Source organism: Streptomyces sp. 7-21, from assembly GCF_016741785.1.
In the GTDB taxonomy this organism is placed as follows: Bacteria; Actinomycetota; Actinomycetes; order Streptomycetales; family Streptomycetaceae; genus Streptomyces.
Genome location: NZ_JAERRL010000005.1, coordinates 226,583 through 283,666 on the forward strand (window position 1 = coordinate 226,583; position 57,084 = coordinate 283,666).

Annotated in this window: 54 protein-coding genes and 1 riboswitch (2 of these 55 only partly in view); of the genes, 38 read left to right on the plus strand and 16 right to left on the minus strand. The window is 74.1% G+C overall.

Features of this window, described 5'->3' with window-relative positions; genetic code table 11:
• From coxB to JK356_RS08595, 4 genes are all read left to right on the plus strand, one after another.
• Positions 1–413, plus strand: partial view of a cytochrome c oxidase subunit II gene (gene coxB / locus JK356_RS08580; RefSeq protein WP_201866982.1) — the 3' portion only. Its footprint begins 553 nt before the window's first position; 413 of the gene's 966 nt are visible here — the last part of the coding sequence; the start codon falls outside the window, past its left edge; its stop codon occupies positions 411–413.
• Complete coding sequence (ctaD, locus tag JK356_RS08585) at positions 410–2,146, plus strand: cytochrome c oxidase subunit I (protein WP_201866983.1); 1,737 nt, start codon at positions 410–412, stop codon at positions 2,144–2,146. The genes coxB and ctaD overlap by 4 nt, the downstream gene beginning before the upstream one ends.
• Entirely contained in the window at positions 2,143–2,541 is a 399-nt protein-coding gene (locus tag JK356_RS08590) for a cytochrome c oxidase subunit 4 (protein ID WP_201866984.1), read from the plus strand. Before ctaD ends, JK356_RS08590 begins: the two co-directional genes overlap by 4 nt.
• Before the next feature lie 146 nt (positions 2,542–2,687).
• Positions 2,688–3,953: an Ig-like domain-containing protein gene (locus JK356_RS08595; protein ID WP_201866985.1), complete on the plus strand. Its 1,266-nt coding sequence runs from the start codon at positions 2,688–2,690 to the stop codon at positions 3,951–3,953.
• A gap of 51 nt (positions 3,954–4,004) precedes the next feature.
• Here the strand turns inward: JK356_RS08595 and JK356_RS08600 are convergent, their stop codons facing one another.
• Positions 4,005–4,406 carry a response regulator transcription factor gene (locus JK356_RS08600; RefSeq protein ID WP_201866986.1) on the minus strand — a complete coding sequence of 134 codons (402 nt, stop codon included), beginning with the start codon at positions 4,404–4,406 and terminating at the stop codon, positions 4,005–4,007.
• A gap of 209 nt (positions 4,407–4,615) precedes the next feature.
• Here JK356_RS08600 and JK356_RS08605 point away from each other — a divergent pair, with 209 nt between their 5' ends.
• The 5 genes from JK356_RS08605 (at position 4,616) to trpD (ending at position 10,001) form a co-directional block, all read left to right on the plus strand.
• Positions 4,616–5,236 carry a heme-copper oxidase subunit III gene (locus JK356_RS08605; protein ID WP_201866987.1) on the plus strand — a complete coding sequence of 207 codons (621 nt, stop codon included), beginning with the start codon at positions 4,616–4,618 and terminating at the stop codon, positions 5,234–5,236.
• A gap of 55 nt (positions 5,237–5,291) precedes the next feature.
• Positions 5,292–6,101: a c-type cytochrome gene (locus JK356_RS08610; protein WP_201866988.1), complete on the plus strand. Its 810-nt coding sequence runs from the start codon at positions 5,292–5,294 to the stop codon at positions 6,099–6,101.
• Positions 6,098–7,171 (plus strand): ubiquinol-cytochrome c reductase iron-sulfur subunit, encoded by a 1,074-nt coding sequence (locus tag JK356_RS08615; protein ID WP_201866989.1) that lies wholly within the window; start codon positions 6,098–6,100, stop codon positions 7,169–7,171. The genes JK356_RS08610 and JK356_RS08615 overlap by 4 nt, the downstream gene beginning before the upstream one ends.
• The gene (locus JK356_RS08620; RefSeq protein WP_201866990.1) at positions 7,168–8,805 is read left to right on the plus strand and encodes a ubiquinol-cytochrome c reductase cytochrome b subunit; all 1,638 of its coding nucleotides are present in this window, start codon (positions 7,168–7,170) and stop codon (positions 8,803–8,805) included. The genes JK356_RS08615 and JK356_RS08620 overlap by 4 nt, the downstream gene beginning before the upstream one ends.
• Before the next feature lie 131 nt (positions 8,806–8,936).
• Complete coding sequence (gene trpD, locus JK356_RS08625) at positions 8,937–10,001, plus strand: anthranilate phosphoribosyltransferase (RefSeq protein ID WP_201866991.1); 1,065 nt, start codon at positions 8,937–8,939, stop codon at positions 9,999–10,001.
• 137 nt (positions 10,002–10,138) lie between these two features.
• On the opposite strand, the gene JK356_RS08630 is transcribed toward trpD, so the two are convergent.
• Positions 10,139–10,420: an Lrp/AsnC family transcriptional regulator gene (locus JK356_RS08630; RefSeq protein WP_201866992.1), complete on the minus strand. Its 282-nt coding sequence runs from the start codon at positions 10,418–10,420 to the stop codon at positions 10,139–10,141.
• A gap of 157 nt (positions 10,421–10,577) precedes the next feature.
• Between JK356_RS08630 and JK356_RS08635 the strand changes: the two genes are divergently transcribed.
• From JK356_RS08635 to JK356_RS08675, 9 genes are all read left to right on the plus strand, one after another.
• Entirely contained in the window at positions 10,578–11,918 is a 1,341-nt protein-coding gene (locus JK356_RS08635) for an NYN domain-containing protein (protein WP_374100629.1), read from the plus strand.
• Between the two features lie 354 nt (positions 11,919–12,272).
• Positions 12,273–13,301 carry a C40 family peptidase gene (locus tag JK356_RS08640; protein ID WP_201866993.1) on the plus strand — a complete coding sequence of 343 codons (1,029 nt, stop codon included), beginning with the start codon at positions 12,273–12,275 and terminating at the stop codon, positions 13,299–13,301.
• 182 nt (positions 13,302–13,483) lie between these two features.
• Entirely contained in the window at positions 13,484–14,569 is a 1,086-nt protein-coding gene (locus JK356_RS08645) for an NlpC/P60 family protein (protein WP_201866994.1), read from the plus strand.
• A gap of 48 nt (positions 14,570–14,617) precedes the next feature.
• Positions 14,618–15,769 (plus strand): glycosyltransferase family 4 protein, encoded by a 1,152-nt coding sequence (locus tag JK356_RS08650; RefSeq protein ID WP_201866995.1) that lies wholly within the window; start codon positions 14,618–14,620, stop codon positions 15,767–15,769.
• 83 nt (positions 15,770–15,852) lie between these two features.
• Positions 15,853–16,326: an SRPBCC family protein gene (locus tag JK356_RS08655; protein WP_201866996.1), complete on the plus strand. Its 474-nt coding sequence runs from the start codon at positions 15,853–15,855 to the stop codon at positions 16,324–16,326.
• A gap of 7 nt (positions 16,327–16,333) precedes the next feature.
• Complete coding sequence (locus JK356_RS08660) at positions 16,334–17,560, plus strand: ArsA family ATPase (RefSeq protein ID WP_201866997.1); 1,227 nt, start codon at positions 16,334–16,336, stop codon at positions 17,558–17,560.
• Between the two features lie 100 nt (positions 17,561–17,660).
• A complete protein-coding gene (locus JK356_RS08665) occupies positions 17,661–18,164 on the plus strand; it encodes a DUF5304 family protein (protein ID WP_201866998.1) in 504 nt (167 codons plus the stop codon).
• A 95-nt stretch (positions 18,165–18,259) separates the two neighbouring features.
• Positions 18,260–19,201 carry an ROK family glucokinase gene (locus tag JK356_RS08670; RefSeq protein WP_201866999.1) on the plus strand — a complete coding sequence of 314 codons (942 nt, stop codon included), beginning with the start codon at positions 18,260–18,262 and terminating at the stop codon, positions 19,199–19,201.
• A 17-nt stretch (positions 19,202–19,218) separates the two neighbouring features.
• Complete coding sequence (locus JK356_RS08675; RefSeq protein ID WP_307815478.1) at positions 19,219–19,938, plus strand: endonuclease/exonuclease/phosphatase family protein; 720 nt, start codon at positions 19,219–19,221, stop codon at positions 19,936–19,938.
• A gap of 6 nt (positions 19,939–19,944) precedes the next feature.
• Here the strand turns inward: JK356_RS08675 and JK356_RS08680 are convergent, their stop codons facing one another.
• Together JK356_RS08680 and JK356_RS08685 are read right to left on the minus strand one after the other, a co-directional pair.
• On the minus strand, positions 19,945–20,463 hold the full coding sequence (locus JK356_RS08680; protein WP_201867000.1) for a hypothetical protein: 519 nt from the start codon (positions 20,461–20,463) through the stop codon (positions 19,945–19,947).
• Complete coding sequence (locus JK356_RS08685) at positions 20,460–21,221, minus strand: carboxylesterase (protein ID WP_201867001.1); 762 nt, start codon at positions 21,219–21,221, stop codon at positions 20,460–20,462. Before JK356_RS08685 ends, JK356_RS08680 begins: the two co-directional genes overlap by 4 nt.
• Positions 21,222–21,430: 209 nt before the next feature.
• Here JK356_RS08685 and JK356_RS08690 point away from each other — a divergent pair, with 209 nt between their 5' ends.
• The 3 genes from JK356_RS08690 to JK356_RS08700 are packed head-to-tail and all read left to right on the plus strand — an operon-like array spanning position 21,431 to position 24,166.
• A complete protein-coding gene (locus JK356_RS08690) occupies positions 21,431–22,168 on the plus strand; it encodes a lysophospholipid acyltransferase family protein (protein ID WP_374100624.1) in 738 nt (245 codons plus the stop codon).
• Between the two features lie 14 nt (positions 22,169–22,182).
• The gene (gene macS / locus JK356_RS08695; protein ID WP_201867002.1) at positions 22,183–23,442 is read left to right on the plus strand and encodes a MacS family sensor histidine kinase; all 1,260 of its coding nucleotides are present in this window, start codon (positions 22,183–22,185) and stop codon (positions 23,440–23,442) included.
• A 43-nt stretch (positions 23,443–23,485) separates the two neighbouring features.
• Positions 23,486–24,166 carry a response regulator transcription factor gene (locus JK356_RS08700; RefSeq protein ID WP_201867003.1) on the plus strand — a complete coding sequence of 227 codons (681 nt, stop codon included), beginning with the start codon at positions 23,486–23,488 and terminating at the stop codon, positions 24,164–24,166.
• On the opposite strand, the gene JK356_RS08705 is transcribed toward JK356_RS08700, so the two are convergent.
• Positions 24,133–26,133: an anthranilate synthase family protein gene (locus tag JK356_RS08705; RefSeq protein WP_201867004.1), complete on the minus strand. Its 2,001-nt coding sequence runs from the start codon at positions 26,131–26,133 to the stop codon at positions 24,133–24,135. The two genes, JK356_RS08700 and JK356_RS08705, sit on opposite strands and share 34 nt — an antisense overlap.
• A gap of 287 nt (positions 26,134–26,420) precedes the next feature.
• Between JK356_RS08705 and JK356_RS08710 the strand changes: the two genes are divergently transcribed.
• Together JK356_RS08710 and JK356_RS08715 are read left to right on the plus strand one after the other, a co-directional pair.
• Complete coding sequence (locus JK356_RS08710; RefSeq protein ID WP_374100630.1) at positions 26,421–27,779, plus strand: class II 3-deoxy-7-phosphoheptulonate synthase; 1,359 nt, start codon at positions 26,421–26,423, stop codon at positions 27,777–27,779.
• A gap of 198 nt (positions 27,780–27,977) precedes the next feature.
• Positions 27,978–28,610: a sulfite oxidase-like oxidoreductase gene (locus JK356_RS08715; RefSeq protein WP_201867006.1), complete on the plus strand. Its 633-nt coding sequence runs from the start codon at positions 27,978–27,980 to the stop codon at positions 28,608–28,610.
• Here JK356_RS08715 and JK356_RS08720 read toward each other — a convergent pair.
• The 7 genes from JK356_RS08720 to thiO all read right to left on the minus strand — a co-directional run bounded on the left by JK356_RS08720 (position 28,583) and on the right by thiO (position 36,370).
• Positions 28,583–29,530, minus strand: a complete 948-nt coding sequence (locus JK356_RS08720; protein WP_201867135.1) for a deoxyribonuclease IV — start codon at positions 29,528–29,530, stop codon at positions 28,583–28,585. The two genes, JK356_RS08715 and JK356_RS08720, sit on opposite strands and share 28 nt — an antisense overlap.
• Positions 29,531–29,605: 75 nt before the next feature.
• Positions 29,606–30,496, minus strand: coding sequence for a transglycosylase SLT domain-containing protein (locus JK356_RS08725; protein WP_201867007.1), 891 nt, complete (start codon positions 30,494–30,496; stop codon positions 29,606–29,608).
• Between the two features lie 261 nt (positions 30,497–30,757).
• Complete coding sequence (gene pknB / locus JK356_RS08730) at positions 30,758–32,746, minus strand: Stk1 family PASTA domain-containing Ser/Thr kinase (protein WP_201867008.1); 1,989 nt, start codon at positions 32,744–32,746, stop codon at positions 30,758–30,760.
• Between the two features lie 91 nt (positions 32,747–32,837).
• Entirely contained in the window at positions 32,838–34,001 is a 1,164-nt protein-coding gene (locus JK356_RS08735; protein ID WP_201867009.1) for a septum formation family protein, read from the minus strand.
• A gap of 55 nt (positions 34,002–34,056) precedes the next feature.
• The gene (locus JK356_RS08740; protein WP_201867010.1) at positions 34,057–34,962 is read right to left on the minus strand and encodes a thiazole synthase; all 906 of its coding nucleotides are present in this window, start codon (positions 34,960–34,962) and stop codon (positions 34,057–34,059) included.
• An 8-nt stretch (positions 34,963–34,970) separates the two neighbouring features.
• On the minus strand, positions 34,971–35,180 hold the full coding sequence (gene thiS / locus JK356_RS08745; RefSeq protein WP_201867136.1) for a sulfur carrier protein ThiS: 210 nt from the start codon (positions 35,178–35,180) through the stop codon (positions 34,971–34,973).
• 5 nt (positions 35,181–35,185) lie between these two features.
• Positions 35,186–36,370 carry a glycine oxidase ThiO gene (thiO, locus tag JK356_RS08750; RefSeq protein WP_201867011.1) on the minus strand — a complete coding sequence of 395 codons (1,185 nt, stop codon included), beginning with the start codon at positions 36,368–36,370 and terminating at the stop codon, positions 35,186–35,188.
• Positions 36,362–36,473: riboswitch (TPP riboswitch) on the minus strand. (Overlaps the previous gene by 9 nt.)
• Positions 36,474–36,558: 85 nt before the next feature.
• On the opposite strand from thiO, the gene JK356_RS08755 reads away from it, so the two are divergent.
• The 8 genes from JK356_RS08755 to JK356_RS08790 all read left to right on the plus strand — a co-directional run bounded on the left by JK356_RS08755 (position 36,559) and on the right by JK356_RS08790 (position 43,435).
• The gene (locus tag JK356_RS08755) at positions 36,559–37,785 is read left to right on the plus strand and encodes an FAD-dependent oxidoreductase (RefSeq protein ID WP_307815480.1); all 1,227 of its coding nucleotides are present in this window, start codon (positions 36,559–36,561) and stop codon (positions 37,783–37,785) included.
• A gap of 32 nt (positions 37,786–37,817) precedes the next feature.
• Complete coding sequence (locus JK356_RS08760) at positions 37,818–38,183, plus strand: Rv2175c family DNA-binding protein (RefSeq protein WP_201867013.1); 366 nt, start codon at positions 37,818–37,820, stop codon at positions 38,181–38,183.
• A complete protein-coding gene (thiE, locus tag JK356_RS08765) occupies positions 38,180–38,842 on the plus strand; it encodes a thiamine phosphate synthase (protein WP_201867014.1) in 663 nt (220 codons plus the stop codon). The genes JK356_RS08760 and thiE overlap by 4 nt, the downstream gene beginning before the upstream one ends.
• Before the next feature lie 72 nt (positions 38,843–38,914).
• Positions 38,915–39,841, plus strand: coding sequence for a methylenetetrahydrofolate reductase [NAD(P)H] (gene metF, locus JK356_RS08770; RefSeq protein ID WP_201867015.1), 927 nt, complete (start codon positions 38,915–38,917; stop codon positions 39,839–39,841).
• 16 nt (positions 39,842–39,857) lie between these two features.
• Positions 39,858–40,976, plus strand: coding sequence for a hypothetical protein (locus tag JK356_RS08775; protein WP_201867016.1), 1,119 nt, complete (start codon positions 39,858–39,860; stop codon positions 40,974–40,976).
• 517 nt (positions 40,977–41,493) lie between these two features.
• Positions 41,494–41,964: an SAV_6107 family HEPN domain-containing protein gene (locus tag JK356_RS08780; RefSeq protein ID WP_201867017.1), complete on the plus strand. Its 471-nt coding sequence runs from the start codon at positions 41,494–41,496 to the stop codon at positions 41,962–41,964.
• 62 nt (positions 41,965–42,026) lie between these two features.
• On the plus strand, positions 42,027–42,848 hold the full coding sequence (locus tag JK356_RS08785; protein ID WP_201867018.1) for a methyltransferase: 822 nt from the start codon (positions 42,027–42,029) through the stop codon (positions 42,846–42,848).
• Between the two features lie 191 nt (positions 42,849–43,039).
• Positions 43,040–43,435: a DUF3040 domain-containing protein gene (locus JK356_RS08790; protein WP_201867019.1), complete on the plus strand. Its 396-nt coding sequence runs from the start codon at positions 43,040–43,042 to the stop codon at positions 43,433–43,435.
• Between the two features lie 176 nt (positions 43,436–43,611).
• Here JK356_RS08790 and JK356_RS08795 read toward each other — a convergent pair whose 3' ends face one another.
• The 4 genes from JK356_RS08795 to JK356_RS08810 all read right to left on the minus strand — a co-directional run bounded on the left by JK356_RS08795 (position 43,612) and on the right by JK356_RS08810 (position 48,977).
• Entirely contained in the window at positions 43,612–46,047 is a 2,436-nt protein-coding gene (locus tag JK356_RS08795; RefSeq protein WP_201867020.1) for a DUF3488 and transglutaminase-like domain-containing protein, read from the minus strand.
• A complete protein-coding gene (locus JK356_RS08800; RefSeq protein ID WP_201867021.1) occupies positions 46,044–47,339 on the minus strand; it encodes a DUF58 domain-containing protein in 1,296 nt (431 codons plus the stop codon). The genes JK356_RS08795 and JK356_RS08800 overlap by 4 nt, the downstream gene beginning before the upstream one ends.
• Positions 47,339–48,331: a MoxR family ATPase gene (locus tag JK356_RS08805; RefSeq protein WP_201867022.1), complete on the minus strand. Its 993-nt coding sequence runs from the start codon at positions 48,329–48,331 to the stop codon at positions 47,339–47,341. The genes JK356_RS08800 and JK356_RS08805 overlap by 1 nt, the downstream gene beginning before the upstream one ends.
• A gap of 133 nt (positions 48,332–48,464) precedes the next feature.
• Complete coding sequence (locus JK356_RS08810) at positions 48,465–48,977, minus strand: carbonic anhydrase (RefSeq protein ID WP_201867023.1); 513 nt, start codon at positions 48,975–48,977, stop codon at positions 48,465–48,467.
• A gap of 254 nt (positions 48,978–49,231) precedes the next feature.
• Here JK356_RS08810 and rsmH point away from each other — a divergent pair, with 254 nt between their 5' ends.
• The 7 genes from rsmH to murD form a co-directional block, all read left to right on the plus strand.
• Positions 49,232–50,212: a 16S rRNA (cytosine(1402)-N(4))-methyltransferase RsmH gene (gene rsmH, locus JK356_RS08815; RefSeq protein WP_201867024.1), complete on the plus strand. Its 981-nt coding sequence runs from the start codon at positions 49,232–49,234 to the stop codon at positions 50,210–50,212.
• Complete coding sequence (locus JK356_RS08820; protein ID WP_201867025.1) at positions 50,205–50,594, plus strand: septum formation initiator family protein; 390 nt, start codon at positions 50,205–50,207, stop codon at positions 50,592–50,594. Before rsmH ends, JK356_RS08820 begins: the two co-directional genes overlap by 8 nt.
• Complete coding sequence (locus JK356_RS08825) at positions 50,591–52,486, plus strand: penicillin-binding protein 2 (RefSeq protein WP_201867026.1); 1,896 nt, start codon at positions 50,591–50,593, stop codon at positions 52,484–52,486. Before JK356_RS08820 ends, JK356_RS08825 begins: the two co-directional genes overlap by 4 nt.
• 89 nt (positions 52,487–52,575) lie before the next feature.
• A complete protein-coding gene (locus JK356_RS08830) occupies positions 52,576–54,303 on the plus strand; it encodes a UDP-N-acetylmuramoyl-L-alanyl-D-glutamate--2,6-diaminopimelate ligase (protein ID WP_201867027.1) in 1,728 nt (575 codons plus the stop codon).
• Positions 54,300–55,736: a UDP-N-acetylmuramoyl-tripeptide--D-alanyl-D-alanine ligase gene (gene murF / locus JK356_RS08835; protein WP_201867028.1), complete on the plus strand. Its 1,437-nt coding sequence runs from the start codon at positions 54,300–54,302 to the stop codon at positions 55,734–55,736. Before JK356_RS08830 ends, murF begins: the two co-directional genes overlap by 4 nt.
• Positions 55,733–56,797, plus strand: coding sequence for a phospho-N-acetylmuramoyl-pentapeptide-transferase (gene mraY, locus JK356_RS08840; RefSeq protein WP_201867029.1), 1,065 nt, complete (start codon positions 55,733–55,735; stop codon positions 56,795–56,797). Before murF ends, mraY begins: the two co-directional genes overlap by 4 nt.
• A gap of 50 nt (positions 56,798–56,847) precedes the next feature.
• Positions 56,848–57,084, plus strand: the 5' end (the start) of a protein-coding gene (gene murD, locus JK356_RS08845) for a UDP-N-acetylmuramoyl-L-alanine--D-glutamate ligase (RefSeq protein WP_201867137.1). 1,182 nt of this gene lie beyond the right edge of the window; 237 of the gene's 1,419 nt are visible here — the first part of the coding sequence; the start codon lies at positions 56,848–56,850; its stop codon lies beyond the right edge, outside the window.

Here is a 57,084-nt window from a genome sequence, read left to right on the forward strand (position 1 = left end):
CCGACGGCGTCTACGAGACGGGCACCCCGGCCGACCGCGACCCCGTAACGGGCAACCCGGGCCCGACCCTGGTGCTGCCCGAGGGGGAGACGGTGCAGTTCATCCTCACCTCGCGGGACGTCATCCACTCGTTCTGGCCGGTGCCCTTCCTGATGAAGCAGGACGTGATCCCCGGACACGCGAACACGTTCGAGGTCACGCCGACCGAGCAGGGCACGTTCGTGGGCAAGTGCGCCGAGATGTGCGGCGTCGACCACTCGCGCATGCTCTTCAACGTCCGTGTCGTCTCCCCTGAGGAGTACCAGCAGTACCTTCAGGACCTTGCGGACCGAGGCCAGACGGGCTACATCCCGGCGGGCATTCCGCAGACGGACGCCGCCGTCAACGCGGAGACCAATGAGGGGAAGCCGTGAGTATCACCGAGAAGAGCCAGACGGCTGACACCGGGACCGTGACTCAGGGCCCGCCCGCCCGCCGCAAGCGGCCGGGCTCGGTCATCGTCAGCTGGCTGACGACGACCGATCACAAGACGATCGGGTCGCTGTACCTGATCAGCTCGTTCGCCTTCTTCATCATCGGCGGCGTGATGGCGCTGATCATGCGCGCCGAGCTGGCCCGGCCTGGCAATCAGGTGGTGACGAACGAGCAGTTCAACCAGCTGTTCACCATGCACGGCACGGTGATGCTGCTGATGTTCGCGACTCCGCTGTTCGCCGGGTTCGCGAACTGGATCATGCCGCTGCAGATCGGTGCGCCGGACGTGGCGTTCCCGCGGCTGAACATGCTGGCGTACTGGCTGTACACCTTCGGCAGCCTGCTGGCCGTGGCCGGTTTCTTTACCCCGCAGGGCGCCGCGAGCTTCGGCTGGTTCGCCTACTCGCCGCTGTCCGACGCGGTGCACTCGCCGGGCGTCGGCGCCGACATGTGGATCATGGGCCTGGCCTTCTCCGGCTTCGGCACGATCCTCGGCGCGGTCAACTTCATCACGACCATCATCTGCATGCGCGCGCCCGGCATGACGATGTTCCGCATGCCGATCTTCACCTGGAACGTGCTGCTGACCGGTGTGCTGATCCTGCTGGCCTTCCCGGTGCTCGCCGCCGCGCTCTTCGCGCTCCAGGCGGACCGCACCTTCGGGTCGCACATCTTCGACTCCGCCAACGGCGGCGCCATCCTCTGGCAGCACCTGTTCTGGTTCTTCGGCCACCCCGAGGTGTACATCATCGCGCTGCCGTTCTTCGGCATCGTCTCCGAGATCGTCCCGGTGTTCAGCCGCAAGCCGATCTTCGGCTACATCGGCCTGGTCGCCGCGACCATCTCGATCGCCGGGCTGTCGGTGACGGTGTGGGCGCACCACATGTACGTCACGGGCGCGGTGCTGCTGCCGTTCTTCTCCTTCATGACCTTCCTGATCGCGGTGCCGACCGGTGTGAAGTTCTTCAACTGGATCGGCACCATGTGGAAGGGCTCGCTGTCGTTCGAGACGCCGATGCTGTGGTCGATCGGATTCCTGATCACCTTCCTCTTCGGCGGTCTCACCGGCGTCATCCTGGCGTCGCCGCCGCTGGACTTCCACATCTCCGACAGCTACTTCGTCGTGGCCCACTTCCACTACGTGGTCTTCGGCACCGTGGTCTTCGCGATGTTCGCCGGATTCCACTTCTGGTGGCCGAAGTGGACGGGCAAGATGCTCGACGAGCGGCTCGGGAAGATCACCTTCTGGACGCTGTTCGTCGGCTTCCACGGCACGTTCCTGGTGCAGCACTGGCTGGGCGCCGAGGGCATGCCGCGCCGCTACGCCGACTACCTCGCGGCGGACGGCTTCACCACGCTGAACACCATCTCCACGATCAGCTCGTTCCTGCTCGGCCTGTCGATCCTGCCGTTCTTCTACAACATCTGGAAGACGTGGAAGTACGGCGAGAAGGTCACCGAGGACGACCCCTGGGGCTACGGCCGCTCCCTGGAGTGGGCCACCTCGTGCCCGCCGCCGCGGCACAACTTCACCTCGCTCCCCAGGATCCGTTCCGAATCGCCCGCCTTCGACCTGCACCACCCCGAGCTGGCCGAGCTTGACCAGCTGGGCGGCGGCGAGCGCGTGGCCGTCGGCGCCGGCGCCGGCGAGGACAAGGGGGCCGCCAAGTGAGGATTCAGGGACACATCTTCAGCTGGGTCAGCATCTTCATGCTGGGCGCCGCCATCGTGTACGGCGTCTGGTCGAAGGAGCCCGTCGGCACCACGGCCCTCTTCCTGGCCTTCGGCCTGTCGGCCATGATCGGCTTCTACCTGGTGTTCACCGCCCGGCGCGTGGACACCGGCGCGCAGGACCGCAAGGACGCCGAGGTCGCCGACGACGCGGGCGAGCTCGGGTTCTTCAGCCCGCACAGCTGGGCTCCGCTGCTGCTGGCGGCGGGCGCCCTGACCGCCTTCATGGGGCCGGTCTTCGGCTGGTGGTTCCTGTACTTCACCGCCCCGCTGACCGCTCTCGGCCTGTGGCTGTGGGTCTTCGAGTACTACCGGGGCGAGAACCAGAACCAGTGACCCGGAACGGGTGACGCTCCGCCCGTGGGCCCCCTCGGCACGGCTGCCGAGGGGGCCCACGCGCGTCCTGCGGGCGGCCCGGCGCCCGTCACCCGATCGCGGGCGGACGGCGCGCCGAAGGGTGACAGCCTGCGTACGTTGTGGCTATGAGTCACCGAACCCGCATAGTGCTCTGCATCGGCCTGGTGTTCGCCCCGCTGGTGGCCGGGCTCACCGCCTGCGTGGGCGGCGCCTCCTCCCTCACGGCGACCCCGTACGACGCCACCGGGCACCTCTCCTTCGGCCACGCGGACGGCCCCGGGGCCACCGCCGCCGACCCCGACCAGCCGCTGACCATCACCCTCACCGACACCGGCGGCCGGATCACCGACGTGACGGCCCGGGACAGCGAGGGACGCCCGCTGACCGGCGAACTCACCGCCGACGGGCGGGGCTGGCGCAGCAGCGAGCCGCTTGCGGCCCGTGCCAGCTACACGGTGCGGGTGAGCACCGAGAACGGCAACGGTGAACCGGGCCGGGGCGTGTACGAGTTCCGCACCGGCACCTCCGACAGCGCGGAGCGCCTGGAGATAAGCTTCGGGCCCGAGCCCGGCACCTACGGCGTGGGACAGCCGCTGACCGCCGAACTGAGCCACCCCGTCTCCGCCCTGACCGAACGCGCCCGCGTCGAGTCGGCGCTGACCGTCCGCTCGGACCCCGAGGTCACCGGCGCCTGGCACTGGGTGGACGACCAGACGCTGCACTACCGGCCGCGCGAGTACTGGCCCGCGCACGCCACCGTCACGGTCAGCTCCGCCCTGGACGGCGTCCACATCCGCGACGGCCTGCGCGGCGCGGCAGCCGAGCCGCTAGAAGTGTCGTTCGGTGACCGCATCGAGGCCGTCGCCGACATCAGCGCCCTGACCATGACGGTCTCACGCAACGGCGAAGAGCTGCGGACCGTGCCGATCACCACCGGCAAGGAAGGCTTCCGCACCCGCAACGGCAAGAAGGTGATCCTGGGCCGCGAATCGTACGTGCGCATGACCGGCACCAGCATCGGCATCCCCGCCGGCAGCGCGGAGTCCTACGACCTGCCGGTGTACTGGGCCACGCGGCTGACGTGGAGCGGCGAGTACGTCCACGGCGCCCCGTGGTCGGCCGCCTCCCACGGCGTCGCCAACGTCAGCCACGGCTGCACCGGCCTGAGCACGGAGAACGCCCGCTGGTTCTTCGAGCTGGTCAAGCCGGGCGACATCGTCGAGCACGTCAACGGCTACGGCGAGGACATGGACCCGTTCGGCAACGGCTTCGGTGACTGGAACCTCAGCTGGGAGGAATGGCAGGAGGGCAGCGCCCTGCACGCCATGGCCGAGCGCCGGGACGAGCAGCGCCAGGAGGCCGCCTCCGGCCCGCTCCGCCCCGGGGTGTGACGTCCCGGGACGCGATCCGGGGCGGGAGCCGGGAACCGCGTGCGCGGCCGCTCAGGCGGCAGCGGGCAGGCGGCGGCGCAGCAGCGAGGCCAGCGCGCCGGCCAGCTCGGCCGGGTCCACCGGGTGCGCGACTGTCTCCTCCGCCCGGCTCCACGTCGCCAGCCAGGCGTCCTGCGGGCGGCCGATCAGCAGCAGCACGGGCGGGCAGTCGAAGATCTCGTCCTTGATCTGCCGGCACACCCCCATGCCGCCGGCGGGCACCGCCTCACCGTCCAGCACGCACGCGTCGATGCCGCCGGCCTCCAACGCGCTGAGCACGGCGGGCAGCGTGGCGCACTCGACGTACTCGACGGCCGGAACGTCGGCGGCGGGCCGCTTTCCCGCCGCCAGCCGCACCTGCTCGCGGGTGTTCGCGTCGTCGCTGTAGACCAGCACCGTGGCGGTGGACTGCATCGTTCCTCCGTGGGCGAGGCGGTACTCGGGCCGGGCGGCGGGCGCCGCCCGCTGGCGCGGATGCTACTCCGTCGGCCCGCGGTCCGGGCAGTGGCCTGCATCCTCCGGCCGGCCCGGCGGGGGCCCGAAAGCGCCTGCCACATGCCCTTGACACACCGAACGGCACCCCCCCGGACGGACGCCGGAACCGCGAAGGACATAATGACGGCGTGGCGACAGCAACAGCAGTAGAAACCGGGCACGCACATCCCTCGGCCCCCCGGGTGAACCGGCCGAACGTCACGAGCGTCGGAACCGTCATCTGGCTGAGTTCCGAGCTGATGTTCTTCGCGGCCCTTTTCGCGATGTACTTCACCCTGCGGTCGGTGATGGGCGCCGACTACTGGCAGGAGAACGCGGATGCCCTGAACCTGCCGTTCTCGACCGGGAACACCACGATTCTGGTGCTCTCCTCGCTCACCTGCCAGCTTGGTGTCTTCGCGGCCGAGCGCGGCGACGTGAAGAAGCTCCGCGGCTGGTTCGTGGTCACCTTCATCATGGGCGCCATCTTCATCGGCGGCCAGGTCGCCGAGTACGTGGAGCTGGTGGAGCACGAGGGCATCACGATCTCCTCCGGCCCGTACGGCTCGGCCTTCTACCTGACGACCGGCTTCCACGGGCTGCACGTCCTCGGAGGACTGATCGCCTTCCTGCTCGTGCTGGCGCGGACCTACGCGGCGCGGCGCTTCACCCACGAGCAGGCGACCACGGCCATCGTCGTGTCCTACTACTGGCACTTCGTCGACGTCGTCTGGATCGGCCTCTTCGCCACGATCTACCTGATCCAGTAACACCGACGCCCAGACCACAGCACCGACGCAGAAGATCCTGACACCGGGGTAATCCGTGAAAAAGCTCTCCGCACGACGGCGCCATCCGCTGGCGGCGCTGGTCGTCCTTCTCTTCGCGCTGGCGGCCACGGGGGGGCTGTACGCCGTGCTGGCCCCCGCGGACGAGGCCGAGGCGGACACGTCGGCTCAGTCTCTCGCCATCGAGGAGGGCGAACGGCTCTACGAGGTCGGCTGCTCCAGTTGCCACGGAACCGACGGCCAGGGCAGCAGCGACGGTCCTTCCCTGGTCGGCGTGGGAGCCGCCGCGGTCGACTTCCAGGTCGGCACCGGCCGCATGCCGATGCAGCAGCCCGGCCCGCAGGCGCCGCGCAAGCCCAAGGTCTACACCCAGGCGGAGATCGACCAGCTCGCCGCCTACATCGCCTCGCTGGGCCCGGGCCCGAGCGTGCCGGAGGAGTCGAGCTACGACCCGGCGCAGGGTGACGCCGCCCGCGGCGGGGAGCTGTTCCGGACCAACTGCTCGCAGTGCCACAACTTCACCGGCAGCGGCGGTGCCCTCACCAACGGCAAGGAGGCCCCGGACCTCGAAGACGTCGACCCCAGGTACATCTACGAGGCGATGCTGACCGGCCCCCAGAACATGCCGTCCTTCCCCGAGGGCACGCTCGGCGAGCAGGACAAGCGGGACATCATCGCCTGGCTCGACGCCGTCAACACCTCCGAGTCGCCCAACCCCGGCGGCTTCACGCTGGGCGGCTACGGCCCGGTCGGCGAGGGCCTGTTCGCGTGGACGTTCGGCATTGGAATCCTCGTCGCCGCGGCCGTGTGGATCGGCGCCCGGACCGCAAAGGCCAAGAAGTCATGAGCAGCCAGACAGAACAGCCAGAAGAGCAGACAGCAGAGTCCTCGCAGGGACATCTGCCCAGTGAGCGGGAGCACGGCGAGGCCGCCGCGCACGACGACCCGTTCACCGACCCGGGGCTGCCGCCCCACGAAAAGCGCCGGCAGGACATCGACGAGCGGGCCGCCAAGCGCTCCGAGCGCACCGTCGCCCTGCTGTTCGCCACGTCCATGCTGGCCACGATCGGGTTCATCGTCGCGTACGTGACGATCCCGATCGACAAGATCGTTTACATCTGGCCGTTCGGCCACGTCAGCGGGCTGAACTTCGCCCTCGGCCTGACCCTGGGCACCGCGCTCGCCTGCATCGGTGCCGGTGCCGTCCACTGGGCCAGGACGCTGATGTCCGACGAGGAGGTCCCCGAGGAGCGCCACGCCATCGAGGCGTCCCCCGAGGTGAAGGCGCACGTCCTGGAGGAGTTCCGCAAGGGCGTCGCCGAGTCCCAGTTCGGCCGCCGCACGCTGGTGCGCCGCACCCTCTACGGTGCGCTCGCCCTGGTGCCGCTGTCCGGCGTCGTGCTGCTGCGGGACCTGGGTCCGCTGCCGGAGGACAAGCTCCGCCACACGGCCTGGCGCCGCGGCTCGCTCATCATCAACGAGTCCACGATGCAGCCGCTGCGGCCCGAGGACATCACCGTCGGCTCGCTGACCCAGGCGATGCCGGAGGGCCTCGACCCGCACGACCACGACTTCCACGAGCAGATCGCCAAGGCCGCGGTCATGCTGGTGCGGCTGGAGCCCGAGGACATCAAGGACCAGCGGTCGGCCGAGTGGGGCTACGACGGCATCCTGTGTTTCTCGAAGATCTGCACGCACATCGGCTGCCCCGCCACGCTCTACGAGCAGCAGACGCACCACGCCCTGTGCCCGTGCCACCAGTCCACGTTCGACCTGTCTGATGGTGCGAGGGTGCTCTTCGGCCCGGCGGGCCACCCGCTGCCGCAGCTGCGGATCAGTGTGAACGAAGACGGCTACCTCCAAGCGCTCGGCGACTTTGAGGAGCCCCCCGGCCCGAGCTTCTGGGAGCGCGGATGAGTACGGCAACAGACGCCCCGAAGGCCCGGGGCAAGGCTCCCGCCGGCGAGCGGATCGCTGACTGGGCCGACGGCAGGCTGGGCATCTACAGCCTCGCCAAGGCCAACATGCGCAAGATCTTCCCGGACCACTGGTCATTCCTGCTGGGCGAGATCTGCCTGTACAGCTTCATCATCCTGATCCTGACCGGCACGTACCTGACGCTGTTCTTCGTGCCGAGCATGGCCGAGGTGGAGTACCACGGCCCGTACGAGCCGATGCAGGGCGTCCTGATGTCCGAGGCGTACGCCTCGACGCTGGACATCAGCTTCGACGTCCGCGGCGGCCTGCTGGTCCGGCAGATCCACCACTGGGCGGCGCTGATCTTCGTGGTCGGCCTGTTCTTCCACATGATGCGCGTCTTCTTCACGGGCGCGTTCCGGAAGCCCCGCGAGATCAACTGGCTGTTCGGCTTCACGCTGCTGGTGCTGGCGGTCTTCACCGGCCTCACCGGCTACTCGCTGCCGGATGACCTGCTGTCGGGTATCGGCATCAGGTTCGCCGAGGGCGCCATCCTGTCGATGCCGGTCATCGGCTCGTACCTGCAGATGTTCGTCTTCGGCGGCGAGTTCCCCGGGGACGACATCATCCCGCGGTTCTTCATCGTCCACGTGCTGGTCCTGCCGGGCATCATGCTCGGCCTGGTGGTGGCGCACCTGATCCTGGTCGTCTACCACAAGCACACGCAGTTCGCGGGGCCGGGCCGGACGAACAACAACGTCGTGGGCATGCCGCTGCTGCCGGTGTACATGGCCAAGGCGGGCGGGTTCTTCTTCCTGGTCTTCGGCGTGATCGCGCTGATCGCCGCGACGGTGACGATCAACCCGATCTGGGTGCTGGGCCCCTACCGCCCGGACCAGATCTCGACCAACGCCCAGCCCGACTGGTATCTCGGCTTCTCCGAGGGCCTGGTGCGCATGATGCCGGGCCTGGAGTGGGTGCTGCCCGGCGGGTACACGCTGAACTTCGGCCTGCTGGTGCCGCTGATCCTGTTCCCGTCGCTGCTGATCGTGATGGGGGTCTACCCGTTCTTCGAGGCCTGGGTGACCAAGGACAACCGGGAGCACCACATCGCGCAGCGGCCGCGGAACGTGCCCACCAGGACGGCGTTCGGCATGGCCTGGCTGACGGCGTTCGGCGTCTGCATGATCGCGGGCGGCAACGACCTGTGGGCCACCCACTTCAACCTGTCGATCAACGCCATCACCTGGTTCTGCCGGATCGCGTTCTTCGTCCTGCCGGTGATCGTCTTCATCGTCACCCGGCGGATCTGCCTCGGCCTCATGCGCCGCGACCGCGAGAAGGTGCTCCACGGCCGGGAGACCGGCATCATCAAGCGCCTGCCGCACGGCGAGTTCATCGAGGTGCACGAGCCGCTGCCGCGGGAGCGGCTGTACACGATCCTCTCGCACGACCAGCCGGAGCCGTACGAGATCGGTCCGGAGACGGACGAGAACGGCGTGCGCCGCAAGGCCGGTCCGCTGGAGAAGCTGCGGGCGCGCATCAGCCGCGGCTACTACGGCGAGCACGCGCAGATCCCGCTGCCGACCCGCGAGGAGTACCGCGAGATCACCAGCGGCGAGGGCCACCACTGACGCCCGAGCCGGTCTGGTACTCACCTTCCGTTCCGGGGCCGCGACCCTTCTCCGTCACGGGGAAGCGTCGCGGCCCCGGACGCCGTTAGGCTTCACCGCGACAGTCCACCCGACCCGCCAGGAGTGATCCCATGAGCGCTGCGACCCCCGCCACAGGCACGTCCGGGGCGGCGCACACGTGGCCCGACGTGCTCACCGCGCTGCTCGTCGGCGAGGATCTGACGCCGGATGCCGCGGCCTGGGCGATGGACCGGATCATGTCGGGCGAGGCCACCGACGCGCAGATCGCCGGCTTCGCCGTGGCGCTGCGTGCGAAGGGCGTCACGGTGGACGAGATGACCGGGATCGTGCAGACCATGTACGAGCACGCCAACGTGATCGACGTGCCCGGGCCCACGGTCGACATCGTCGGCACCGGCGGTGACCGGGCGCGGACGGTCAACATCTCCACGATGTCGGCGATCGTGGTGGCGGGCACCGGCGCGACTGTCGTCAAGCACGGCAACCGCGCGGCGTCCAGCGCCTCCGGCGCCTCCGACGTGCTCGAGCAGCTCGGCGTCAACCTGGAGCTGACGCCCGAGCGGGTCGCCGAGGTGGCGGCCGAGGCGGGCATCAGCTTCTGCTTCGCGGTGAAGTTCCACCCGGCGCTGCGGCACGTGGCCCGCGCGCGCCGCGAGCTGGGGGTCGCCACGCCGTTCAACTTCCTCGGCCCGCTGACCAACCCGGCGCGGGTGCGGGCCCAGGCCACCGGGGTCGCCGACGCCCGCATGGCTCCCATCATGGCGGGGGTGCTGGCGCGGCGCGGCTCGTCCGCCCTGGTCTTCCGGGGCGACGACGGCCTGGACGAGCTGACGATCACGGCGCCGTCGCGGGTGTGGGTGGTGCGGGACGGCACGGTCCGCGAGGAGCACTTCGACCCGCGCAGCGTCGGCCTCGAGCTGGCCCCGGTCGAGGCGCTGCGCGGCGCGGACGCCGCGTACAACGCCGAGGTGGCGCGCCGCGTGCTGGACGGCGAGGCGGGGCCGGTGCGGGACGCCGTGCTGCTGAACTCGGCCGCCGCGCTGGTCGCGCTCGAGCCCGGGGACGCGCCCCTGCCGGAGCAGCTGGCGGCGGGAATGGCGAAGGCGGCCGAGTCCATCGACTCCGGCGCCGCCAAGGCGACGCTCGAGCGCTGGGTCACCGCCAGCCACGCGTAGTCCGGCGCTGGTCCGGTGTCGATCCGGTATCGATCCGGCGTTGGTCGTGCGCCGCCCCCGCCCGGCCCCTCCCCGCGCGGAACGGGAAGAGGCCGGGCGGGGGCGGCGCCGGTTTCCCCCGGGTGCCGCCCCGGCGGCTAGGAGTCGAGACCGATGGCGAACGCGGCCTCGAGGTCATGCTGCGAGTAGGCGCGGAAGGCGATGTGCGTCTCCGTCGACTCCACCCCCGGCACCTTGCTGATGCGGCCCGGGATAACCTCGGCGAGCTCCTCATGGCGCCGGACCCGGACCAGAGCGATAAGGTCGTGGGGCCCGGTCACGGAGTACACCTCGCTGACACCCTCAAGCGACGCGATCTGCTCCGCGACCTCCGGCACGCGATCCACGCTGGTCTTGATGAGCACGATCGAAGTGATCACGGTGGGCCTCTCCTGGTCGGTTGCCCTCACCTTAGCCCCCTGCCGCGGCGCACCGGCGGGTGCGGCGGCGGACGGCACGGCTACCAGGTCGTAGGGTGACTGTGGAGACACCCCACGCATCCCGCAGGAAACGAGGCACGGAAAGTAGGCGCGAGCGCTGGTGGGCCCCACGCAGGACGAGGAGCCGGACGAGACTCTGGACCGCCCGCTCCCCGAGCGGGTCCGGCACCGGGTCATCGCCCTGGCCAGCGACGCCTTCGCGGGGATGACCGTAGCGGAGCTGCCCCCGCCGCTGCGCCAGTACGCGCGGTTCACGCCCTCCCGCCGGATGCGGTTCGGCGGCGCCGCGATGGCGGCGGCGCTGGAGCGGTACCCCGCGTTCCGGGCGCGGGTCGCCGAGCGCCTGCGGGAGGCCGAGCCGGAGTTCGCCCGGGCGGTCGCCGAGGGCGTGCCCCCCGCCGCCGCCGATCCCGTCGAGGTGGCTGCGGCGGCGTTCCTGCTGCGGCCCGCTGGCTGGCCCAAGGTGGTGGCGGCCGCGGGGGAGGAGGCGCTGCGGGCGCAGGCCCAGCGCGAGGGGGAGGAGCGGGAGCGGGAGGTGGCGCGGCTGCGCGCCGAGCTGGCCGAGGCCCGGTCCGCGCTGCGGGGCGAGACCGACCGGCTGCGCGCCGAACTGGAGGCAGCCCGCAGGGAGACGGAGGCGGTCCACCGCAAGCTGCGCGCCGCGCAGAGCGACGTCAAGCGCGGCGAGGCGGCGCTGCGCCGGATCCGTGCCGAGACGGAGGCGGAGCTCGCCGAGGCCACCTCGGCGCGGTCCGCCGCCGATGCCGAGGCCCGCCGGCTGCGTGCCCGGCTCGCCGACGCGGAGGCCGCGCTGGAGGCCAGCCGCCGGGCCTCGCGCGAGGGACGGGCGCTGGAGGACATGCGGCTGCGGCTGCTGCTGGACACGGTGCTCGACGCCGCCCAGGGCCTGCGCCGTGAACTGGCCCTGCCGCCGACGCCGCTGCGGCCCGCGCAGACCGTCGACGCCATCGAGCCGGGGGAGATGAACCCGCAGGAGGTCGCGCAGCGGGCGCTGGCCTCGGACGACCCGGCGCTGCTCGACCAGCTGCTGTCGCTGCCGCAGGCACATCTCGTCGTCGACGGCTACAACGTCACCAAGTCGGGCTATCCCTCGCTGCCGCTGGAGAAGCAGCGGCTGCGGCTGCTGGGCGGGCTTGCGGTGCTGGCGGCCCAGAGCGGAGCGGAAATGACGTGCGTGTTCGACGGCGCCGAGCTGGACGGCCCGGTGCCGCTGGCCGCGCCGCGCGGTGTGCGGGTGCTGTTCAGCAGACCCGGGCAGACGGCCGACGACCTCATCCGCCGCCTGGTACGGGCCGAACCACCCGGCAGACCCGTGGTGGTGGTCTCCTCCGACCGCGAGGTCGCCGACGGCGTCGCGCGGGCCGGGGCCAGACCCGTGTCCTCCGCCCTGCTGCTCAACCGCCTTTCCCGCGGCTGAGTTCCCCGGTGTCACACTCCGCCCTCACGGCCCTCACCCCTGCTTCCCGTTCGTGTACGAACGGTGTCGGACAGGCCCGCGATGTCACCTCACCTCCGCTTCCGCGCGCTTCGCACCGGCTGGTCAGCGTGCGCGCCGGTATCCACCAGCACGGCGGCTGACGCTCTGTGGAGCGGGCGTCGCAACCAGTGTGAGGTAAGTAAAAAATGCTTGCCGGGATTTGAATGTACGAAACCCCGCTCGCTAGGGTCGCCTCGAACCTTCACGCGGTCGATCACCCGCAGGGGGTGGCCGTGAAGGACCGCCGATCCGCGTGAGCGGCCAGGCGGCTTCTGGAAGAAGGAGATCGCCTCCGTGGCGTCCCACCGTCGTCCCAAGCAGCCAAGTCGCGCGCGCGTGACCATCTTCGGCGCGACGGCCGCCGCCACCGTTGCCGTCACGGCGCAGAGCGCGAACGCCGACCCCAGCCCGACCAAAGAAGAGGTCCAGGAAGAGGTCGACCGGCTGTACGAGGAGGCCGAGCAGGCCACCGAGGAATACAACGAGGCCAAGGAAGAAGAGGAACGGCTCCAGCAGGAGATCGAGGATCTCCAGGAGGCCACCGCCCGCGGCCAGGAGCGGCTCAACGAACTCCAGGCCGGCATCGGGTCGGTCGCCACCGCCCAGTACCGCCACGGCGGCCTGGACCCGTCGGTGCAGCTCTTCCTCTCTTCCGACCCTGACTCCTACCTCGACCAGGCATCGACCCTGGACCAGGTCAGCGGCAAGCAGGCCGAGACTCTCCAGCTGATCGAGGAACAGCAGCGCACCCTGGAGCAGCAGCGTCAGGAGGCCAGCGAGGCGCTGCAGGAGCTGGAACAGCTCCGCGAGAGCCTCGGTGAGCAGAAGGACACCATCCAGGGCAAGCTCAGCGAAGCGCAGGCGCTGCTCAACCAGCTCACCGAGGAGGAGCGGGCCGCGCTGGAGGCCGAGCGGCAGCAGCAGTCGGCCGACGCCGCCGCGGCGGCGCAGGACTCCACGGAAGCGCCGGCCTCCAACTACGGTTCCAGCGTGCTGGCCGCCGCCCAGTCCGCGCTCGGCTCCCCGTACGTGTGGGGCGCGACCGGGCCCGACTCCTTCGACTGTTCCGGCCTGACGTCCTGGGCCTACGCCCAGGCGGGCATCTCGATCCCGCGCACCTCCCAGGCCCAGGCCAGCGCGGGCACGCAGATCGGCCGCGACCAACTGGCCCCGGGCGACCTGGTGCTCTACTACGACGACCTGCACCACGTCGGCCTCTACGCCGGCAACGGCCAGATCATCCACGCGCCCAGGCCCGGCGGCGTCGTCGAGTACCTCCCGCTGGACGCCATGCCGTTCATGTTCGGCGTGCGCGTCGGATGACCTGACAGGACCTCACCCACGCAGGTGATTCCGGGGTTTCGCCCCGTCCTGCGCCCCGCTGGTGACCTGCGGCGGCGTGCGTTCGGGCGGGGCGCGGCCGCCGCTGAGAACGGCCCGCGCCGCCCCCGCGCCGCTACATTCGGCTCCCCTCAGCCACCCATCTGAAGGGAGCGCGGCCACACGTGGTCAGATACCGACGTTCTCGCCGCACACCGCGGGCCGGCCTGGCGGGCCGTGTCACCGTGCTCTCCGCCGCCGCGACGGCCGCCGTCGCGCTGGCGGCCGCACCGGTCGTCGCGAATCCCCAGGACCCGTCGTCCCCGAAGACAACGGCCGGCGCCCAGAAGGACGTTGACGAGCTGCTCGCCGAGGCGGAGCGCGCCATCGAGGCCTACAACGGCATCGCCGAGCGGGTCGAGGAGCTTGAGGCGGAGACCGAACGGCGCCAGCAGCGCGTGGCGCAGAGCCAGCAGGCGGTCAACGACAAGCGCACGGTGCTCGGTCACACCGCCGCCGCCCACTACCGGGCGGGAAGCATCGCTCCTTCGCTCGCCCTGCTGCTCACCACCGAGCCCGAGGGCTATCTCGACCGCGCCGCCACGCTGGACCGCCTCAGCGAGCGGCAGGCCGGCGACCTGCGCGAACTGATCAGCGCGCAGCGCGTGCTGGAGCAGCGGCGGGACGAAGCCCGCGACGCCCTGGCGGAGCTGGAGGAGGAGCGCAACCGGCTCTCGCGCCAGAAACAGGCCGTGCTGCGGCAGCTCGCGCTGGCCGAGCGCCGCCTGGAAGAGCTCACGGAACAGGACCGCAAGGAGCGCGCCGAGCGGCACCCCGCCCCGGACGAGCCGGCCGGGCCGGCCGGCCCGGCCGAGGCCGGCTCACCGCTCGCCCCCGCGCCGGCCGCCACGGCGGGCCAGGCATCCAGCCGTGCCGCCGCTGCCGTGGCCGCCGCCACCAGCGTCGTCGGCGCCCCCTACGCCTGGGGAGCGGCGGGCCCGTCGTCGTTCGACTGCTCGGGCCTCATCCAGTGGGCCTACGCGCAGGCCGGCGTCTCGCTCCCGCGCACCTCGCAGGAGCAGGCGCGGGCCGGACGGACCGTTCCGCTCACCGAGGCCCTCCCCGGCGACATCGTCGTCTACCGCGACGACGCCAGCCACGTCGGCATGTTCGTCGGCAACGGCCAGGTGGTGCACGCCCCCTACACCGGCGCCAGCGTCCGCTACGAGTCCGTCACGATGATGCCGCTGCACTCCGTCGTCCGTCCCTGACCGGTACCGCCACGGACAGGGCCCCGGAACGGGATAGGGTCTGACGCGATGCGGAAGACCCTGATCGTCACCAACGACTTCCCGCCGCGCCCCGGGGGGATCCAGGCGTTCCTGCACAGCATGGCGCTGCGCCTCGATCCCCAGCGCGTGGTGGTCTACGCCTCGACGTGGAAGCGCGACGAGGAGGGAAGAGCCGCCACCGAGCGGTTCGACGCCGAACAGCCCTTCCCCGTCGTGCGGGACCGCTCGACCATGCTGCTGCCCACCCCCCGGGTGACCCGGCGCGCCGCCGCGCTGCTGCGCGAACACGGCTGCACCGCCGTGTGGTTCGGCGCCGCCGCGCCGCTCGGCCTGATGGCGCCCGCGCTGCGGACGGCCGGCGCCGAGCGGCTGGTGGCGACGACGCACGGGCACGAGGCGGGATGGGCGCAGCTCCCCGGGCCGCGCCGGCTGCTGCGTCGCATCGGTGACGACACCGACACCATGACCTACCTCGGCGAGTACACGCGCTCGCGCATCGCCCGGGCGCTCAGCACGTCCGCCGCCTCCCGGATGGCGCACCTGCCGCCGGGCGTCGACGAGAAGACGTTCCACCCCGACTCGGGCGGCGCCGCGCTGCGTGCCGCGCTGGGGCTGGCCGACCGGCCCGTCGTGGTCTGCGTCTCGCGGCTGGTACCGCGCAAGGGGCAGGACACCCTGATCCGCGCCATGCCCGCCATCCTCGCCGCCGAGCCGGACACCGTGCTGCTCATCGTGGGCGGCGGGCCGTACCGGCAGGCCCTGCAGAAGCTGGCGGTGGAGGCGGGGGTCGCCCGCTCGGTGCGGTTCACCGGGGAGGTGCCCTGGGAGGACCTGCCCGCGCACTTCGGCGCCGGTGACGTCTTCGCGATGCCCTGCCGCACCCGGCGCGGCGGGCTCGACGTCGAAGGGCTGGGCATTGTGTACCTGGAGGCGTCGGCCACCGGACTGCCGGTCGTCGCGGGCGACTCGGGCGGCGCGCCCGATGCCGTGCTCGACGGCGAGACCGGCTGGGTGGTGCGCGGCGGCTCTCCGGCCGCGCCCGCCGAGACCGCCGAGCGCATCGTGGCGCTGCTGGGCGACGCCGAGCTGCGGCGGCGGATGGGAGAACGCGGCCGGGCCTGGGTGGAGGAGCGGTGGCGCTGGGACCTGCTGGCCGAGCGCCTTGAGAGCCTGCTGTGACGGACGGGCGGGCCGCGTCCCCCTCTGGCCGCGCGCGGTAGCCTTCCTGGGCGACGGCAGCACGGAACGAGGAGCCAACCGCGATGGCGGAACACACCAGGTCCAGCATCACCATCGAGGCCACCCCGGCGGAAGTCATGTCCGTGATCGCGGACTTCGCCCGCTACCCGGAGTGGACGGGCGAGGTGAAGGAGGCCGAGGTCCTCGCCGTGGACAACGAGGGCCGCGCCGAGCAGGTGCGGCTGCTGCTCGACGCCGGGGCGATCCGCGACGAACACACCCTCGCCTACGACTGGTCCGGCGGCGAGAACGCCGGGAACGGCGGTGAGCAGGCGGTCAGCTGGTCGCTGGTGAAGTCCCGAATGCTGCGTTCCCTCGACGGCTCGTACCGCCTTGTCCCGGTCGATGGCGGCAAGCACACCGAGGTCACCTACCAGCTGACCGTGGACGTCAAGATCCCGATGCTGGGCACGATCAAGCGCAAGGCGGAGAAGGTCATCATCGAGCGCGCGCTCGACGGGCTCAAGAAGCGCGTCGAGTCCACCGTGGGGCGCTGAGCGCGCCATGGCAGGTGCCGCTGAGGGGACCGGGGCGGCCGGACCGCGCCTGCTGTTCGTCACCGGCCCTGGCGGCGACGGCACCACCACCATCGCCGCCGCCACCGCCGCGGCGGCCGCCCGTGCCGGCCGCGTGACGCTGCTGCTGAGCGGCGCGCCGCCGGGCCAGCTGGCGCGCGTGCTGGGCGCGGCGCCGCCCGCCTGGCCGGACGAACCGGTGGCCACCCCCGCCGGGTTCCGTGCCGTGCGGGCCGACTCGGGCCGCTGGTTCGCCGACGGGCTGCTCGCGCTCCAGCGCCACGCCGCCCCGGCGCTCGACGCCGTCGGCGGGCGGCCGTTCGACGGCGAGGAACTGACGGAGCTGCCGGGCGCGCCCGCGTGCGCGCTGCTCCAGGCCGTGCACCAGGCGCGGGCGCGAGGCGGCCACGACCTGCTCGTCGTCGATCTCGGCGAGACCACCGAGGCGATACGGCTGCTCGCCCTGCCGGGCCAGCTGCGGCGGTACCTCAGCCGGCTGCTGCCGCGCGAGCGGCTCGTGGCCCGCGCGCTGCGGCCCCTGCTGACGCAGCTGGCGGGTGTGCCGATGCCCGCCGCCGGGCTGTTCGCCGCCGCCGACCGCTGGCACCGGGCGCTCACCGCCGCCGAGGACCTCAGCGGCGCGGCGGTGCGGCTGGTACTCGACCCGGCGGGCCGCTCGGCGGAGGCGCTGCGGCTGGCCCGCGCCGGGCTGGGGCTGCACGGGGTGCCGCTGGAGTCCGTCGTCGCCAACCGGATGCTGCCCGCCACACCCGCGGGCGGCGGCCCGCTGGCCGCCCTCGCCGCGCGGCAGCGGGAGGCACTCGAGCGCCTCGCCGCCGTTCCCGGCCTGGCGCGGCCCCGCGAGGTGGCGCACCTCGGGCACGAGCCGGGCCCCGGCGACCTGGCAGCGCTCGCCGTGCCGCCGCCCTCGGCCGCGGCCGTCCGGGACGAGCCGGAGCTGACGGACCGGCTCGGCACGGACGGCCTGCTGTACTGGCGGCTGCCCGTGCCCGGCGCCCGCCGCGAGGACCTGGACCTGGTGCGGCGCGGCGACGAACTCCTGGTGACGGCCGGCCCGTTCCGCCGCGCGCTGCCGCTGCCCGCGGTGCTGCGGCGCTGCACCGTGACGGGCGCGGCGCTGGAGGACGACGGCCGCCTCGCGGTGCGGTTCGCGCCCGATCCCGGGCTGTGGCCGCGCACGGCTCCCGGCGGCTGAGGCACCGGCGGTACCGTCGATGACAGGGGCGGGCGCGCCCGCGCCACGGCCCGCAGACACCGCGCCGACAACCAAGGCCACTGGCCACAGGGAGCCCGCGATGACCGACGCCACACCGCCCCACGACACCGGCCCCGACCCGGACTCCTGGGCCGCCGCCTGCGAGGAGGACCTGGCGGCCGAGCGCGCCCGGCGCCGCGAGCGCTACGGGCCCCCGCCGCTGGACCCGGTGACCGAACTGCGGCGCCTGGCCGACGCGGTGACCGAGCGGCTGGGCAAGGCGGGCGCGGGCCTCGGTCTCGACGTCGCCCTGCTCGCCGGGCAGGCCCGCTCCGCGCTGGAGCCCGTGCTGGAGCGCAACGCCGACGTCCTGCGCCATCTGGCGGGCGCCGGGCGGGAGCTGGCCGCCGCCTACCGCGCCGCCGTGCTGGCCCACGAGGGCCGCTGGACGCGCGGCCAGCAGCCTCCCGGCGGCGAACGGCAGCCCGCTGACCCACCGGAAGCGGCGGACGGGCCGGGCGGGCCGGAGCCGGGGGGGAAGCCGCGCGACGACGGCGGCGGCGCGGGCGGTTCCGGCGGGCCGCAGCGCATCGACCTGGACTGAGCGGCCCAGGTGAGGGGTGCTCGGGGGCAGTGCCTCGCGCCGCGCTCGGGTACCGTGGTCCCTCGGCGGGGATCCACCGACTTCACGAGGGACACATGGGACTGACCATCGGCGTCGATATTGGCGGCACGAAGATCGCGGCCGGTGTGGTCGATGAGGACGGCGAGATCCTCGACACCCGCCAGGTGCCGACTCCCCAGACCCCCGAGGGCGTGGTCGAGGCCATCTCCGAGGCCATCAAGGCGGTGGGCAGCGGCACCGGCGCGGAGGCCGTCGGCGTCGGCGCCGCCGGGTACGTGGACGACAAGCGCGCCACCGTTCTCTTCGCGCCCAACATCCGCTGGCGCCACGAGACGCTCAAGGACAAGCTCGAACAGCGCGTCGGCATGTCCGTCGTGATCGAGAACGACGCCAACGCCGCCGCCTGGGGCGAGTACCGCTTCGGCGCGGGCGTGGGCCACGACGACGTCGTCTGCATCACGCTGGGCACGGGCCTGGGCGGCGGCATCATCATCGGCGGCAGACTGCACCGGGGACGCTTCGGCGTGGCCGGGGAGTTCGGCCACATCCGGGTGGTGCCCGACGGTCTGCTGTGCGGCTGCGGCAGCCAGGGCTGCTGGGAGCAGTACGCCTCCGGCCGCGCCCTGGTCCGCTACGCGAAGCAGCGCGCGACCGCCACCCCCGAGGCCGCGAAGGTGCTGCTGGGCTTCGGCGACGGCACGCCCGAGGGCATCGAGGGCCGGCACGTGAGCATGGCGGCCCGGCAGGGCGATCCCGTCGCCGTCGACTCCTTCCGCGAGCTGGCCCGCTGGGCGGGCGCGGGCCTGGCCGACCTGGCCTCCCTGTTCGATCCCTCGGCGTTCATCGTCGGCGGCGGCGTCTCCGACGAGGGCGACCTGGTGCTGGAGCCGATCCGCAAGTCGTTCCGCCGCTGGCTCGTCGGCAGCCGCTACCGGCCGCACGCGCAGGTGCTGGCCGCGCGGCTGGGCGGCAGGGCCGGGCTGGTGGGGGCGGCCGACCTGGCCCGGCAGGGCTGACGGACCGCGCCACCGCCGTGGCCACGGCCGTCCGCCTGCTGAGCTACAACGTCCGGTCGCTGCGCGACGACACGGCGGCGCTGGCCCGGGTGATCCGGGCCTGCGCCCCGGACGTGCTGTGCGTGCAGGAGGCGCCGCGGTTCTTCCGCTGGCGCGCGCAGGCCGCGCGGCTGGCACGGGCCACCGGGCTGCTGCACGTGACGGGCGGCGCGCCCTCGTGCGGCACGATGATCCTGGCCAGCCCGCGGGCCCGGGTGGAGCGGGCCTGGGACACCACGTTCCCGCGCACGCCCGGGCGGCACCGGCGCGGACTGGCTACGGCCGTGCTCCGGTTCCCGCACGGCGAGCGGCTCGCGGTGGTGAGCTGCCACCTGTCGCTGGCGGCGGGGGAGCGGCTGGCGCAGGGCCGGCTGACGCTGCGGCACCTGCGGGCCGTGGGCGTGCCCGCGGCCGTGCTCGCCGGGGACCTGAACGAGCGCCCGCGCGGCCGGACGTTCCGGCTGCTCACCGGGGCGCTCACCGACGCCTGGGCCGCCGCGCCCGAGGGCGGCGAGCACACCTTCCCGTCGCGGGCGCCGGACCGGCGCATCGACGCCGTGCTGTGCACGGGCGTGCGGATCACCTCCTGCGGCGTGCCGCCGCCGGCCGCGCTCCCGGGCACGCGCCCCGGTGACCTCGCCCGGGCCACCGACCACCTGCCGGTGCTGGCGCGGCTGGAGCTCTCCCCGCCGGGCTGACGGGCGTCACACGACCGCGCCGCCGCCGGGATCGGGCCACTCGTCGTCGCCGTCCCGCATCCGCGAAACGAGGGTGGCGAAGCCGCCGAGGAAGCCCCCGATGCCCAGGGTGGCGATCCACCACGTCATCTCGCGCTGGAGCAGCACCGTGCCGAACAGCAGCAGCGGCCCGCCCAGCACCGCGATCCACGCCAGCTTGGTCGTCAGGTCCGTGCTCGGCAGCGGCGGCGGTTCCGGCGGGACGAAGTGATCGTCCTCGTCGTCCTCGGCGGCCTCCCAGTCGCGCGGCCCCCGTGCCCCGGACCCGTCCGCGGCCCGGCCGGGTCCGGCCAGGCCGGCGCTGGTACGGTCACCCGGCCCGGCCGCGAAACCCGGCTGGTCCTCCGGCGCCGGGGAGGTGCCGGCCGGCTCCATGCCGGGCGGGTCCTCGGGCTCCTCGCCGTAGGCCGCGACGATCTCGGCCCACGCGGCCTCCTCGTCGATCGGGTCGCGGCCCTCGCCGCGCTCCGGGTCACGTTCCGTCACGGGGCAGCCTTCCTTGTCGCGAGCCGGGTGATGAAGGCGTCGGTCTCCTGAAAGATACGTTCCGCGTCGTGATCCAGCGTGGCCACGTGGTAGCTCTTCTCCAGCACGTGCTCGGTGACGTCCGCGGCGGACACCGCATCGCGGATCACCGCGGAGTCGGCGGGCGGCACCACGTGGTCGGTGCGGCTGTGCAGCAGCAGCACCGGGCACGTCACGCGGGGCAGCTCCGCGCGGACCGTCCGCAGCAGGTCGCGCAGCTGGCAGGCGCCGTGCAGCGGCACCCGCTGGTAGCCCAGCTCGCGCACGCCGGGGCGCGCGATGTCCGAGACCAGGCCGGGCACGCTCGGCACCACATGGCGCAGCAGCGGCAGCGCCCATCCCGCGCCGCGCGGGAAGCTGATCGCCGGGTTGACCAGCACCGCGCCGCGCACGGCCGGCCCGTGGCGGGCCGCCAGCCGCAGCGCGAGCGTGCCGCCCATGGACAGGCCGCACACGAAGACGTCGTCGCAGCCGCGCCTCAGCTCATGCAGCTCGCGGTCGACGGTGGCGTACCAGTCTTCCCAGCGGGTCAGCCGCATGTCCTGCCACCGCGTGCCGTGGCCCGGCAGCAGCGGCAGCGAGACGGTCAGCCCCTGCCCGGCCAGGTGCTCGGCCCACGGGCGCAGCGACTGGGGGCAGCCGGTGAAACCGTGGCACAGCAGCACGCCGGTGGCGGATCCGGCGTGGCGGAACGGCTCGGCTCCGGGGAACGGCCGCATCGGCACGGCTCCTTCGGCGGGGCTCGGGGGGCGGGCGGTGGCGGGCGGTGGCGGGACGGACGGGAACCGGCGGCGGGCGCCGGGCGTCTGCCAGCCTACGTTGGCCGCCGAGCGAGCCGGTAGCCCGAAGCCGCGGGGGAGGGCGGAGCGGCGCCGGGAAGACGGTTTGCCGTTAGGGTCACACAGGGCAGAGCACAGGAGGTTTCCGGTTGCTGTACGGCGCGCTGAAGGTGTCGGTGGGGGCGGGGCTGAAGCTTGTCTTCCGGCCCTGGGTAGAGGGCAAGGAGCACGTGCCCGCGACCGGGCCGGCGATCCTGGCGAGCAACCACCTGTCGTTCTCCGACTCGTTCTTCCTGCCCGCGGTGCTCGACCGGCGCGTGACGTTCATCGCGAAGGCGGAGTACTTCACCTCCCCGGGGATCAAGGGCAGGCTGACGGCGGCGTTCTTCCGGGGCGTCGGGCAGCTTCCCGTGGACCGCTCCGGGGCGCGGGGCGCGGGCGAGGCCGCGGTCCGCAGCGGCATAGCGGTGCTGGAGCGGGGTGAGCTGTTCGGCATCTACCCAGAGGGCACGCGGTCGCCGGACGGGCGGCTGTACCGGGGCCGGCCGGGCGGCCTGGGCCGCATCGCGCTGGCGACGGGGGCGCCGGTGCTGCCCGTCGCCATGATCGGCACGGAGAAGATCCAGCCGCCCGGCAAGATCGTCCCGAAGCTGATGCGGCCGGGCATCCGGATCGGGGCGCCGCTGGACTTCAGCCGCTACCAGGGCATGGAGACGGACCGTTACATCCTGCGGTCGATCACCGACGAGGTGATGTACGCGATCATGAAACTGTCCGGGCAGGAGTACGTGGACATGTACGCCACCGCCGCCAAGCGCGCGCTCGCCGAGGAGGCGAAGCAGCGGCAGGGGCGGGCCGGCGGCACGGACGGCGGCGAGACGGCCTAGGGGGGGCGAGCGCGATGGCCGGGAAACCGGCGGGGGCGGGCGTCACCGCGTCCGTGGAGGCCCCGCTGTGGCAGGCGCTGACGGGTTACCGGGTCCTCACCGGCGCCTACGCGCTGGCTCTGTTCGCCCTCGCCTACGACGACTACGGCCGGCCGCTCGTCGGCGCCGCCTACCTGGGCGTCCTGGCCGCGTGGACGGCGGCGACGCTGCGCAGCGTGTCCGAGGCGCGGCGGTGCACGCCCGCGTTCCTCGCCGGCGACCTCGCCGTCGCGGTGGCGGGCATCCTCATCAGCCCGCTGGCCGACCCCGGCGACCAGGTCGGTCCCACCCTGCCGTCGGTCTGGGTGGCGGGCCCGGTGCTGGCGGTGGCGCTGAAGTCCGGCTGGCGCTGGGCGGCCGGGGCCTCGGCCGTGGTCGGCGCCGCGAACGTCGCTGAGGCCGGCCGCCCCTCCGGCAGCACGCTCCACAACGCGCTGCTGGTGTGCGTGGCGGCCATCGCCATCGGCTACGTGGTGGAGCTGGCGCGCGCCAGCGAACGGGCGCTGGCCCGGGCGCTGCGTATCGAGGCCGCCACCCGGGAGCGGGAGCGGCTGGCCCGGGACATCCATGACAGCGTGCTCCAGGTGCTCGCCATGGTGCAGCGGCGCGGCACGGTGCTGGGCGGGGAGGCCGCCGAACTGGGGCGGCTGGCAGGAGAGCAGGAGCGGGCGCTGCGCGCGCTGGTCGCCCAGGGGCCCGAGCGGGAGCCGGCGGAGCGGACCGGTGCGGACGGCGCGGCGGAGCCCGGCGAACTCGACTTGGGCGAGCTGCTGTCGCGGCTCGCCGCCGGCACCGGCGGCCAGGGCGCCGCGGGCGCCGGGGACGCCGGGGACGCCGGGGACGCGCCGCAGGTCAGCTACGCCGGGCCCGCCGGGCCGGTGGTGCTGCCCGCCCGCGCCGCCCGCCAGGTCACGGCCGCCGTCGCCGCCGCCCTGGACAACGTGCGCCGCCACGCCGCCGGGCCCGACGGGCCGGCGCGGGCCTGGATCCTGCTGGAGGAGGAGCCGGACGAGGTGCTGGTGACTGTGCGCGACGACGGCCCCGGCATCCCCGAGGGCCGCCTCGCCGAGGCCGAGGCGGAGGGGCGGCTCGGCGCCGCCCTGTCCATCCGGGGCCGCATGACGGAGCTGGGCGGGGAGGCGGAGTGGGTGTCCGTGCCGGGCCAGGGCACCGAGGTGGAGCTGCGGCTGCCCCTGCCCGTCAAGGCGGGCACGACGGGCGCCACGGACGGCTGAGGAGAGGACGAGGGGGATGACGGGTGTGACGGGTATGACCGGTATGACGAACGACGCACCGGTGACCGTCATGATCGTGGACGACCACCCGATGTGGCGCGACGCCGTGGCCCGCGACCTCGCGGAAGCGGGCTACGAGGTGGTCGCCACCGCCGGGGACGGGCCGGAGGCCGTCCGCCGCGCCCGCGCGGCGCGGCCCGACGTGCTCGTTCTGGACCTCAACCTGCCCGGGCTGCCCGGCGCCGAGGTGTGCCGCAGGCTGGCGGGCGACCCCGAGACGGCGCCGCGGGTGCTGGTGCTGTCCGCCAGCGGGGAGCAGGAGGACGTGCTGGAAGCGGTGAAGGCGGGGGCGACCGGCTACCTGGTGAAGTCTGCCAGCGCGGCGGAGCTGATCGAGGCCGTCGGCCGCACCGCGGCCGGGGACCCGGTGTTCACCCCGGGCCTGGCCGGGCTGGTGCTGGGGGAGTACCGCAGGCTGGCCACCGCGCCGGGCCCGGGGCCGGCGGCGCCCGGCGCGGCGGACGTGCCGCATCTGACGGCACGGGAACGGGAGGTGCTCCGGCTGGTGGCCAAGGGCCTCACCTACCGGCAGATCGCTGAGCGCCTGGTCATCTCGCACCGGACCGTGCAGAACCACGTGCAGAACACCCTCGGCAAGCTGCACCTGCACAACCGTGCCGAGCTGGTGCGCTACGCGATCGAGCGCGGGCTGGACGACGGCTGACCGCGCCGCGCCCCGGAGCGGGCCGCCGCGTCCCCGGACCCGGCGGTGTCCGGACCGCCGAGCAGCAGCGCCATGACGCCCGGCCCGTCCAGGGTGAGGACGGACTCGGGGTGGAACTGCACCCCCGCGAAGCCGGGCCCGCGCAGCGCGTGGACCTCGCCGCTGGCCGGATCGCGGCTGATCTCGACACCGCGTGCGGCCAGGCCGCGCGCCGCGCGGTCGTCGCAGCGCGCCGTGTAGGAGTTGTAGAAGCCGACGGTCGCGGCGCGCCCGAAGAGGGCGATCCGCTCCTGGGCCCCCTGGTGCGGCACGGCCTTGCGGACGAGGGGCAGCCCCAGCTCCGCAGCGATCAGCTCGTGCCCCAGGCACACGCCCAGCAGGCGGCGGCCCGCCGCCGCCCGCTCCCCTGACCGGTCCGCCAGCAGCTCGGCGGCCAGGCCGCGCAGGAACCGCATCTTGGGGTCGGCCGCGTCGCGGGGATCACCCGGGCCCGGCCCCAGCACCACGTGCCCCTCGTGCGCCCGCGCCCGCTCCCGCACGCCTGGCGCGTCGTAGCGCACCACCGTCACGGCCGCGCCGCTGGCGCGCAGCAGGTGGGCCAGCATCGACGTGAAGGTGTCCTCGCCGTCGACCACGAGCACCTCGCCGTGTGCCGGTGCCGGTGCCGGGGCCGGGGCCGGCGTCTGGAGCCGCAGCCAGAACCGCGCCAGGCCGGACCGCCGCGCCGCCAGCGCCGCGCGCACCCGGGGGTCGTCGGCCAGCCGGGGCCCGGTCCGCTCCCGTTCCCGGCGGCCGGGGCGCACGCCCAGCGCGGCCAGCACGGCCGCCGCTTTGGCGTGGGTCTCGGCAACCTCGCTGGCGGGATCCGAGCCGCGCACCAGCGTCGCGCCCACCGGCACCCGCAGCGCGCCGGTGGCCGCGTCGATGTCGGCGGTGCGGATCAGGATCGGCGAGTCCAGCGTCTGCGCGCTACCGGCGTCGCGGCCGAGCAGCGCCAGGGCCCCGGCGTAGTAGCCGCGCCCGCCGCGCTCGTGGCGCCGGATGACGCGGCAGGCGTTCTCCACCGGGCTGCCGGTGACGGTCGCCGCGAACATCGTCTCGCGCAGCACGTCGCGCGCGTCCCGGGTGGTGCGGCCCCGCAGCTCGTACTCGGTGTGCGCCAGGTGCGCCATCTCCCGCAGCCGGGGGCCGACGACCACGCCGCCCTGGTCCCCGACCGCGCACATCATCTTCAGCTCCTCGTCCACCACCATGGACAGCTCCTCGGTCTCCTTCCGGTCGGCGAGGAAGGCGAGGAGGCTCTCGGCGTCCGGCCCCGCGGCGGGGTAGCGGTAGGTGCCGCTGATGGGATTCATCACGACCGTGCCGCCGCTCATGCGGACGTGGACCTCGGGGCTGGCGCCGACCAGGCAGCGCTCGCCGGTGTGGACGGCGAAGGTCCAGTAGGCGCCGCGCTCGGCTGCCAGCAGGCGCCGGAAGAGGGCGAGCGCGTCGCGCCGGGTGAAGTTCTCGATCCGGCCGGTGAAGGTGCGGCGGATGACGAAGTTGGCGCCCTGCCCTTGCGCGATCTCCCCCTCGGTGACGGCGCGCACCGTCGCCTCGTACGCGGCGTCGTCCACGTCGAACGCGCCGCCGCTGACGGTGACGGCGTGGCCGGGCAGGGCCTGGAGCATCGCGTCCAGCGGCACCTCGTGGCGCTCGGCGGGCCGCAGCGCGGTCAGCGGCGTGCCGTCGTCGGTGACGTCGAAGCCCCGCTCGGCGAGCTGGCGGAACGGCACCAGCGCCAGGGCGGGCTCGGGCAGGTCCGCCAGGCGCGGCAGGTGCGTGACGGGGCCGGTGAGCACCTCGACGACGGAGCCGTCGCGGCCGGGGGTGCGGCGGCGCAGCAGCGCGAACGGGGTGGTGCCCGCGGCGAGGCGGGCGACCAGGGCCCGCGCGCTTGCGGCTGCGGTGGGGGTTCCGGGCATCGGTACACGTCCTTCCATGCGCCGGGGCGGCCCGGCACGCGGCGCACGGCACGCGGAAAAGCCGCCCCGTGGGGCGGCTTTCCGGTGGTCTGCGGTGGCGCAGGCTACGCGCAGTCGGTGGGCCGCCCTGGGACGGGCCACCACCAGCTGCGAGTGTGCTGTGCCACCATGCCGCGCAGCATATGTCACGGCGCGTGGCGCGTCCATGCCCGGGGCGTGAGGTGCCAGTCGCCACAGGGCCGAGGGGTAACAGGACGGGCGGAACCCCGTAACCTTGAGGCGTGACCGTGAAGCACGCTGACACCAGCCGCCTGAGCCCGTCCGCTCCCGCCGCGTCCTGGCGGGACCTGCCCGCAGCGCAGCAGCCGGAGTATCCGGACCTCGAGGCGCTGCGTGCGGTGACGACGGAGATCGCCGGCTATCCGCCGCTCGTCTTCGCCGGTGAGTGCGACCAGCTCAAGGCCCGGATGGGCGCGGTGGCGCGGGGCGAGGCGTTCCTGCTCCAGGGCGGCGACTGCGCCGAGGCGTTCGACCAGGTCGGCGCCGACCAGATCCGGGCAAAGCTGAAGACGCTGCTGCAGATGAGCGCGGTGCTCACCTACGCGGCGGCGGTGCCCGTGGTGAAGGTCGGGCGGATCGCGGGGCAGTACTCCAAGCCCCGGTCCAAGCCCACGGAGACGCGGGACGGCGTCACGCTGCCCTCGTACCGCGGCGACTCGGTCAACGGGCCGGAGTTCACCGCCGAGGCGCGCACCCCGGACCCGGAGCGGCTGCGGCGGATGTACCATGCCTCGGCCGCCACGCTGAACCTGGTCCGCGGCTTCACCACCGGCGGCTACGCCGACCTGCGGCAGGTGCACGCCTGGAACCAGGACTTCGTGCGCACCTCGGCCTCGGGGCAGCGGTACGAGGCGCTGGCCCGGGAGATCGACAACGCGCTGAACTTCATGAAGGCGTGCGGCGCCGATCCGGCGGAGTTCCACTCGGTGGAGTTCTACGCCTCGCACGAGGCGCTGCTGCTCGACTACGAGGCGGCGCTGACCCGCACCGACTCCCGCACCGGCCGCCTGTACGACGTCTCCGGGCACATGGTCTGGATCGGCGAGCGGACCCGGCAGCTGGACGGGGCGCACGTGGCGTTCGCGTCCACGATCGCCAACCCGGTCGGCGTGAAGCTCGGCCCGACGACCACGGCCGAAGAGGCGCTGGCCCTCATCGACCGGCTCGACCCGGAGCGGGAGCCCGGCCGCCTGACGTTCATCACGCGGATGGGCGCGGACCGGATCCGCGACCGGCTTCCCGAGCTGGTCGAGAAGGTCACGGCCTCCGGCGCCCAGGTGGCCTGGGTCTGCGACCCGATGCACGGCAACACCTTCGAGGCGCCGTCCGGGCACAAGACCCGCCGCTTCGACGACGTGCTGGACGAGGTCAAGGGCTTCTTCGAGGTCCACAAGGCCCTGGGCACCCACCCGGGCGGCATCCACGTGGAGCTGACCGGCGACGACGTCACCGAGTGCGTCGGCGGCGGCGACGAGATCTTCGTGGACGACCTGCACCAGCGGTACGAGACGGCGTGCGACCCGCGGCTCAACCGGAGCCAGTCGCTCGACCTGGCGTTCCTGGTCGCGGAGATGTACCGCGGCTGAGTGCGTCCCGGCGGATCCCGCCGGTTGTGTGGCGCCCGCGGCGGGCACCGGCCCCGCCGCGGGCGCCGTCGCGTGACGCGCGGCCCGGTTGCGGGGCCAGTGCGGGGCCACTGCGGGGGCCATTGCGGGGGTCATTGCGGGGGTCATTGCGGGGGTCGTGGTGCGGACCACGGACCGCCGTCTGCCACCATGGAGGGCATGGGTCAGCCGGACAGCCGTACGGGGGAGGTACCGGAAGGGCTCGCGGGGCGGCTGCCTCCCGGCCAGCGGGTGCAGCGCGGATGGCCGGTGACGCACTACGGCCCGGTGCCGAGGTTCCGGCCCGAGCGGTGGGAGTTCCGGGTCTTCGGCGCCACGGCGGACGGGGACAAGCACTGCTGGACCCACGAGGAGTTCACGGCGCTGCCGTACGAGACGGTCGTCGCCGACCTGCACTGCGTCACCAAGTTCAGCATCTTCGGCGCCGAGTGGGGCGGCGTGCGGGCCAGCCGGCTGCTGGAGCTGGCGCCGCCCGCGCCCGGCGTGACGCACGTGATGGTCTGGGCCGAGTACGGCTACAGCGCCAACCTGCGGATGGCGGACTTCGCCTCCGAGCAGACGATCTTCGCCACCCACCGCGACGGTGAGCTGCTGACGGCCGAGCACGGCTTCCCGCTGCGGCTCGTCGTGCCGCATCTGTACGCCTGGAAGGGCCCCAAGTGGGTCCGTGGCGTCGAGTACATGACGGAGGACCGCCGCGGCTTCTGGGAGGAGCGCGGCTACCACAACATCGGTGACCCCTGGCGCGAGCAGCGGTACTCGTATCAGGAGGAGCCGGGCGACGGGCCCTGAGCCGCGGCGGGGGCCGGCCGCCGGCCGCGCAGCGCGCGCAGCCGTGCCGCGTCGCGCGCGTGGCCCGCGGCGCCGCCGGGCGTCTCGAGGATCAGTGGCACGCCCTCGGTGGCCGGGTGGCGGAACAGCCCGCCGAACGGCTCCTCGCCGATGCTGCCTTCCCCGATGTTCGCGTGCCGGTCCAGGTGGGCGCCGGCGACGTCCTTGGAGTCGTTGGCGTGGACCAGCCGCAGGCGGCCGGGGCCCGCGGCCGTCACCAGCGCGTCCAGCAGCGCGGCGGTGCCGCCCGGCGCGGTCACGTCGTGGCCGGCGGCGAAGGCGTGGCAGGTGTCCAGGCACACGCCGAGCCGGGGGTGCCGGTCGAGGACGTCCAGGTACGGGCCGAGATCGGACATCCGTGAGCAGAGCGAGAAGCCCTGCCCGGCGGTGGGTTCCAGCAGCAGCGCCGGGTCGTCCTCGTGCGTCAGCTCGTCGAGCAGCGGCAGCAGCAGCCGCCGCACCTGCGCCAGCGCCTGCTCGCGCGTGCGGCCGCCGGTCGCCGAGCCGGTGTGCACGACGACCCCGCGCGCCCCGATCTCGCGGCCCCGGCGCAGCGAATGCCGCAGCGAGGCCACGGACAGCTCCGCCGTGGCCTCGCTGTGGGAGCCGAGGTTGATCAGGTAGGGGGCGTGGACGTAGGCGGCCAGGCCCGCCTCGGCGCAGCCGGCGCGGAACCGCTCGTCCTGGCGCGGGTCGCCCGGGGGCGTGGCCCAGCCGCGGGGGTTGGCGACGAACACCTGGACCGCCTCGGCGGCCACGTCGCGGGCGTAGGCCAGGCCCCGGGTAGCCAGGCCCCCGGCGACGGGCACGTGGGCACCGACCGGATTGCGGCGGGCTGCGCCGCTGCGGTGAGGGCGCAGAGGGTCAGGGACGGGTGACATGCTCACCGTCCCAGGGTGCCAGGCCGCGGCCGGGGCACGTCCGGTCCGTTGCCGGTTCTCCCGGCAGCAGGCCTGTCAGTAGGCGCCGTAGACGTTGTCGATCGAACCGTAGCGGTGAGCCGCGTAGTTGGCGGCGGCGCAGATGTTCGCGACCGGGTCGTAAATGTCGTACGGGGTGCCCGGCACGTGATAGGCGTCGAACGTCGGCTGAATGACCTGGAGCAGGCCAATCGACGGCGTTCCGTTCAGCGCGTTGATGTCCCAGAGATTGATGGCGTTGGGGTTGCCGCTGGACTCGCGCATGATGTTCCGGTACAGCCCCTCATAAGTGCCGGGAATTCCATTCGCGGCCATGATGTCGAGAGACTCGCGGATCCATCCGTCGAGATTGTCGGCGTAGGACTCGGTCGCCGCGGCCTGCGGTGCGGCGGCCGGGCGGGCCGGCCCGGCGCCGGTCTCCGAAGGCGCCGCGCGGGTCTCGGCCGGGGGCTCCTCCGGTGCCGGGGTGCCCTCGTCGGCGGGCTCGGGCGCCGGCGCGCCGGCCTCGCCCTGAGCGGGAACCTGCTGCTCGCCGGCCGGGGAGCGCAGGCCCTCGTCCTCGCCGGCCCCGGCGTCGGGTGCCAGGGACAGCACGACCTCGTCGGAGCCGTCGGTGCCCTCGGCGTCCTGCGAGCCCTGCCGCTTCTGGTCAGCGTCGCGGTCGCCGTGGGCGGGCGGGGCGGCCTTCAGCTGCCACGCGGGGGTGACGGGCGTGGCCTCGGCGACGTCCTTGGCGGCGCCGGGGTGCCCGGCCGGGGTGGTCCCCACGTCACCGCGGGCCCGGGCCGCGGTGCCCTGCTGGGCGTCGGCGGGAACGGAGACGAGGGTGAACGCGAGCGCGGCGGCGCCTGCCGTGGCGAGCGCCGCGGTCGTGCTTTTTCGCGATCGCGCCGTCCGGAGCCTGGCGAGACTGTGGTGAGCGGGCATACGGGGTCCTTTGCGCTGGGCGGTGCAACGCGTCGGTGCGTTCATTGCGTCGCATTGGTAACAGGCCGGATTTTCGCGGCGCAATAACCCCAATTACTATTCTTCTTAGTGGAGAACGAAGAAATACCCGGGCACGGAAGGGGGCGACGCCCTGTCAGCAGGCCGGTCGCGACGAGGCGGCGCTAAAACGAACGATCGTCGTAGATGACGAAAGTCCTATGAGCCGACTCACACCCGACCGGCCTCTGTTCACACCGCCGTTCAGCGGACCCAGATTGTGATCGTCGACCCGCGCGGCGCCCGGTCACCGCCGTCGACGGACTGGCTGAAGACCGTGCCGGTCAGGAAGATGCGGTTGACGTTCACCTCGAAACCCGCGTCTTCCAGGATCTCCACCGCCCGGTCCTGGTCCTCGCCGACCACGTCGGGCACCCGGACCATCTCCGGGCCCCGCGAGATCGTCAGCGTGACCGTGTCGCCCTCTCCGGCCGACCGGCCGGCGCCGGGGGACTGGCGTGCCACCGTGCCCGCGTCCTCCTCGGAGTAGACGCGCTCCGCGGCGACCTCCACCGCAAGGCCCGCCTCCCGCAGCTGCTGCATGGCCTCGCCCTCCGGCAGGCCTACCACGTCCGGCACCCTGATCTGCCGCCCGCGGCTGACCACCAGGTCCACCGCCGAGTTCGGGCGCCGCTGCTCACCCGCCGCGGGGTCGGTCCGCACCACCGCGCCGCGCGGCACCTGGGCGGAGAACTCCCGGATCTCCTCACCCGGCGTCAGCCCCGCCTCCCGCAGCCGCTCCTGCGCCTCCGCCAGCGGCAGGCCCTCCACATCGGGCACCTCGGCCATTTCGGGGCCCAGCGAGACGGTCACGGTGACGGTGGTGTTCCGCCGCACCCGTTCGCCGCGCTCCGGATCGGTGGTGATCACGTGGCCCGGCTCCACGGTCTCGGAGAACGCCTCCTCAAAGCGGACCCGCAGCCCGGCGTCCCGCAGCGTCTCCTCGGCCTCGGCCGACGGCAGCCCGTACACGCCCGGCGTCCGCTGGAACTGCCCGGCGTTGATGTACCACACACCCGCGCCCCCCAGCAGGAGCAGCAGGGCGCCCACGATCAGCGAGACCTTCCCGCGCCGCGACAGCCGGCGGCGCGGCGGCACGTACCCGGACTCGTCGTCGAAGGCCGAGCCGTCGTCGCGCCCCATACCCACCAGCAGCTGGCCGGACCCGGGCGCGGCCACGGGCTCCGGCGGCGCACCGGCCGTCAGGCGCGTGGTGGGCTCCGGGGCCGCCGCGGCCAGCGGCGGAACGACGCGCGTGGGCTCCTCCGAGCCGCCGGGCCCGCCGGCCGTCCCGGCCGCGGCGCTGGCAGCTTCCGCCGCCGGCGGCCCGGCGTCGAACTGCTCGTCCGTGAGCGCCCCCCGCACCGCCCGCACCGACGACAGCAGGGCGGCCGCCGACGCCGGCCGCCGCTCCGGCTCGCGCGCGGTGGCCCGCGCCACCAGACCGTCCAGCTCGGGCGCGAGGTGCTCGGCGACGAGCGAGGGCAGCGGCACGTCCTCGTTGACCCGGGCGTACATCACCTGCGCGGGCGTGTCACCCGCCTGCGGCCGGGCACCCGTCAGCATCTCGTACAGCAGCACGCCGCAGGCGAAGACGTCGGTCCTGGCGTCGACCTCCCCGCCGTCGATCTGCTCGGGCGCCAGATAGGACACCGTCCCCAGCAGCGAGCCCGTCGTCGCGGACGTCTGCGTGCCCACGCCGTGCACCAGCCCGAAGTCCGCTACCTTGACGCGGCCGTCGTCGCCGATCAGCACGTTCTCCGGCTTGATGTCCCGGTGGACCAGGCCGGCCCGGTGGGCGGCGGCCAGCCCCGCCAGCAGCGGCTCCAGCACGCCCAGCGCCGCGCGCGGCGTCAGCGCCCCCCGGTCCCGCAGCACGTCCCGCAGCGTGCAGCCGGGCACGTACTCCATGGCCAGGTACACGCAGTCGCCGTCCGTGCCCTGGTCGAGCACGCCCACGACGTTCGGATGCGTCAGCCTGGCGACCGACTTGGCCTCCCGGATGAACCGTTCGACGAAGGCCGGGTCCTCGGCCAGCGAGGGATGCATCACCTTCAGCGCCAGCTCACGGTCCAGGCGGGTGTCCGTCGCCTGGTAGACCGTCGCCATGCCGCCGACGGCGATGCGCTGATCGACGCGGTAACGTCCGTCGATCAGGCGGCCGATCAGCGGGTCACTGAGGGTGGTGTCCACAGCTTCCGAGTCTACGTTCGACCACGCGGCCCGGCCCTCGCGGTGACGCCAGGCGGACGGTTTTGCAGCGGAACGGTGACCGACGGCCGCCTCACTCGCCGGTGGCCAGCCCCAGCACCTGCCGGACCGCGACCTCTTCCGCCAGGCCCAGCGTCTCCCAGCCCTCGGCGTAGTGGCTGTTGAACTCGGTGAGGTTCCGCGCCCCGGCCGCCGCCTCCCACGGCTCCAGGCTCCGCTCCCGCGCCGCCACCAGATCGGAGACCAGGCCGGAGACCGACGCCGACCACTCATGCGCGCGCAGCGCGTCGGCCTCGGCGGCGATGGTCTGCGTCATCTCCTCCGCCCACTGCCGCTGCCGCCTGAGCGGCTCGTCCGGCTGCGGCTCGTTCCAGATCACGACCTCCAGGGGGGTGGTGATCTCCAGGTAGGCCAGCTGCTCGTCGTTCAGCGCGCTGGCGTCGCCGCGCAGCGAGGAGGTGAGCGCGCTGCCCTCGGTCCGCGCCAGGGCGCACAGGATCTCCCGGTCGCCCAGGCGCCAGCTCGTCTCCTGCGGGAAGAAGGAGAAGGTCTGGATGTCCGTGCCCAGCGTCCAGACGTCCACGACGTACGGCTGGAGCAGCTCCCCGCACTCCCGGTAGGCGAGGTCGGACAGCTCGTCGCTGCCAGGGAAGGAGTCGTGGCCGGTGACCTCCACCGTGCCGTACGCCTCGGCCTCGTGCGGCACGTCGCACGGCAGCCGGGTCACCGTCTGCACCGCCCCCGTCCCGTCGCCGTTCCCGTTCCCGGCCCCGTTCCCGGCCAGGCTCTGGCCGCTGTCGAAGCAGTCGCCGACGCGCAGGTTGTAGACGCTGATCTCCTCGCCGGCCCGGTCCGTGTCCTGGCCGGGGTCCGTGCTGGGCGGCTCCCCGTCGTCAGGGCGCTCCCGGCGCGCGACGTCCTCCCGGGCGCGGTCGCCGTCCGTCTCGTGCGCGAAGACGGCGACCGGCACGATGACGGACAGCGCCGCGATCTCGGCGCCCGCCACCGCCAGCGCCGCGATGGCCAGTCCCCTGCCCCGCTCGGTGTTCCCGGCGCGCGACAGCCGCGCGAGCGCGACGATGCCCAGCACCAGCGCGAGCGGGAAGAGCAGCACCGAGGCGAACGCACCGACGGCCAGCCGGTTGTACGGCCGCGCCGGCGGCGCCGGCTGCGGCCAGGACTGCTGCGGAGGCGGGGGCCAGGTGCCGGGCGCGCCGGGCGGCTGGGGTGCGTCCATCGGTCTCCTCGCGCGAAGAACGGCTGCGGGCGGCGAGCCTAACCCAGTGCCCGGCCTAGAAGTCCGCCCGCCCCTCGGCGGGGGAGGAGGCCTGCGCGAACCTCCGGCGCGGGATGCGGCCCGCCCGGTACGCCAGGCGCCCGGCGGCCACCGCGTGCCGCATCGCCGCCGCCATCTCCACCGGCCGCTGGGCGCGCGTGACCGCCGTGGCCAGCAGCACGCCGTCACAGCCCAGCTCCATGGCCAGCGCCGCGTCCGAGGCCGTGCCCACGCCCGCGTCGAGGATGACGGGCACCCGGGCTGACTGCGTGATCAGCTCGATGTTGTGCGGGTTGCGGATGCCGAGCCCGGAGCCGATGGGGGAGCCCAGCGGCATCACGGCGGCACAGCCCGCGTCCTCCAGGCGCCGCGCCAGCACCGGGTCGTCGCTGGTGTACGGCAGCACCGTGAAGCCGTCATCGACCAGCGTCTCCGCCGCCTCCAGCGTCGCCACCGGGTCGGGCAGCAGCGTCCGCTCGTCGGCGATGACCTCCAGCTTCACCAGGTCGGTGCCGAGCGCCTCACGCGCCAGCCGGGCCGTGAGCACCGCTTCCCCGGCGGTGAAGCAGCCCGCGGTGTTCGGCAGCGGCCGGATGCCGAGCTCCGCCAGCACGGACAGCACCGACTTCGGCGCGCCCGGCTCCAGGCGGCGCATCGCGACGGTCGTCAGCTCCGTGCCGGAGGCGGCGAGCGCGCGGCCGAGCACCTCGTGGCTCGGCGCGCCGCCCGTGCCCATGATCAGGCGGGAGCCCAGCCGCAGGCCGCCGATGAGCAGCGGATCGTCCTGCGGGGCGCCCGCCGCGGTGTCTGACACGGCGTCTGCGGGTGCGTCCGCGGGTGCGTCTGCGGGTGCGTCCGCCCCGCGGCGGGTGACGTCCGTCGCCTCACCGGCCGCCTCGCCGGTCGTCGTGGCCTGGGTCATCGCGGTTGTCAGCCTCCCTGGACGGCGGTCAGCACCTCGACGCGGTCGCCCTCGGCCAGGGCGGTCCCCGGCCACTGCCCGCGCGGGATCACGGTCTCGTTGACGGCGGCGGCAATCCCCGGCGGCGCCTCGGTCGCGCCCGCCAGCGCCGCGACCAGGGCGGCGAGCGAGGTGCCCGGCTCGACCTCGCGCCGCTCGCCGTTGACCCAGACGCTCAGCGCGCTCACGCCGGCACCTCCTCCGCGCGCCGGACCGCGAAACGGCCCGGGCGGAACGGCGCGGCGACGGCCGGCGGTCCGCCGCCCGTCACGCACTCGGCCAGCACCTCGCCGGTCAGCGGCGCCAGCAGCACCCCGTTGCGGTAGTGGCCGGTCGCCAGATACAGCCCGTCCAGGCCGCTCGGGCCGAGCAGCGGCGCGTTGTCGGGCGAGCCGGGCCGCAGGCCGGCGCGGCACTCCGTCAGCGGCAGCTCCGTCAGCCCCGGCACCAGCTCGTGCGCGTCCCGCAGCAGCTGGTAGACGCCGCCGGCGGTGACGGTCGTGTCCCAGCCGCGCTCCTCGGTGGTGGCGCCGATCACGAGCTCACCGTCCTCTCTCGGTACCAGGTACACCTGGCTGCCGCGCACCACAGCGCGCACCGTCCGCGCCAGGAACGGCGCATGCGCCGGCGGCACGCGCAGCCGCAGGATCTGTCCCTTGACCGGGTGGACCGGCGGCACCACCTCCGCCGGCACCCCCGCCAGTTCGCCGCTGCGGCACCCGGCGGCCAGCACCACGGCGCCCGCCGCGACGGCCGTGCCGTCCGCCAGCACCGCGCCGGCGGCGCGGCCGTGTGCCACCGTCAGCTGACGCGCGAGCGCGCGGTGGAACACCACGCCCGCCCGCTCACAGGCCGTCAGCAGCGCCGCCACCAGCCGCCGCGGGTCCACCTGGTGGTCGCCGTCCACGCGCAGCCCGCCCCGCACGCCGGGCGCGAGCATCGGCTCCAGCCGGCGGCACTCACGGCCCGTCAGCCACTGGGTACGCAGGCCGCAGCGCTCCTGGAGCGCGTGCAGCTCACGCAGCAGCGCGCGGTCGTCGGCGTCGAGCGCGACCGCGAGCGTGCCGCACGCCCGGTAGCCGACGCCCGTCCCCGCGGCGTCCTCCAGCGCCGCCACGAAGTCCGGATAGCGGGCGGCGGAGGCCAGATTGAGGTCGAGCAGCGCCTCTTCGCCGTGGTGCAGCTCGGTGACGGCGGCCAGCATCCCCGCAGCGACCTCCGCGGCGCCGCCGCCCGGCCCGGGGTCGGCGACGGCGCAGCGCAGCCCGCGCCGCGCCGCGTACCAGGCCGTGACCAGGCCGATGACACCACCGCCGATGACCAGGACGTCGAGCGCGGCATGGCCGCCGCTGTGCGTGCGCGTGCTCACGCGGCTTCTCCCTTCGCCGGCATGACCCGGATCAGGTTCCTACGGTCGGAGGCCGCGCAGCCTCCCTCTCAGCCCGGTGCGCCGGGCTCCCGTGCATGTCTTACGCGGCCAGCCTAGTACGGGTGCCGCCGGGCCGGGCGACGAGCCGGGCGGCGACGGGCCGGCGGGGCGCCCGTACGCTGGGCGCCGTGACCGAAGAACGCGTCGTCATCGCCGGCGCCGGCCTGGCCGGGGTCCAGACCGCCGCCGAGCTGAGGCAGCAGGGCTGGCAGGGCCGGGTGATCCTGGTCGGCGCCGAGCCGCACCCGCCCTACGACCGGCCGCCGCTGTCGAAGGAGGTCCTGCTCGGCACGGCCAGCGCGGACGCGGGGCCGGAACTCGGCGTGGACCTCGCTGCGCTCGGCGTCGAGACGCGCCTGGGGACCACCGCCACCGGCGTGCGCACCGCGGCGCGCGTGCTCGATACCGACGCCGGGCCCGAGCCCTACGACCACCTGGTGCTGGCCACCGGGGCCGAGGCCGTCACGCTGCCCGGCACGGCCGGCGTGCCTGGCGTGCACGTGCTGCGCACCCTGGACGATGCCCGGCGGCTGCGGGGCGCGCTCGACGAGCGGCTCGCCCTGGTGATCGCGGGCGCCGGCTGGATCGGCGCCGAGGCGGCCACGGCGGCCCGCGCCGCCGGCTGCCAGGTCACCGTCGTCGAGGCCGCCAGCCACCCGCTGCACGGCGCGCTCCCGGCCGAGGTGACCGCGCCGATGCACCGCTGGTACGAGGAGGCGGGCGTCCGGCTGCTCACCGGCTCGCGGGTTCGGGCGGTCAGGGCCGGGAACGGCGCCAGGGGCGGCGAGGTGGAGCTCGCCGACGGCACCGTGATCGCCGCCGGTGCCGTTCTCGTCGGCGTCGGCTCGCGGCCGGCGACCGGCTGGCTCGCCGGCTCGGGCATCCCGCTGGCTGACGACGGATCGGTCCTGGCGGACGAGCGGCTGCGCGCGGGAGCGCCCGGCGTCTGGGCGGCCGGCGACTGCGCCTCCTACCCGTCGGCCCGCTACCGGCGGCGGCTGCTGGTCCAGCACTGGGACAACGCCCTGACCGGGCCGCGCACCGTCGCGGCCGGGGTGCTCGGCCGCGACGGTGCGCGCCACGATCCCGTCCCCTACTTCTGGTCGGAGCAGTTCGGCCGCCACGTCCAGTACGCCGGGCTGCACGAGCCCGGCGACGAGCTGCTGTGGCGCGGCTCGCCCGAGGAGGCGGCGTGGACGGCGTGCTGGCTGCGTGAGGGCAGGCTCACCGCCGTCCTCGCGGTCGGCAGGCCGCGCGACCTCACGCAGGGCAGGAAGCTGATGGCCGCGGGCGCGGCGCTCGATCCGGCGCGCGCCGCCGACCCGTCGGTCCCCCTGAAGGCCGCTGTCCGCTGACGGCTGCCGGTGGCGGATGGCAGGCTGGACACGTGACCGAGATCGATCCGAAGACCGATGCCCTCGTCCCCTCCTGGCTCACCCTGCCCGACGTCGCCGAGCGGCTCGGCGTCCCGGTGACCCGCGTCCGCCAGCTCGTCAAGGAAGGCCAGCTGATCGCGGTGCGCCGCGGGGAGAACGGCGTCCTGATGGTCCCCGCCGACTTCCTCGACGGGGACAAGATCGTCAAGGGCCTCGTCGGTACGCTCACGCTGCTGAGAGACGACGGGTTCACGGACGAGGAGATGCTGGAGTGGCTGTTCACCCCGGACGACAGCCTGCCGGGCACGCCCACGCAGGCGCTGCGGGAGAACCGCGGGACGGAGGTGAAGCGCAGGGCGCAGGCGCTGGCCGTGTGACGGACGTCCGCGCCCGCCTCGCCGGCGCGCGGCTGTACCTGTGCACCGACGCGCGCCGGCGGCAGGGCGACCTGCCGGAGTTCCTCGACGCGGTGCTCGCCGGCGGCGTCGACATCGTGCAGCTGCGCGACAAGGGGCCCGGCGGGCCGCTGGAGGCGGGCGAGGAGCTGGAGCACCTCGCGGTCGTCGCCGAGGCGTGCGCCCGTCACGGCGCGCTCCTCGCGGTCAACGACCGCGCCGACGTGGCGCACGCGGCGGGCGCGGACGTGCTGCACCTGGGCCAGGGCGACCTGCCGGTCGCGGCGGCCCGTGCCCTGCTGGGCCCGGACATCGTGATCGGCAGGTCGACGCACGCCGAGGCGGAGGTCGACGCGGCGCTCGGCGACCCCGCCGTGGACTACTTCTGCACGGGCCCGTGCTGGCCGACGCCGACCAAGCCCGGGCGGCCCGCGCCGGGGCTGTCCCTGGTGCGGTACGCGGCGGAGCGGCGGCCGCGCGTGCCGTGGTTCGCCATTGGCGGCATCGACGCGTCCACGCTGGAGCCGGTGCTGGACGCGGGCGCCCGCCGTGTCGTGGTCGTCCGGGCGCTGACCGAGGCGGACGACCCCGGCGCCGCCGCGGCCGAGCTGGCCGCGCGGCTGCGGGAGCGCCCGCTGTGAGCGCCCCCCGGTGCGCACGGGTGCCTCCGGGCGCCGGGATGTGGCCTGGCGGGTGGGGGTAACCTGCGGATTATGGCCCTAGGGATGCCCAGCACGATGGCGCGTCGTGCCCGGACCGTGCGAGAGCTGCTCGCCGCGGGTGAGCGCTCGTACTCCTTCGAGTTCACGCCTCCCCGGACGGAGAAGGGGGAGCGGACGCTGTGGAATGCGATCCGCCGCGTCGAGGCGTTCGGGCCGACGTTCGTCTCCGTGACCTACGGGGCGGGCGGTTCCTCCCGTGAGCGCACGGTGCGGGCGACCGAGCGTATCGCCACGGAGACGACGCTCACTCCCGTCGCCCACCTGACGGCGGTCAACCACTCCGTGGCCGAGCTGCGGAACATCATCGGCCAGTACGCCGCGGCCGGCATCAGGAACATGCTGGCGCTGCGCGGCGACCCGCCGGGCGATCCGATGGGGGAGTGGACCCCGCATCCGCAGGGCGTGACATACGCCGCGGAACTGGTCCGGCTCATCAAGGAATCAGGAGATTTCTGCGTCGGCGTCGCGGCGTTTCCCGAGATGCCCCCGCGGTCGACCGACTGGGACACCGATATCCGGCATTTCGTCAACAAGTGCCGGGCGGGGGCCGACTTCGCCATCACGCAGATGTTCTTCTACCCCGAGGACTACCTGCGGCTGCGCGACCGGGTGGCCGCCGCGGGCTGCGAGACGCCGATCATTCCCGAGATCATGCCGATCACGCAGATCCGGCAGATCGAGCGTTTCAAGCAGCTGAGCAACGCCACGTTCCCGCCCGAGCTGGAAAACCGCATCCTCGCGGTCAAGGACGACCCGTTGGCGGTACGCTCGGTCGGGATCGAATTCGCCACGGAGCTGTGTGCGCGGCTGATGGAGGAAGACATCCCCGGGCTGCACTTCATCACGCTGAACACATCGAGTCACTCCACGGCCACGCTGGACGTCTACAAGAACCTCGGTCTGCACCAGCGGACATGAGCAGAGAGGGGCGTACATGGGCTGGACGGTCCTCTACGTCGCGTTCGGAATCGTCGCCCTGTGGCTCCTCGGGGAAGTGCTGCTGCAGTACAAGGCGAGGCTGCGCTGGCGGCTGGTCGCCTTCTTCGGCTTCCTCCTCGTCGTTCTCGGCGTGGTGCTGCCCTCGGTTCCTGTGATCGCCGTGGGCGCCGCGGGGTTCGCGGTCGGCCAGACCTTCGTCACGCTCTCCTTCCGCCGCGGCTTCTCCACCGGCTGGGCGCTGGGCGGCAAGCCCGGCACGAGCCGCCGCAGGCGCGACGGCAAGCGGCAGGACCCGCCCGCCCCCAGCCCGCCCAAGGAGATGCGGCCGCTGGAGCCGCTCGCTGACGACCCGCTGTCCGACGCCGCCGGGTACGACGGCTACGGCCCGGCCGGCACCCCTGCGGATACTCCCGCAGACGGCTACGCGGACACCCCGGCGGAGGGCTACGCGGACACCCCGGCGGGGCCCGCGCCCGGCGACCCGGCGGCTTCCCCGGCGGACACCCCCGCGGACGGCGTGGATCTCACGGCGGCGCAGGGCCCGGCCGGCGCGCCGCCCCAGGACCCGCCGCCTTACCCGCCGGGCGAGCCGTACGGGGCCGGGCCCGGCTACGGCGGCCAGGAGCCGGATCACCAGCCGGAGCAGCCGTACGCCGAGCCGTATGCCGCCGCGTACGCCGGCAGCGACGGCGGCGGTATCTACGCGGCGTACTCGGACCCCTACATCGGCGGCGCGGGCACCCCGGCGGAGCCCGCGGCAGGCACGTACCCGGACTACGCGACCGAGACGTTCCCCGCCCAGTCCGGCTACGCCGGGGACCCGCTGGGGGAGCAGGCGCCGTACGGCGGGCCCGAACCAGGGTGGGGCCCCGGCCCCGGTGAGCCCGGTGAGTACGCGCAGGCGGCCCCGCAGCCGTACCCGGAGACCTACACCGAGACGCCGCCCGGCGGCGTGTGGATGCCGCAGCAGCGTGATGCCGCGCCGGCGGACGACGCCGCGTCGTACGGTTATCCGCCGCAGCAGCCGGACCCGTACGCCGGCGACGAGGGGTACGGCTCCCCGGGGCACTCCCCGGGGCACGGCCATCCGTACGGCGGCGGCCCGGCGTACTGACCGGCGGGCCAGCGGCTTGGGGCCCGGGGCTTTTCGCACGCACGCGAAGCCCCGGGCCTCCGCCGTGCGGACGGCGGGCCGGCGAGGGTACTCAGGCACCCGCCGCCACGCCTGAGTACTCAGATGAGTAGGCGTGCGGATGAGACGGCGCTCCGCCTTCCGGCAGGCTCACCCGTGACGGACGAGGTCCGGTGCGGACCGCCGGCACGGGGCGGCGGACTGCACCGGCCCGCGCCGCCGAGGGGGGAGGGGGAGACGGCGGGCAGCCGGGAAGCCGGGAGGGCTTCCGGTTGCCCGCCCCGTCGTGTGGCGGCGCCGTGTGCGGCCTTTCCGGTTCCGCGGGCCGCGCCCAGGGCTGCGCGCGGGGCCAAGCGGGGGACCGCGAGCGCAAAGAGCAGGGACGCGGATGTGGCGGTGCGCGCGCTCGGCGGCCGGATTGTCAGTGCCATGGTTCACCATGTGCTCAGATGCGAAGACCGCCAGCGGCGCACCGCTGGTTGACGACTGGAGGCTCGTCATGACCGGACTTCCGACTGATGTGCACCCGGTGCCCCGCAGGGCGCCCGCTCCCCCTGCGGCGCTCGACCTGCTCGCCCAGGCCGAGCGGGGAGTTGAGGAGGCGTCGGCGCTGTCCGACCCGCAGGAGGCGTATGTCGCGGCCCACCTCGCCGCGCTGCGCACGGCGGCGGCCGTGCTGGCGGTGCGCGGCCGCCCGGAGACGACGCCGCGCGGCCGCCGGCGGATCCGCAGCGTGTGGGAGGTGCTGCCCGAGATCGCTCCGGAACTGTCCGAGTGGAGCAGGCTGTTCTCCGCCAGCGCCGAGCGCCGCGCCAGGATCGAGGCGGGCATACGCGGCGTGGCCGGGCAGCGTGACGCGGCGGAACTGACCAGGGCCGCCGCCTACTTCCTGCGGCTGGTCGAGGGCATGCTGCTGCGCCAGCCGGTGCTGCGCGGTGAGGACGGGCCGCTGGGGCCGGCGGCGTCGTAGGCTTAGCGCAGGCCACCGAAGGCCTGCCGCCCAGGCGACGACCCCTGAAGGAGCCGCCCGCCATGCCCCCAGAAACGAGCACGCGCCGCCCCGCGGGCGCGTCGCCGGTGTCCGTGCCGGGATCGCCGCCGGGACGACACGCGGCGCTGCGGTCCGGAGTCGTCTGGGAGGCGCTGCGCCGCGCCCTCGAAGCGCGCGCCCGCGCCCGGGCCCGGCAGTCGCTGGACGTTCTGGACACGGGCGGCGGCAGCGGCAGTTTCGCCGTTCCCATCGCGCGGCTCGGCCACCGCGTCACCGTCGTCGACCCCAGCCCCAACGCGCTGTTCGCCCTCGAGCGCCGGGCGGCGGAGGCCGGCGTGGCCGAGGGGAGCGTGCGCGGCGTGCAGGGGGACACCCGTGACCTGCCCGAGGTGGCGGCGCGCGCCGGGTATGACCTGGTGCTGTGCCACGGGGTGCTGGAGCACGTGGAGGCTCCCGCGGCGGCCATGCGCGCCGTGACGGGCGCGCTGCGCCCCGGCGGGACGCTGAGCCTGCTCGCGGCCGGCGCGGGCGGCACGGTCCTGGCCCGTGCGCTGGCGGGCCGCTTCGACGACGCGGTCCACGCGCTGCGTGACCCGTCGGGCCGCTGGGGGGAGGCCGACCCGGTGCCGCACCGGTTCACCGCCGAGGAGCTGACGTCGCTGGTCCGCGACGCTGGCCTGGTGCCCGGCGAGATCCACGGAGTCCGTATCTTCGCCGACCTGGTGCCGGGCTCGCTGGTGGACGCCCAGCCGGAGGCACTGCGCTCGCTGACCCGGCTGGAGGCGGAGGCCGCCACCGAGCCGGCATTCCGCGCCATCGCCGCCGAGCTGCACGTGCTGGCCGAGCTGCCGGAACGGCCGTAGCTCCTCGTATCATCGGGAATGACCCTCGGTTGGCGCGGGAAGGACAACATGACCAGCCCGCACTGCTCCGGCGGGCCACCGTCTGGTGGGCGAAATTGGCGTACAGGGGTGGGTTTCACAGGGAGGTTTCCCTGCCTATCCTGAAAGAGTCGGATCCGGTCGCCACCGCGACCGACGAGTAGGAGGACTCCGTGCCGCTCTCGGATCACGAGCAGCGCATGCTCGAACAGATGGAGCGAGCGCTCTACGCCGAAGATCCCAAATTCGCGACGGCGCTTGAGGGCAATGAGCTGCGCACGTACTCCCGCAAGCGGGTCTACCAGGCGGTTGCCGGATTCCTGCTGGGTATCGCACTCCTGATGGGCGGCATGGTCGCCCAGCAGGTGTGGCTGAGTGTGGTGGGCTTCCTGATCATGCTTGGCTGCGCCGCCGTCGGCGTGACGGCCTGGCGCAAGTCGCCGCCGCCCGGCGTGCAGGGCCCCAGCGGCCGCGTGGGCGGCCGGAGCAAGCCGCAGCGGCAGCGCCGCTCGATGATGGACCGCATTGAGCAGCGCTGGCAGCGGCGCCGCGACGAGCAGGGCGACTGAACGCTCTCCATCTGAACGCTCCGCGTCCGCGCGGCCACGTTCTGAGTCTTCTCAGTGGTGGGAGGGCCCCTGAGCCGAAGGGGCCCTCCCACAACCGTCTTCTGCCCCTGCCCGCGCGCTGGCGCGGGCAGGGGACAGCACCTTCCAGCGACCCCCCTGGGCGGTGCCAGGGGGCGTCAGGCCGCGTGCCCCCGCCGGCCCGGCAGGGCCCGCCGGAGCGTGGCGCCGAGCCGCTCGGTGAGCGCGATCCGCCGCGCCGCCGCGGCGTGCATCACCCGCATGGCGGAACGCGGCAGCAGCAATGCCCGCAGCCGCTCCCACCGCCCCGAAGCGGCCCGCATGCCGTCGCTTGCCGCCCGCACGTCGGCGGCCAGCTGGCCGCTGGCGCCCGCGCCGCCCGGCGCGTACAGCTCGTACTCCACGGCGTCCGCCACGCGGTGGACGGCCGCCGCACTCTCCCCCTCAAGCCCCCGGACCCGCACGATCCGCTGGGCCGCCTGCCGCGGCGTCTCGGAGACCACGGGCGTCACACCGAAGTCCCACGCCGTGTCGGTCAGCTCCCGCCAGGCGGGCAGCGCCCCCGTCTCCGCGCCCAGCCGCCGCGCCCGGCCCCGGCGCCGCCACAGCAGCGGGCTCATCGCCAGCGCCACGGCCAGCAGCCCTCCGCCGCCGCCCAGTACCAGGGGCCACGACACGGCCAGCCCGGCGCCGTCGTCGTCGCTCTCCGGGGTCCGCGGCTGCGCGTCGTCCGCGCACTCGCCCGTCACCGGGTCGCACCCCTCGGGCTGCTCCGGGCTGGGGGTCGGCGACGGCTCAGGCGCGGTCTCCTCGTCCTCCGGGCGCTCGGTCTCCTCCGGCCGCTGGCTCGGGTCCGGGGAGACGGGGTCCTCCTCGGGGCGCGTGTAGTCCGGTGTGGTGCCCTGGCCGGGCGTCGGCTCGAAGCGGACCCAGCCGACGCCCTCGAAGTACAGCTCCGGCCAGGCGTGCGCGTTGTGGATGCCGACCTCATAGGAGCCGTCCGGCTGCCGCTGGCCGGGAGTGAAGCCGACCGCGACCTGGGCCGGGATGTCCAGGGTGCGGGCCATGGCCGCCATGGTGAAGGCGAAGTGGACGCAGAACCCCTCACGGTCGTTGAGGAAGTTCACGATCGCCTCGCTGCCGGAGCCCGAGGCCACGGAGGTGTCGTAGCGGAAGCCGCCGTCGCGCGTGAACCACTCCTGGAGTGCCACGGCCCGCTCGTAGTCGCTGGCCGCGCCCTCGGTCACCGACAGGGCGGTCTCCCGCACCTCGGGAGGCAGGCTGTCCGGCACCCGCGTGTAGTAGTCGAGCACCTCGTCGGGGGGACGCGGCGCGTTCGCCAGCGTCTCGGGCGAGGTGTCCGGCACGCGGTGGGTCACCTCCCACGAGCGGCCCGCCACGGTGGCCTCCGGGTCGGGGGAGACGAGGGTCTGCGAGCCCCGGTCGTACAGCCAGCCGGACAGCCACGTGCCGTTGCCGATGACGCTGACCGCCGGGTAGGGCACGGGCAGCGAGGTCTGCGCGTAGCCCTGGCGCGCCTGGATCCTCGTGGTGACCGTGTCCGGGCCGGGCTGGGTGAGCCCCGGTACCGGCCAGGGCGGCGCGGGCTGGCCGGACTCGTGCCACTCAGAGGAGTGCCACGCTTCCCCGTCGAACTCGTCCAGCGCGATCAGCCGCAGGTACAGGTCTCCCGGGTCGGGCGCGTCGGTCCGGTAGTCCAGGACCGGCCGGTCCTCCGGCTGGTTGAGGTGGTCTTGCAGCGCCACGACGGGGTTGACGGCCGTGATGTCCTGCTGCCGCTCCCGGCCGGCGCCGTCCCGCTCGTTCAGGCCGAGCAGCCCGTCACCGAGCCCCGGCAGCAGCAGCGGCGTGACGGCGGCGACGCCGAGGGTGAGCGCGCCGATGCGCCGGCCGGTGCGTACCCGGGGGCCGGACGCGGCGCCCAGCGCCGGCGGGCCCGGGGCGGGGAAGTACCGCCCCCACCGGGCCAGCCGGTCCCTGCCCTCGGCCAGCACCAGCAGCAGGTAGCCCGCGGCGGCGCACAGGAAGTACGGCCAGGCGTCTTCCCCGGGGCTGACGCCCGCCGCCACCGAGTACATCGCCAGCAGCGGCAGCCCCGACGCCGCCGCCGCGCGCAGCGTGACGGCCAGGATGTCCACGAGCAGCCCGACGAGCAGCACGCCGCCCAGCAGCATCAGCCGTATCCCGTCGGTCACCGGGGCGGGCGCCACGTACCGGCCGATGTCGTCGGCCCCGGCGTCCAGCAGGACGCCCAGCTCCCCGAACGCCTCCGGGCCCGGGACCAGCCCGGCCAGCGCCTCGTCCGGCACGGTCATGGCCGTCAGCAGCACCAGGGACACCAGCGCCTGGCCGGCCGCGACCACCGCCCGGGGCAGCTCGCGCCACCGCAGCCCGAGCCCGGTGGCGGTCTGCGCGGCGAGCAGCGCTCCCGCCTCCACCAGCCAGCCGCGCGTCGTGACCAGCGGCAGCAGCGCGCTCGCCGCCGCCATCGTGGCCAGCCACGCGGCGCCCGCGAGCCGGAGCCCGCTCCGCAGTGCCCCGCCCGTCCGGGCGCCCGTCGTTCCGTAGCTCATGACCGTCCCCCGCCGCGTACCGCGAGTTCCTGCGCCGCCTGCTGCCACAGCTGGCCCAGCGGCACGCCGGGCTGGAGCGGCAGCGCCGTCCAGCCCGATGCGCGCAGCCGCTCCAGCCGCGTCGCCTCCAGGCCCGGGTCGACCTGCCCGGCGGCCACGAAGGCCACCGAGCCCGTGGCCCGCTGCCGCAGCCGCCCGAGCACCTCGTTCTGGGTGCGGTCCACGGCGCCGAGGAACGCCACGATCAGCCCGCTGTCCGCGCCGCGCAGCGCCGTCCCGGCGCCGTCCAGGCCGGTCTCGGCCGAGTGGTCGATGAGCGCGAGCGCGTCCATGATCAGGTCGAGGACCTCGCCGCCGGAGGCGTGTGTCTCCGGCCCCGGCAGCTGGAGCCCGGTCTCGGTGACGAGCCGGACCACGTAGTCCCGTTCCACCAGGTGCCGCACCGCCGAGGCCGCGCCCGACACCGCCCGCTCGAACGGCGAGCCCGGCCCGGCGCCGGCGTACGCCACGCGCCGGGTGTCCAGCAGGATGGTGCAGTGCGCCCGCACCGGCTGTTCCTCGCGCCGCACCATCAGCGTTCCGCGGTGCGCCGTGGAGCGCCAGTGCACGCGCCGCAGGTCGTCGCCGTGCCGGTACTCGCGCGGGATGATGTCGTCGGCGCCGCTGACCGCGACGGTGCGGCCCGCGCCGTCGTCCCCGCCGGCCGCGTCGCCGCCGAGCCGCACCGGCGGCAGCGGTTCGACCCGGGGCAGCACCGTCATCATGTCGTAGGAGTGGAACGACCGCGTCAGCTCGACCATGCCGAAGGGGTCGGCCAGCCGCAGCTGGAGCGGACCGATCGGGTACCGGCCGCGCTGGTCGGACCGCACCCGGTAGGTGACCTCCCGCCGCTCCCCTGGCTCGATCCGGTCGAGCACGAACCGCGGCCGCGGCCCCAGCGCGTACGGCAGGCGGTCCTGGAGCAGCAGCATCCCGCTGGGGACGCGGGCGACGTTCTCCACGCGCAGGTGCACCCGTGCGTCCGTGCCGGCGTCCACGCGCGCGGGCGTCAGCCGCCGCGCCGCCGCGACCCGGCTGCGCGTCTGGTGGACGATCACCACGCACAGCAGCGGCAGTGCCACCAGCAGCGCGCCGACGCGCAGCAGGTCCGACTGCCCCAGCAGGTACGCGCAGGCCGCTGCCGCGCCGCCGGCCGCGAGGAACGACCTGCCGCGGGTCGTCAGCCCGCTGAACGCTGCCCGCAGCGGGCCACGGTCATCCGCGCCGGCGCCGGCCGGGCCGGGCAGGGCCATCACATCCCCCGCAGCCGCTGCGCCGCGTACGGGTCCGGTACCGAGGTCCGGCGGACGATGTCAGCGACCAGGTGCTCCGTGGTGTGCCGGTTCATCTGTGCCTGCGCCGTCGGCAGCAGCCGGTGCGCCAGCACGGGCACGGCCACGCTCTGCACGTCGTCGGGAAGCACGAAGCCCCGCCCCGCCAGCGCGGCCGCCGCCTTGGCGGCGCGCAGCAGGTGCAGGGTGGCGCGGGGGGAGGCGCCCAGGCGCAGCTCGGGATGCGTGCGCGTGCCGGTGATGAGGTCCACGACGTACCGGCGCACCGAGTCGGACACGTGCACGTCGCGCACCGACTGGATCAGCTTGGCGATCTCCTGGGCGTGCGTGGCGGGACGCATCGCGTCCAGCGGCGAGTACCCGCCGTGCGACTCCAGCATCCGCATCTCCGCCTCGGCGCTGGGGTAGCCGACGGAGATCCGGGCCATGAAGCGGTCCCGCTGTGCCTCGGGCAGCGGGTAGGTCCCCTCCATCTCCACCGGGTTCTGGGTGGCGATCACCATGAAGGGGCTGGGCAGCTCGTAGGTGCGGCCGTCCGCCGTGACCTGCCGCTCCTCCATCGACTCCAGCAGCGCCGACTGCGTCTTGGGCGAGGCGCGGTTGATCTCGTCGCCGATGACGATCTGCGCGAACACCGCCCCCGGCTTGAACTCGAACTCCTGGCGCTCCTGGTCGTAGACGCTGACGCCGGTGATGTCCGACGGCAGCAGGTCAGGCGTGAACTGGATGCGCTGCACCGAGCAGTCGATCGACCGCGCCAGCGCCTTGGCCAGCATCGTCTTGCCGACACCCGGCACGTCCTCCAGCAGCAGGTGCCCCCCGGCAAACAGTACCGTCAGCGACAGCCGCACGACCTCGGGCTTGCCCTCGATCACGCTCTCCACCGCCCGGCGCACCTGGTTAGCGGTGGTGCTCAGCCCCGTGAACGCGGACTGCTGCTCATAGGTCGTCACCCGGCCCTCCTCGGCCCGTCTCCCTCGCCCGGCGCCGTCTGGACGCGGCCCGGTGCCCGTCAGTCACCGACACCGGTTTCACGCCGGCCGGTTGCCTCCCGCAAGCAATTCTTCACACAACCGTGTCCGCACGTCACCGGGCGGGCGGACCGGCGGGGTCGACCTCCGTCAGCAGCCCGGTCGCGACGTCGAAGACGAACCCGCGCACGTCCTCCGTGTGAAGAAGGAACGGGGAGGTCCGCACCCTGGCCATGGACTGCCGGACGTCCTGCTCCGTGTCGGTGAAGGACTCGACGGCCCAGTTGGGCTTCTGCCCCACCTCGCGCTCCAGTTCGTGCCGGAAGTCCTCGGTGAGGTCGAGCAGACCGCAGCCCGTGTGGTGGATCAGCACCACCGCGCGGGTGCCCAGGGCACGCTGACTGATCGTGAGCGAACGAATGACGTCGTCCGTCACCACGCCGCCAGCATTTCTGATGGTATGACAGTCGCCCAGTGAGAGTCCGAGGGCGGCGTGGAGATCGAGCCGGGCGTCCATGCACGCCACCACGGCGACGCGCCGCGCGGGACGCGCGTCTATGCCCGGGGGCTCGAACTCCGCCGCGTACCGCCGGTTGGCGCTGACCAGCTCATCGATAACCGTTCGCATGCGATGACGGTAGTACGCGCCCGGCGCGTTCCGCCGCGTCCGCACCGCCCCGGCGCCCCGCGGACCTGAGTACACGCACGCACGAGGTGATGCACCTCACCCGCCCCTGACCCGCCCGGCGCCTGCCGCCGGGCGGAACGCCTCAAAAGGACCACGGTGATTGACCGGCGAAACAGGTGGGCTAGGGTGACGCGCAGTGGAAGGCCCCGGGCCCGCCGTCTTCGCGTCTCACGACCTCACCTCCCGGAAGGCCCATGACGACCAGCAACGACCGGCCGCCGGACGTCCGGCATCACCCCGTCATGCTCCAGCGCTGCCTGGAGCTGCTGGGGCCGGCGCTGCACGGCCCGGACGCCACGGCCGTCGACTGCACGCTCGGCCTGGGCGGTCACGCCGAGGCGCTCCTCGACGCCTTCCCCGGGCTGCGGCTCATCGGGCTCGACCGCGACCCCGAGGCGCTGCGCCTGGCCCGTGCGCGCCTGGCGCGCCACGGCGACCGGGTAACGCTCCAGCACGCCGTCTACGACGAGCTGCCCGCCGTGCTGTCCCGCCTGGGCACCCCCCGGGTGAACGCCGTCCTCTTCGACCTGGGCGTGTCGTCCATGCAGCTGGACGAGGCCGGACGCGGCTTCGCCTACGCCCAGGACGCGCCGCTGGACATGCGCATGGACCCGACCACGGGTCTCAGCGCGGCCGACGTTCTCAACACCTACCCGGCGAGCGAACTCACCCGCGTGCTGCGCGAGTACGGCGAGGAGCGCCACGCCCGCCGCATCGCGGACGCCATCGTCGCCGAGCGCGCGCGGCAGCCGCTGACCAGCAGCGCCCGCCTCGTCGCCCTCATCCGCGAGGCGCTGCCGCAGGCCGCGATGCGCACCGGCGGCAACCCCGCCAAGCGGACGTTCCAGGCGCTGCGCATCGAGGTCAACGGCGAACTCGCCGCGCTCGAGCGGGCCCTTCCCGCCGCGCTCGCCGCCCTCGTGGTCGGGGGCCGGATCGCCGTCCTCTCCTACCACTCGCTCGAGGACCGCATGGTCAAGCGGGCCCTGGCCGCGCAGGCCACCAGCACCGCGCCGCCGGGCCTGCCGGTCGTGCCCGAGCGGTACCAGCCGCGGCTGCGCCTGCTGACCCGCGGCGCCGAGCGGCCCGCACCCGAGGAGACCGCCGCCAACCGGCGCGCCGCGCCCGCCCGCCTGCGCGCCGCCGAACGCGTCAGGGAGGCCGTCGATGCCTGAACGCTCCCCGTTCCCGGCGCGCCTGCGCCTGGCCCGCCTGGCCGGCTCCGGAGCCGGCCAGGCGGGCTCCGGAGCGGCGCGCACCCCGTTCGTCCTGCTCATCGTCGTGCTCCTGGGCCTGGGCATGCTGACCCTGCTGTTCCTGAACGCCTCGCTCAACCAGGGCTCGTTCGAGCTCAGCGAGCTGCGCCGCCAGACCCAGGAACTCGCCGACGAACGGCAGGAACTCCGCACCGAGGTCGACGCCTACTCCGCGCCCGAGGCGCTCGCCGAACGCGCCCGCGAGCTGGGCCTGGTCCCCGCCGGGCCGCCCGCCTTCCTCCAGCCGGACGGCTCGGTCCTCGGCGAGCCCGAGCCCGCCACCGAGGAGCCCGCACCGTGACCGCCCGCACCCCGCAGGGCCCTCCGCGCCCCCGCAGACCCCGGCCGTCCGGCAGCCGCCCCGGTGGCGGCGCGCTGCGCCTGGGCAACCCCCGCCCCCGGCTCCGGCTCATCGGCGTCGGCCTGACGCTCGTCATGCTGGTCTTCTCCGTCCGGCTGCTCCAGGTCCAGGCCGTGGACGCCGCCTCGTATGCCGAGCAGGCCCAGCTGAACCGGTACGTCGAGGTGCCGCTGACCGCCGAGCGCGGCGACATCACCGACCGCAACGGCGTCGCCCTGGCCACGACCGTCGACGCCTACGACATCACCGCCGACCCGTACCTGTTCACCGAGGAGCAGACGGGCATCCCCGACGCACCCGCCCAGGCCTCCGCGCTGCTGGCCCCCATCCTCGGCCGCGACGAGGCCGACCTCACCCGGCTGCTCAGCGACACCAGCACCCGGCACGTCGTGCTCGCCCGCGAGCAGACCCCGCAGACCTGGCGCCAGATCCAGGACCTGCGGGCCAACCTCGCCCAGCAGGAGTCCAAGGGCACCGGCACCCAGGTGCTCGCCGGCGTCTTCTCCGAGGAGAACGCCAAGCGCGTCTATCCCAACGGCGACCTCGCCGCCGCCGTGCTCGGCTTCGTCAACGCCGAGGACCACGGCGCGGGCGGCCTGGAGGCCAGCCTCGACGACCAGCTCTCCGGCGAGGACGGCACCATCACCTACGCCCAGTCCGGCGGCCGGCGGGTGCCGACCGCGGGCGAGTCCGAGCAGCCGCCGGTGCCCGGCACCGACGTCGCCCTCACTCTCGACCGCGACATCCAGTGGGCCGCGCAGCACGCCATCACCGAGCAGGTCGAGGAGTCCGGCGCCGACAGCGGCTACGTCGTCGTCCAGGACACCGTCACCGGTGAGATCCTGGCCCTGGCCTCCGCACCCGGCTACGACCCCAACGACATCTCCGCCGCCGACCCCGGTCGGCTGGGCAACCCCGCGCTCCAGGACGCCTTCGAACCCGGCTCCACCAGCAAGGTCGCCACCATGGCCGCCGTGCTGGAGGAGCGCGCCGCCACGCCCGACACCCACGTCACCGTGCCCAACCGCCTGCCGCGCGCGGACCGCAACTTCGCCGACGACCACAACCACGAGACGTACTACCTCACGCTCGCCGGCGTGCTGGCCCGGTCGAGCAACATCGGCACCATCCTGGCCGCCGAGGAACTCGGCGACACCCAGCAGGAGGCCAACGAGGTCCTGTACTCCTACCTGACCCGCTTCGGCTTCGGCCAGCCCACCGGCCTGGGCTTCCCCGGCGAGACGCCCGGCATCCTCGCCCCGCCGGAGGAGTGGAACGCCTCGCAGCAGTACACGATCCCGTTCGGCCAGGGCCTGTCGGTCAACGCCGTCCAGGCCGCCTCGGTGTACTCGACCATCGCCAACGGCGGCGTCCGCGTCGAACCCTCGCTGGTGCGCGGCACGACCGGCCCCGACGGCGAGTTCCGGCCCGCCCCCGAGCCGGAGCGGGAGCGCGTCGTCAGCGAGCGGACGGCCACCCAGCTGACCCGCATGCTGGAGACCGTCGTCACCGATCCGCAGGGCACCGGCGGCGCCGCCGCCATCCCCGGCTACCGCGTCGCGGGCAAGACCGGCACGTCCAACCGGGTGGATCCGCAGACCGGCACCTACAACGGCTACACCTCCTCGTTCGCCGGGTTCGCGCCCGCCGACGACCCCCGCATCACCGTCTACTGCGCCGTGCAGAACCCGACCGAGGGCAGCTACTACGGCAGCGAGGTATGCGGCCCGGTCTTCAACGAGGTCATGAGATTCACCCTCGCCGCGCTCCAGATCCCGCCGTCCGGCGAGGAGTTCGAGGGACTGACCACCACCTTCGACCCCGCGGAGTAGCACCTCCCGGGGTCCCCGCAGAACCCGCGCAGCACTGACGCATCACACGCACCAATAGCACCAGAAGCATCGAGCGGAGCTCCAGGCACGTGAGAACCATCGTCAACGGGGAACAGGACCGCCCGGCCACCGGCACGGTCCGTGGCACCTCGTTTCGCCCCAGCACCACCCCGCCGGGTACGCTCACCGCCGTGTCCCGAGCAGACCACTCCTCTTCCACGGCTCCCGCGCCCCCGGCGGCGGCCATCCCGGCACCGCCCCGGCCGCGGCACGTGCGGCCCGTCCCGCTCGCGGACGTCGCGGCCCTGCTCGGCACCGAGGCGCCCGCCGCGGGACGGCCGGTCACCGGCATCACGCACGACTCACGCACCGTGCTCCCCGGCGACATCTACGTGGCGCTGCCCGGCGCCCGCTTCCACGGCGCGGACTTCGCGGCCCAGGCCGCCAGCCTCGGCGCCGCCGCCGTGCTGACCGACCCCTCGGGCAGCGAGCGCGCCGCCGCCACCGGCCTGCCCGTCCTGACCGTGGACGACCCGCGCTCCCGCATGGGCGGCCTCGCCGCCGCCCTGTACGGCGAGCCCGGCAGGGACCTGCTGACCATCGGCGTCACCGGCACCTCGGGCAAGACCACGACCACCTACCTCATCGAGGGCGGGCTGCGCCAGGCGGCGAAGGGCGACGAACCGACCGGCCTGATCGGCACCGTCGAGACCCGCATCGGCGACGAGCGCGTCAAGTCCGAGCGCACCACGCCCGAAGCCACCGAGGTGCAGGCGCTGTTCGCCGTCATGCGCGAGCGCGGCGTGCGCGCCCTGACCATGGAGGTCTCCAGCCACGCCCTGGTGCTCGGCCGCGTCGACGGCTGCGTCTTCGACGTCGCCGTCTTCACCAACCTCAGCCCCGAGCACCTGGACTTCCACCCCGACATGGAGGACTACTTCCAGGCCAAGGCCCGGCTGTTCACCCCCGAGCGCGCCCGCGCGGGCGTGGTCAACGCCGACGACGAGTACGGCCGCCGCCTCGCCGCCGAGGCGCGGATCCCCGTCACGACTTTCTCAGCCGAGGGCCACCCGGACGCCGACTGGCGCGCCGAGGACGTCGAACTCGGCCCGCTCGGCTCCACGTTCACCGCCGTCGGCCCCGGCGGCGTGCGCGTGCCCGCCGCCGCCCCGCTGCCCGGGCCGTTCAACGTCGCCAACGCGCTCGCCGCCATCGCCGCCCTGGCCGCGGCCGGGACCGACCCGCGCACCGCCGCCGAGGGCATCGCCGCCGTCCCCGGCGTGCCCGGCCGCCTGGAGCGCGTCGACGCCGGCCAGCCCTACCTCGCCGTCGTCGACTACGCGCACAAGCCCGACGCCGTGGAATCCGTGCTCCACGCCCTGCGCAAGGTCACCACCGGCCGGCTCCACGCCGTGCTCGGCTGCGGCGGCGACCGGGACCCGCACAAGCGCCCCGCCATGGGCGCCGCGCTGGCCCGGCTGTCCGACACCGCCGTGCTGACCTCAGACAACCCGCGCTCGGAGGACCCGCTGGCCATCCTGGCGGCCATGCTCGCCGGAGCCGCCGAGGTCCCCACCCACGAGCGCGGCACCGTACTGGTCGAAGAGGACCGCGCCGCGGCCATCGCCGCCGCCGTCGCCCGGGCCGAACCAGGAGACACCGTCCTGGTCGCCGGCAAGGGCCACGAACGCGGCCAGGACATCGCCGGCGTGATCCGGCCCTTCGACGACCGTGAGGAGCTGCGCGCCGCCATCGAGCGCGCCTCCACCGCCCACCCGTCACCTACTCACAACGCCAGGCGAGGCCCGCAGCAGTGATCCCCCTTTCCCTTGCTGAGCTCACCACGGTCGTGCGGGGAGTGCCGCACGACATACCGGAGCGGCCACCCCGCATCACCGGGCCCGTGGTCATCGACTCCCGCCTGGCCGAGCCCGGCTCGCTCTTCGCCGCGCTCCCGGGCAGCCGCGCCGACGGCCACGACTTCGCCGCCAGCGCCGTGTCCCAGGGAGCGGCAGCCGTGCTGGCCACGCGCCCGACCGGTGTGCCCTCCGTCGTCGTCGACGACGTCACGCGGGCGCTGAGCGACCTCGCGCGCCACGTGGTGCGCACGCTCGGCCCCACGGTCGTCGGACTTACCGGCTCGGCCGGCAAGACCAGCACCAAGGACCTCATCGCCCAGCTGCTGCGCCGCGCCGCGCCGACCGAGTGGACCCCCGGCTCGTACAACAACGAACTGGGGCTGCCGCTGACGGCGCTGCGCGCCGACGAGACCACGCGCTACCTCGTGCTGGAGATGGGGGCCCGCGGCATCGGCCACATCCGCCACCTCACCGGCCTGACCCCGCCCACGATCGGCGTCGTCCTCAACGTCGGCTCCGCCCACATCGGCGAGTTCGGCGGCCGCGAGGCCATCGCCGCCGCCAAGGGCGAGCTCGTCGAGGCGCTGCCGCCCGCGGCCGAGGGCGGCGTCGCCGTCCTCAACGCGGACGACGGCCTGGTGCGCGCCATGGCCGGCCGGACCCGGGCGCGCGTCACGCTCTTCGGCGAGTCCGAGGACGCGGACGTGCGCGCCACCGGCGTCCGGCTCACCGGCGGCCGCCCCGCGTTCCGGCTGACGACCCCGACCGGCTCCGCCGAGGTGACGCTGCGCCTGTACGGCGAGCACCAGGTCGGCAACGCCCTCGCCGCCGCGGCCGTCGCGCACGAGGCCGGCATGACGGCTGAGGAGATCGCCCAGGCCCTGGCCGAGGCCGGGACGCTGTCCCGCTGGCGGATGGAGGTCACCGAGCGGCCGGACGGCGTGATCATCGTCAACGACGCCTACAACGCCAATCCCGAGTCCACGCGGGCGGCGCTGCGGGCGCTGGCCGCCATGGGCGAAGAGGCCGCCAGCAAGGGCGGCCGTACCTGGGCCGTGCTCGGCGAGATGGCCGAGCTGGGCGACACGGCGTTCGCCGAGCACGACGCGATCGGACGGCTGGCCGTCCGGCTCAACGTCAGCAGGCTCGTCGCGGTCGGCGGCCGGGAGGCCGGCTGGCTCGACGCGGGAGCGAAGAACGAGGGTTCGTGGGGTGAGGAGTCCGTGCACGTGTCCGACGCACAGGCGGCGGTGACGCTGCTGCGCGAGGAACTGCGTCCAGGAGACGTCGTGCTGGTCAAGGCGTCGCGGGCCGCGGGGCTCGAACGCGTCGCTCTCCAGCTCGCCGCGGACGGTGCCGAGCGCGCCGATGGTGAGGTCGCCGCCCGATGAGGCAGATCCTCTTCTCCGGTGCCATCGGACTCTTCCTGACCCTCATCGGCACCCCGCTGCTGATCAAGCTCCTCGCCCGCCGCGGCTACGGCCAGTACATCCGCGATGACGGCCCGCGCGACCACCACAGCAAGCGCGGCACGCCGACGATGGGCGGCATCGCGTTCATCCTCGCCACGCTCATCGCGTACGCCATAACGAAGGTCGTCACCAGCGAACAGCCCTCGATCTCCGGGGTGCTGGTGCTGTTCCTGATGGCGGGGATGGGCCTGGTCGGCTTCCTGGACGACTACATCAAGATCGTCAGGCGGCGCAGCCTGGGCCTGCGGGCCGGCGCGAAGATGCTCGGCCAGTTCATCGTGGGCGTCGCCTTCGCGATCCTCTCGCTCAACTTCGCCGATGCCCGCGGCCTGACGCCCGCCTCGACGCACCTGTCCTTCACCCAGGACTTCGCCTGGAGCATCGGGCCGGTGCTGTTCGTGCTCTGGGCGCTGTTCATGATCCTGGCGATGTCGAACGGCGTGAACCTCACCGACGGCCTCGACGGCCTGGCCACCGGTGCCTCGGTGATGGTCTTCGGTGCCTACGTCTTCATCGGCGTCTGGCAGTACGGCCAGACCTGCGCCGAGTTCGCCACCGCGGGCGCGACCTGCTACGAGGTGCGCAACCCGCTCGACACCGCCGTCGTCGCCTCCGCCCTGATGGGTGCCCTCTTCGGCTTCCTGTGGTGGAACACCTCCCCGGCCAAGATCTTCATGGGCGACACCGGGTCGCTGGCCCTCGGCGGCGCCCTGGCCGGCCTGGCGATCGTCTCCCGCACCGAGCTGCTGCTGGCCGTGCTCGGCGGGCTGTTCGTCCTGATCACCATGTCCGTGGTCATCCAGGTCGGCTCGTTCCGCCTCACCGGCCGGCGGGTCTTCAAGATGGCGCCGCTCCAGCACCACTTCGAGCTGAAGGGCTGGAGCGAGGTCCTCGTCGTCGTCCGGTTCTGGATCATCCAGGGCATGTGCGTGATCGTCGGTATCGGCATCTTCTACGGAACGTGGGTGGCAGACTGGTGACCGTGTCCTCTTCGCCGTCCCGGCCGCCTCAGCCGTTCCAGCCCGCCGGCATGCGCGTCACCGTGGCCGGCCTGGGCCTGAGCGGCGCCAGCGCCGCCCGGGCGCTGGCCCGGCTCGGCGCCCTGGTCACCGTCGTCGACGGCGGCACCGGCGAGCGGCAGCAGGCCGGCGCGGCCGACCTGGTCCGCGAGGGGATCGAGGTCAGGCTCGGCGACGGTGAGACGCTGCCGAAGGCCACGGACCTGGTCGTCACCTCGCCTGGCTGGAGCCCTGACAGCCCGCTGTTC

Coding starts and splice junctions, on each gene's coding strand:
- JK356_RS08595 (WP_201866985.1), top strand. CDS start 2,688: ATGAGTCACCGAACCCGCATAGTGCTCTGCATCGGCCTGGTGTTCGCC.
- JK356_RS08600 (WP_201866986.1), bottom strand. CDS start 4,406: ATGCAGTCCACCGCCACGGTGCTGGTCTACAGCGACGACGCGAACACC.
- JK356_RS08615 (WP_201866989.1), top strand. CDS start 6,098: ATGAGCAGCCAGACAGAACAGCCAGAAGAGCAGACAGCAGAGTCCTCG.
- JK356_RS08620 (WP_201866990.1), top strand. CDS start 7,168: ATGAGTACGGCAACAGACGCCCCGAAGGCCCGGGGCAAGGCTCCCGCC.
- trpD (WP_201866991.1), top strand. CDS start 8,937: ATGAGCGCTGCGACCCCCGCCACAGGCACGTCCGGGGCGGCGCACACG.
- JK356_RS08650 (WP_201866995.1), top strand. CDS start 14,618: ATGCGGAAGACCCTGATCGTCACCAACGACTTCCCGCCGCGCCCCGGG.
- JK356_RS08655 (WP_201866996.1), top strand. CDS start 15,853: ATGGCGGAACACACCAGGTCCAGCATCACCATCGAGGCCACCCCGGCG.
- JK356_RS08660 (WP_201866997.1), top strand. CDS start 16,334: ATGGCAGGTGCCGCTGAGGGGACCGGGGCGGCCGGACCGCGCCTGCTG.
- JK356_RS08665 (WP_201866998.1), top strand. CDS start 17,661: ATGACCGACGCCACACCGCCCCACGACACCGGCCCCGACCCGGACTCC.
- JK356_RS08670 (WP_201866999.1), top strand. CDS start 18,260: ATGGGACTGACCATCGGCGTCGATATTGGCGGCACGAAGATCGCGGCC.
- JK356_RS08685 (WP_201867001.1), bottom strand. CDS start 21,221: ATGCGGCCGTTCCCCGGAGCCGAGCCGTTCCGCCACGCCGGATCCGCC.
- macS (WP_201867002.1), top strand. CDS start 22,183: ATGGCCGGGAAACCGGCGGGGGCGGGCGTCACCGCGTCCGTGGAGGCC.
- JK356_RS08700 (WP_201867003.1), top strand. CDS start 23,486: ATGACGAACGACGCACCGGTGACCGTCATGATCGTGGACGACCACCCG.
- JK356_RS08705 (WP_201867004.1), bottom strand. CDS start 26,133: ATGCCCGGAACCCCCACCGCAGCCGCAAGCGCGCGGGCCCTGGTCGCC.
- JK356_RS08715 (WP_201867006.1), top strand. CDS start 27,978: ATGGGTCAGCCGGACAGCCGTACGGGGGAGGTACCGGAAGGGCTCGCG.
- JK356_RS08720 (WP_201867135.1), bottom strand. CDS start 29,530: ATGTCACCCGTCCCTGACCCTCTGCGCCCTCACCGCAGCGGCGCAGCC.
- JK356_RS08725 (WP_201867007.1), bottom strand. CDS start 30,496: ATGCCCGCTCACCACAGTCTCGCCAGGCTCCGGACGGCGCGATCGCGA.
- JK356_RS08735 (WP_201867009.1), bottom strand. CDS start 34,001: ATGGACGCACCCCAGCCGCCCGGCGCGCCCGGCACCTGGCCCCCGCCT.
- JK356_RS08740 (WP_201867010.1), bottom strand. CDS start 34,962: ATGACCCAGGCCACGACGACCGGCGAGGCGGCCGGTGAGGCGACGGAC.
- metF (WP_201867015.1), top strand. CDS start 38,915: ATGGCCCTAGGGATGCCCAGCACGATGGCGCGTCGTGCCCGGACCGTG.
- JK356_RS08775 (WP_201867016.1), top strand. CDS start 39,858: ATGGGCTGGACGGTCCTCTACGTCGCGTTCGGAATCGTCGCCCTGTGG.
- JK356_RS08780 (WP_201867017.1), top strand. CDS start 41,494: ATGACCGGACTTCCGACTGATGTGCACCCGGTGCCCCGCAGGGCGCCC.
- JK356_RS08785 (WP_201867018.1), top strand. CDS start 42,027: ATGCCCCCAGAAACGAGCACGCGCCGCCCCGCGGGCGCGTCGCCGGTG.
- JK356_RS08795 (WP_201867020.1), bottom strand. CDS start 46,047: ATGAGCTACGGAACGACGGGCGCCCGGACGGGCGGGGCACTGCGGAGC.
- JK356_RS08800 (WP_201867021.1), bottom strand. CDS start 47,339: ATGGCCCTGCCCGGCCCGGCCGGCGCCGGCGCGGATGACCGTGGCCCG.
- JK356_RS08810 (WP_201867023.1), bottom strand. CDS start 48,977: ATGCGAACGGTTATCGATGAGCTGGTCAGCGCCAACCGGCGGTACGCG.
- rsmH (WP_201867024.1), top strand. CDS start 49,232: ATGACGACCAGCAACGACCGGCCGCCGGACGTCCGGCATCACCCCGTC.
- JK356_RS08820 (WP_201867025.1), top strand. CDS start 50,205: ATGCCTGAACGCTCCCCGTTCCCGGCGCGCCTGCGCCTGGCCCGCCTG.
- mraY (WP_201867029.1), top strand. CDS start 55,733: ATGAGGCAGATCCTCTTCTCCGGTGCCATCGGACTCTTCCTGACCCTC.